General features: G+C 42.4%; 42 protein-coding genes (2 of these 42 only partly in view). 22 read left to right on the top strand and 20 right to left on the bottom strand.

Annotated elements, in window-relative coordinates:
* Positions 1 to 679, bottom strand: partial view of a C40 family peptidase gene (locus tag GS399_RS02980; RefSeq protein ID WP_160843083.1) — the 5' portion only. The gene continues 35 nt to the left of window position 1, outside the view; 679 of the gene's 714 nt are visible here — the first part of the coding sequence; the start codon lies at positions 677 to 679; the stop codon falls past the left edge of the window.
* 352 nt (positions 680 to 1,031) lie between these two features.
* On the opposite strand from GS399_RS02980, the gene GS399_RS02975 reads away from it, so the two are divergent.
* From GS399_RS02975 to GS399_RS02965, 3 genes are read left to right on the top strand one after another with little or no spacing between them, the layout of a single operon-like run.
* Positions 1,032 to 2,630, top strand: a complete 1,599-nt coding sequence (locus GS399_RS02975; protein ID WP_202409361.1) for a flavin monoamine oxidase family protein — start codon at positions 1,032 to 1,034, stop codon at positions 2,628 to 2,630.
* A 16-nt stretch (positions 2,631 to 2,646) separates the two neighbouring features.
* Positions 2,647 to 3,813, top strand: a complete 1,167-nt coding sequence (locus GS399_RS02970) for a pyridoxal phosphate-dependent aminotransferase (protein ID WP_160843082.1) — start codon at positions 2,647 to 2,649, stop codon at positions 3,811 to 3,813.
* 7 nt (positions 3,814 to 3,820) lie between these two features.
* Positions 3,821 to 4,828: a Hint domain-containing protein gene (locus GS399_RS02965; RefSeq protein WP_160843081.1), complete on the top strand. Its 1,008-nt coding sequence runs from the start codon at positions 3,821 to 3,823 to the stop codon at positions 4,826 to 4,828.
* Between the two features lie 55 nt (positions 4,829 to 4,883).
* On the opposite strand, the gene GS399_RS02960 is transcribed toward GS399_RS02965, so the two are convergent.
* The 3 genes from GS399_RS02960 to GS399_RS02950 all read right to left on the bottom strand — a co-directional run bounded on the left by GS399_RS02960 (position 4,884) and on the right by GS399_RS02950 (position 8,168).
* Positions 4,884 to 6,134 carry a transglutaminase-like domain-containing protein gene (locus GS399_RS02960; RefSeq protein WP_160843080.1) on the bottom strand — a complete coding sequence of 417 codons (1,251 nt, stop codon included), beginning with the start codon at positions 6,132 to 6,134 and terminating at the stop codon, positions 4,884 to 4,886.
* Between the two features lie 36 nt (positions 6,135 to 6,170).
* The gene (locus GS399_RS02955; RefSeq protein WP_160843079.1) at positions 6,171 to 7,424 is read right to left on the bottom strand and encodes an RNA polymerase sigma factor; all 1,254 of its coding nucleotides are present in this window, start codon (positions 7,422 to 7,424) and stop codon (positions 6,171 to 6,173) included.
* Positions 7,425 to 7,835: 411 nt separating this feature from the next.
* Positions 7,836 to 8,168: a YciI family protein gene (locus GS399_RS02950; RefSeq protein ID WP_237487844.1), complete on the bottom strand. Its 333-nt coding sequence runs from the start codon at positions 8,166 to 8,168 to the stop codon at positions 7,836 to 7,838.
* Between the two features lie 220 nt (positions 8,169 to 8,388).
* Between GS399_RS02950 and GS399_RS02945 the strand changes: the two genes are divergently transcribed.
* The 6 genes from GS399_RS02945 to GS399_RS02920 all read left to right on the top strand — a co-directional run bounded on the left by GS399_RS02945 (position 8,389) and on the right by GS399_RS02920 (position 16,347).
* Complete coding sequence (locus tag GS399_RS02945) at positions 8,389 to 9,030, top strand: (2Fe-2S)-binding protein (RefSeq protein WP_160843077.1); 642 nt, start codon at positions 8,389 to 8,391, stop codon at positions 9,028 to 9,030.
* Positions 9,027 to 10,010: an FAD binding domain-containing protein gene (locus GS399_RS02940; RefSeq protein ID WP_160843076.1), complete on the top strand. Its 984-nt coding sequence runs from the start codon at positions 9,027 to 9,029 to the stop codon at positions 10,008 to 10,010. The genes GS399_RS02945 and GS399_RS02940 overlap by 4 nt, the downstream gene beginning before the upstream one ends.
* Positions 10,011 to 10,016: 6 nt before the next feature.
* The gene (locus tag GS399_RS02935; protein ID WP_160843075.1) at positions 10,017 to 12,227 is read left to right on the top strand and encodes a xanthine dehydrogenase family protein molybdopterin-binding subunit; all 2,211 of its coding nucleotides are present in this window, start codon (positions 10,017 to 10,019) and stop codon (positions 12,225 to 12,227) included.
* A gap of 481 nt (positions 12,228 to 12,708) precedes the next feature.
* Positions 12,709 to 13,785 (top strand): glycoside hydrolase family 43 protein, encoded by a 1,077-nt coding sequence (locus GS399_RS02930; protein ID WP_160843074.1) that lies wholly within the window; start codon positions 12,709 to 12,711, stop codon positions 13,783 to 13,785.
* Positions 13,786 to 13,803: 18 nt separating this feature from the next.
* Positions 13,804 to 14,271: a YdeI/OmpD-associated family protein gene (locus GS399_RS02925; protein WP_160843073.1), complete on the top strand. Its 468-nt coding sequence runs from the start codon at positions 13,804 to 13,806 to the stop codon at positions 14,269 to 14,271.
* Positions 14,272 to 14,721: 450 nt separating this feature from the next.
* Positions 14,722 to 16,347: a carboxylesterase/lipase family protein gene (locus tag GS399_RS02920; RefSeq protein ID WP_160843072.1), complete on the top strand. Its 1,626-nt coding sequence runs from the start codon at positions 14,722 to 14,724 to the stop codon at positions 16,345 to 16,347.
* Between the two features lie 126 nt (positions 16,348 to 16,473).
* Here the strand turns inward: GS399_RS02920 and GS399_RS02915 are convergent, their stop codons facing one another.
* The gene (locus tag GS399_RS02915; protein ID WP_160843071.1) at positions 16,474 to 16,971 is read right to left on the bottom strand and encodes a thioredoxin family protein; all 498 of its coding nucleotides are present in this window, start codon (positions 16,969 to 16,971) and stop codon (positions 16,474 to 16,476) included.
* A gap of 104 nt (positions 16,972 to 17,075) precedes the next feature.
* On the opposite strand from GS399_RS02915, the gene GS399_RS02910 reads away from it, so the two are divergent.
* Positions 17,076 to 17,681: an SRPBCC family protein gene (locus tag GS399_RS02910; protein ID WP_160843070.1), complete on the top strand. Its 606-nt coding sequence runs from the start codon at positions 17,076 to 17,078 to the stop codon at positions 17,679 to 17,681.
* Between the two features lie 213 nt (positions 17,682 to 17,894).
* Here GS399_RS02910 and GS399_RS02905 read toward each other — a convergent pair whose 3' ends face one another.
* The gene (locus GS399_RS02905) at positions 17,895 to 18,248 is read right to left on the bottom strand and encodes a VOC family protein (RefSeq protein WP_160843069.1); all 354 of its coding nucleotides are present in this window, start codon (positions 18,246 to 18,248) and stop codon (positions 17,895 to 17,897) included.
* Positions 18,249 to 18,403: 155 nt separating this feature from the next.
* Between GS399_RS02905 and GS399_RS02900 the strand changes: the two genes are divergently transcribed.
* From GS399_RS02900 to GS399_RS02875, 6 genes are all read left to right on the top strand, one after another.
* Positions 18,404 to 19,255 carry a DUF4349 domain-containing protein gene (locus GS399_RS02900; RefSeq protein WP_160843068.1) on the top strand — a complete coding sequence of 284 codons (852 nt, stop codon included), beginning with the start codon at positions 18,404 to 18,406 and terminating at the stop codon, positions 19,253 to 19,255.
* Positions 19,256 to 19,312: 57 nt separating this feature from the next.
* Complete coding sequence (locus tag GS399_RS02895; RefSeq protein WP_160843067.1) at positions 19,313 to 20,275, top strand: HNH endonuclease; 963 nt, start codon at positions 19,313 to 19,315, stop codon at positions 20,273 to 20,275.
* Positions 20,276 to 20,429: 154 nt separating this feature from the next.
* Positions 20,430 to 23,681, top strand: a complete 3,252-nt coding sequence (locus GS399_RS02890) for an SNF2-related protein (protein WP_160843066.1) — start codon at positions 20,430 to 20,432, stop codon at positions 23,679 to 23,681.
* Positions 23,682 to 24,148: 467 nt separating this feature from the next.
* Complete coding sequence (locus tag GS399_RS02885) at positions 24,149 to 27,313, top strand: ATP-dependent DNA helicase (protein WP_160843065.1); 3,165 nt, start codon at positions 24,149 to 24,151, stop codon at positions 27,311 to 27,313.
* Between the two features lie 372 nt (positions 27,314 to 27,685).
* The gene (locus GS399_RS02880; RefSeq protein WP_160843064.1) at positions 27,686 to 28,249 is read left to right on the top strand and encodes a thiamine pyrophosphokinase; all 564 of its coding nucleotides are present in this window, start codon (positions 27,686 to 27,688) and stop codon (positions 28,247 to 28,249) included.
* A gap of 1 nt (position 28,250) precedes the next feature.
* On the top strand, positions 28,251 to 28,730 hold the full coding sequence (locus GS399_RS02875) for a GNAT family N-acetyltransferase (RefSeq protein ID WP_160843063.1): 480 nt from the start codon (positions 28,251 to 28,253) through the stop codon (positions 28,728 to 28,730).
* Here GS399_RS02875 and GS399_RS02870 read toward each other — a convergent pair whose 3' ends face one another.
* Both GS399_RS02870 and GS399_RS02865 read right to left on the bottom strand, forming a co-directional pair.
* Complete coding sequence (locus tag GS399_RS02870) at positions 28,731 to 30,038, bottom strand: M20/M25/M40 family metallo-hydrolase (protein ID WP_160843062.1); 1,308 nt, start codon at positions 30,036 to 30,038, stop codon at positions 28,731 to 28,733.
* Positions 30,039 to 30,085: 47 nt separating this feature from the next.
* A complete protein-coding gene (locus GS399_RS02865) occupies positions 30,086 to 31,204 on the bottom strand; it encodes a DUF4407 domain-containing protein (protein WP_160843061.1) in 1,119 nt (372 codons plus the stop codon).
* Between the two features lie 148 nt (positions 31,205 to 31,352).
* Between GS399_RS02865 and GS399_RS02860 the strand changes: the two genes are divergently transcribed.
* Positions 31,353 to 31,670: a rhodanese-like domain-containing protein gene (locus GS399_RS02860; protein WP_160843060.1), complete on the top strand. Its 318-nt coding sequence runs from the start codon at positions 31,353 to 31,355 to the stop codon at positions 31,668 to 31,670.
* Between the two features lie 21 nt (positions 31,671 to 31,691).
* Positions 31,692 to 31,883, top strand: a complete 192-nt coding sequence (locus tag GS399_RS02855; RefSeq protein WP_160843059.1) for a DUF6358 family protein — start codon at positions 31,692 to 31,694, stop codon at positions 31,881 to 31,883.
* A gap of 39 nt (positions 31,884 to 31,922) precedes the next feature.
* On the opposite strand, the gene GS399_RS02850 is transcribed toward GS399_RS02855, so the two are convergent.
* Positions 31,923 to 32,939, bottom strand: a complete 1,017-nt coding sequence (locus GS399_RS02850) for a dipeptide epimerase (protein WP_202409360.1) — start codon at positions 32,937 to 32,939, stop codon at positions 31,923 to 31,925.
* 93 nt (positions 32,940 to 33,032) lie between these two features.
* On the opposite strand from GS399_RS02850, the gene GS399_RS02845 reads away from it, so the two are divergent.
* On the top strand, positions 33,033 to 34,010 hold the full coding sequence (locus GS399_RS02845) for a hypothetical protein (protein ID WP_160843058.1): 978 nt from the start codon (positions 33,033 to 33,035) through the stop codon (positions 34,008 to 34,010).
* Here the strand turns inward: GS399_RS02845 and GS399_RS02840 are convergent.
* Together GS399_RS02840 and GS399_RS02835 are read right to left on the bottom strand one after the other, a co-directional pair.
* Entirely contained in the window at positions 34,007 to 34,621 is a 615-nt protein-coding gene (locus GS399_RS02840; RefSeq protein ID WP_160843057.1) for a rhomboid family intramembrane serine protease, read from the bottom strand. The genes GS399_RS02845 and GS399_RS02840 overlap by 4 nt on opposite strands.
* A gap of 26 nt (positions 34,622 to 34,647) precedes the next feature.
* Entirely contained in the window at positions 34,648 to 35,346 is a 699-nt protein-coding gene (locus GS399_RS02835; protein ID WP_160843056.1) for a hypothetical protein, read from the bottom strand.
* 108 nt (positions 35,347 to 35,454) lie between these two features.
* On the opposite strand from GS399_RS02835, the gene pepT reads away from it, so the two are divergent.
* The 3 genes from pepT (at position 35,455) to GS399_RS02820 (ending at position 40,504) form a co-directional block, all read left to right on the top strand.
* Positions 35,455 to 36,705 carry a peptidase T gene (gene pepT / locus GS399_RS02830; protein ID WP_160843055.1) on the top strand — a complete coding sequence of 417 codons (1,251 nt, stop codon included), beginning with the start codon at positions 35,455 to 35,457 and terminating at the stop codon, positions 36,703 to 36,705.
* A gap of 137 nt (positions 36,706 to 36,842) precedes the next feature.
* Complete coding sequence (locus tag GS399_RS02825) at positions 36,843 to 37,640, top strand: hypothetical protein (protein ID WP_160843054.1); 798 nt, start codon at positions 36,843 to 36,845, stop codon at positions 37,638 to 37,640.
* Positions 37,637 to 40,504, top strand: coding sequence for an outer membrane beta-barrel protein (locus tag GS399_RS02820; RefSeq protein WP_160843053.1), 2,868 nt, complete (start codon positions 37,637 to 37,639; stop codon positions 40,502 to 40,504). Before GS399_RS02825 ends, GS399_RS02820 begins: the two co-directional genes overlap by 4 nt.
* 434 nt (positions 40,505 to 40,938) lie before the next feature.
* Here the strand turns inward: GS399_RS02820 and GS399_RS02815 are convergent, their stop codons facing one another.
* The 9 genes from GS399_RS02815 to GS399_RS02775 all read right to left on the bottom strand — a co-directional run.
* Positions 40,939 to 41,592 carry a hypothetical protein gene (locus GS399_RS02815; RefSeq protein WP_160843052.1) on the bottom strand — a complete coding sequence of 218 codons (654 nt, stop codon included), beginning with the start codon at positions 41,590 to 41,592 and terminating at the stop codon, positions 40,939 to 40,941.
* Positions 41,593 to 41,649: 57 nt separating this feature from the next.
* On the bottom strand, positions 41,650 to 43,161 hold the full coding sequence (locus GS399_RS02810; protein ID WP_160843051.1) for a SusD/RagB family nutrient-binding outer membrane lipoprotein: 1,512 nt from the start codon (positions 43,159 to 43,161) through the stop codon (positions 41,650 to 41,652).
* An 18-nt stretch (positions 43,162 to 43,179) separates the two neighbouring features.
* Positions 43,180 to 46,341: a SusC/RagA family TonB-linked outer membrane protein gene (locus GS399_RS02805; protein ID WP_160843050.1), complete on the bottom strand. Its 3,162-nt coding sequence runs from the start codon at positions 46,339 to 46,341 to the stop codon at positions 43,180 to 43,182.
* Between the two features lie 532 nt (positions 46,342 to 46,873).
* Positions 46,874 to 47,881 (bottom strand): DUF1735 domain-containing protein, encoded by a 1,008-nt coding sequence (locus GS399_RS02800; protein WP_160843049.1) that lies wholly within the window; start codon positions 47,879 to 47,881, stop codon positions 46,874 to 46,876.
* Positions 47,882 to 47,905: 24 nt separating this feature from the next.
* Positions 47,906 to 49,360: a SusD/RagB family nutrient-binding outer membrane lipoprotein gene (locus GS399_RS02795; RefSeq protein WP_160843048.1), complete on the bottom strand. Its 1,455-nt coding sequence runs from the start codon at positions 49,358 to 49,360 to the stop codon at positions 47,906 to 47,908.
* A 24-nt stretch (positions 49,361 to 49,384) separates the two neighbouring features.
* Positions 49,385 to 52,675: a SusC/RagA family TonB-linked outer membrane protein gene (locus GS399_RS02790; RefSeq protein WP_160843047.1), complete on the bottom strand. Its 3,291-nt coding sequence runs from the start codon at positions 52,673 to 52,675 to the stop codon at positions 49,385 to 49,387.
* 205 nt (positions 52,676 to 52,880) lie between these two features.
* Positions 52,881 to 53,411, bottom strand: a complete 531-nt coding sequence (locus tag GS399_RS02785; protein WP_160843046.1) for a DUF1735 domain-containing protein — start codon at positions 53,409 to 53,411, stop codon at positions 52,881 to 52,883.
* Between the two features lie 8 nt (positions 53,412 to 53,419).
* Positions 53,420 to 54,979 carry a SusD/RagB family nutrient-binding outer membrane lipoprotein gene (locus GS399_RS02780; RefSeq protein ID WP_160843045.1) on the bottom strand — a complete coding sequence of 520 codons (1,560 nt, stop codon included), beginning with the start codon at positions 54,977 to 54,979 and terminating at the stop codon, positions 53,420 to 53,422.
* Between the two features lie 9 nt (positions 54,980 to 54,988).
* Positions 54,989 to 57,671, bottom strand: the 3' portion of a protein-coding gene (locus GS399_RS02775; protein ID WP_160843044.1) for a SusC/RagA family TonB-linked outer membrane protein. It continues 554 nt past the right edge of the window; the window shows 2,683 of its 3,237 coding nt (coding positions 555-3,237); its start codon lies off the right edge, out of view — the gene reads right to left on this strand; it ends in the stop codon at positions 54,989 to 54,991.

The raw sequence follows: 57,671 nt of genomic DNA, 5'->3' as shown, positions 1-57,671 counted from the left end.
TGAAATAGCTGTCGCTCAACGTAGAAGTAGTAACGGAATGTGTTAAGCCTGAAGAAGCATGGACGAATTGTATATCCTTGCTTTTTGCAGTAATTATCCCCATGTGGCCGGGAATCTTTTGTGTTTGATCTGATCCGGTAAAAAGAATAATATCGCCAGCCTGTGCCTCTGATATAGAAATTTTCTTCTCCGCATTTTTAAAATCGAAAGTCCTTCTTGGTACGGAGATGTTAAAATGGTTAAAAACATGCGTTATGAAGCCCGAGCAGTCAAGCCCGTATTGCGGATCAATCGAACCAGGAACATACGGCGTTCCTTTAAGCGTCAAAGCATAGGAAACAAAATCCTTTGGTGTAATTGCTGAAGTGTTGAAATGATAAACGGTGTCGATTCCGTTTATAAGCGTATCTGTTTTGATCATCGAATTAACGATAGCCGAATTTGAAGATTTCGGTTCACCCGCACCTTGGGTTGAACCAGCATTGGTGCCTGACGAACTTTCCTGGCCTGGCGCATCGTTCTGCGGCGGCTTTTGTTCGAGTGCCTTGTCGGCCGCTTTATTTATGGCTTGTTCGGTAATTTGCTGGGCTTTTTGCTTCAATCTTCCTAAAATGCCTTGCGCAAAGCTATCCTTGCAGATAAACAGTAATGAACATAAGCAAATGAAGCAGGTTTTCATGACATAAACATTTCGCATTTAAGGCAATTGCGCCGAAATTACTAACAGGAGCTTGCAAAACCTTGATCAATTTATGATCATTTTTTTAAGCTTAATTCACAGTAAGGTATGGCTTATGACTACTCCCTAAGTATTCGTTAATTTTATCTTAGCCTTTCCACAAGTAATACACAGATTGCTTTAATTATCTTTAATTTTGTTATCCGCTCCTATAATAAGCCGAAACTCCGCGCTTCCGATTTTTTAAATTTCATTCTGTATATTTTGTGTTTTAATAAAAGTTGCTGACAAATTATTTGATTTTTTATATAAATTGTCGCCTTTGTTTGCAAAAGGGAAAAAATTACAATTAATGAGTCTCGAAAAATTATCAAGAAGAGATTTTTTACAAAAAAGCGGCGCTTTAACCGGCGGAACTTTACCAATAATGCTGGCTTTGGGTATGCTAAAGTCGGCACCTGCCCTTGCTTTTGACTTAACGGGCAACGGAAATGGAAAGTCCATCGTGATATTAGGCGGGGGAATTGCCGGAATGACCGCGGCTTATGAATTAAATAAGTTAGGGTACACCTGCACAATCCTTGAAACACGCGAACGTTCTGGCGGCCGTTGCTGGAGTGTACGCAATGGCAGCCTGTCAACAGAAATAACCAACGGTAAGCAGCAGGCAAAATTTGACAATGATCTCTATTTTAACGCTGGTCCGTCACGGATTCCACACCACCATCAGCTAACCCTTCATTACTGCAAAGAGCTCGGCGTTCCGCTACAGATATATAATAATGTAAATGAAAACGCCTATTATTTCAGCGAAGGCAAAGGAGCGCTGTCAAATAAAAAGATAAGGGTAAGGGAAATCCACAATGATTTGCGAGGTTATACCACCGAGTTGCTTGCTAAGGCTATAGATCAAAACAAGCTGGACACAGGCTTTACCAAAGAGGATAGCGAAAAGGTAATCTCCTGGTTAATGGCAGAAGGCGGTTTGGATCCGGATAAGCTTTACAAAGCATCGGCAAGACGCGGATATATCGAACAACCGGGACCAAAAAATCGCTCCGGTAAGATCTCTGATCCATACACGCTTTCCGAGATCTTAGGCTCCGGTTTGATGGAACCCGACTTTTATAACGTGGCGGAGTATACCTATGAATTGCAGATGACCATGTTCCAGGCAGTAGGAGGCATGGACCAGATCGCTAAAGCGCTGGAAAAGAAAGTTGCGGCAAACCTGAAACTCAACGCGAAGGTCGATTCGATTACCAATCTCGATCAGGGTGTAAAAGTTACTTATACCGAAAAAGGAGTAAGCAAATCAATTACAGCTGATCTGTGTATTTGCACGATTCCTTTGCCGGTTCTCAGCAATATCAATCATAATTTTTCGGGCGACGTTTCCCGGTCGATCGACTTCGCCAGTTATATCCAGACAAGCAAAATGGGCCTGCAATTTAAGCGCCGTTTCTGGGAGGAAGACGAAGCTATATATGGTGGCATCACTCACACAAATAACGAATTGACGCAGATCTTTTATCCGTCAAACGACTACCAGGGCAAAAAAGGAATACTGCTGGGATACTATAACTTTAATGACAAGGCCAAAGCGGTTGGCGATCTTTCTTACCAGGACAGGCTGACACTGGCACTGAGCAAAGGTTCACTGATCCATCCGCAATATGCGAACGAATTTGAAAATGCATTTTCGGTAAGCTGGCACAAGGTTCCTGAAAACCTGGGAGGGTGGGCAGTTTACACCAGCGAAACACGCAAGACGCAATACCAGGCATTACTAAAACCGGATAAGCAAACCTATTTCGCGGGAGAACACCTTACTTATCTGAATGCGTGGATGGCCGGGGCTTTTGAATCGGCAAGAAGCGTAGTCGCTGACGTACATGCCCGGTTAAGTGAACAGCGAATAGCATACCCAACAACTGAATCAAAAGGTTAAACTAAACTATAAAATTATGGCAAACGAAATTACAAGACGCACCTGGATTAAATCCGGAGCTCTGCTCGCCGGAAGCTTCGCTTTTATTTCCGGAGCGGCCGAAAAACTTTTAGCTGCACCCGTATTTCGTGCTTTTAAATCAACTGCATTAACGGATAAGGCAGCAGTATTATCATCCATGCCTGAGCTGAAGGCCCGCTTACTGGCAAATGAAAACCCTTTCGGCCCATCCGATAAAGCAAAAAAGGCAATCCAGGATGCAATTGCGAATAGTTATCAGTATCCCTTCCTGCATTTTTCGGAACTTACTTCTAAAATTGCTGCTTACGAAGGTTTAAATGAAGATCAGATCGCCCTGGATGCTGGCTCCACACCCGTACTTCATGCTGCGGCAATGTATTTCTCTAAAGATGGCGGCAGCATCATTTGCGGCGATCCAACCTACGATGACCTGATCCGCTGTGCGGCAGATTTTGGCGGTAAAATTGTTAAAGTTCCATTAACGTCGGAATATAAACTTGATCTGGATGCAATGGAGAAAAAGATAGATAGCGGCACAAAGCTGATTTACATCTGTAATCCCAACAATCCCACTGCAACCGTTTTAGATACCACAAAATTGAAGGATTTTGTAGAAAGGGTTTCAAAAAAAGTAACCGTGTTTATCGATGAGGCGTACATAGATTATCTACCGGACCCAAAATCAAGTACATTATTCGATGCCGTTAAAAAAGGGCAAAATGTATTGGTTGCCCGTACTTTCTCAAAACTCTACGGTTTTGCCGGACTGCGTGTTGGTTATGTTGCTTCATCAAAAGAAATGCTTCAGAAATTATCTATATACACGGTTGGCGACCAGTCTATTTCCGCTCCCGCTATAATGGCGGCACTAGCGGCCTACCAGGACCAGGCATTTTTGCAGGAAGCTTTCAAAAAAACAATGGCCTCCAAGGAGTTTTTATACAAAACACTAAAAGCTGAAGGCTACGATTATATTCCATCTTCAACCAACTTTGTGATGTTCCAGTTGAAAATGGATGGCCGGAAGTTCAGTGATGAAATGATGAAACGGGGAGTCGGGATCCGCTACTGGAAATTTAACGACAAAGACTGGTGCCGCGTGAGCATCGGCCGTATGGATGAGATGCAGGCCTTCGCCGAAGCTTTTAAACAATTATCTTAAACAACTCATGACATTCAATATCAAACGATTTTTACTGGCAACAACGTTCATTCTAATTGTAATTAAAGGCCATGCCCAGGACGCTAAAACGCCGCGCCCGCTTACAATGGATGAGTATAAAAAAGCAAAAACCTTCACCATCAAAGATCTGGATAACGAAACCTACGTGAAATTTGAAAACACGTATGTCCTTGACCGTTACCAGGCTAAAAAACCCTACTTTATAACCGGCGACGATGGCTTAAAAAAACGCATTGACCTATATAAGCTCATCGCAAAAGAAGGTATGCAGGAACTAGGCCTGATGATTTTTTACACCGACGAGAAAGGCAAAGTTTACCAGGCACTTTTGCCGAATGCAAGCGCCGATCCGAAAGTGTGGGAAGCCTATTTTGAAGACATTCACGGCATTGACAAAATGGAAAAGAACTTCGTGCTGAAATTGTCTTATGTTCTTTCGAAGGAAGTTGCCTCGCTGGAATATTCTGTGCTAAACGGCGGCAAGGAAATGAAAGACGAGCATGCCACTTATGGCAACGATATCTGCTTCCCCGGCTCACAGGAAGTAACCATGTTAAATGGCAGTAAAAAATTGCTGAAAGATCTAAAACCTGGCGATGAAGTATTAACACTGAACGAATCGACAAAAAAACAGGAAGCGATAAAGGTTAAATCACTTATCGTACACGAGGCAAAGAACTATGCCATTACCAGCCTGACATTGGTCGATGCTGTTGAGTCGGCTAACGACCAGGGAATAGTAGTGAAACTTTCGGGGAAACTTCTTAAAGCAACGCCCAACCATCCGATGAAAACCTCGGAAGGATTAAAAAAAGCAGGCGAAATAAAGTCCGGCGATAAAGTGTACTGCTTTGATGAACTGACGAAATCCTACGAACTTTATACAGTGTTAAATAAAACTGAAGCCGGCGAAGGTTCTCAGAAAGTTTACAATATCGAAGCTGAGGAAGGAAATACTTTGCTGCTGAATGGCGTGATGGTTATGCAGAAATAATGATTTACTGATGGCGGGTGAATATAATATCTCACCCATTTCATTGCTAAAACAACTACGGCGCTGTCCAGAATACGTCCGGATTATTTGTTCGATAAATATTCAACGAGGTTTTCGTATCATTATCAATAATCTTTGAAGTTTCCAGCGACTTGTTAAAATAGTCGAGTGGAACTAATTGCAGATAATTTATTGTTTTTCCCTGCTGCCGGGTTTCAGCATCGTATTCACTGTTCAATGGGCACTCTAGCAGATAAAGGTTTTTGGCCATGTAATTGTATAAATAATCTTCTTTCTTTATAGAGGCTTTATGATTCCAGTTCGCTTCAGGAGTTAGTATAACTGGCTTATCGGCTATAATTCGTTCTCTAACTTCGGCAATGCTTAAAAGTTCGCCATTTTCATTCATTACGTAGGCGTCATTAGTAGGATCGATCCACAGCCATTTTTTAAGTTCATTAGAATAAACCATGTTGATAACATGGCAATCGTTGTCAACCTTTAAACTGTCCTTCGGCAAACAAGTGACGAACCTGGATTTTATGCCAATTGACAAGTAACATTCGTTAAGCACAGTCGCAAGCCCACGGCAGTTTAATCCTCTTTTTTCGCTTTTGCAAACGCTGATCGTACTCAACGCATTTTTTACAGCGGGATTATTGTGATTACCGTCATGGGGAATAAGATTGTGAACCCAATGCATTAAATTCAGAATTTTGGAAACCTCACTGCCCTGGCCTGCTATAGAATCTAACTTGAAAGATTTACGTAAAGAAATCAAATTCGAATCTCTGCGTGACTGGTAAGTAAATTTAGGCAACTCGCGGTTTTCGGTTGGGTTATATTTGGTCGCCCCTTTCAGAATATAAAGATAATCGGATGTCCTTCGTAGTTTTTCAAAAATATCTTTATAGCCCTGTTCATTCCTGATATTATCAAGGTCTGTATCCTCTTGAATATGATTGTAATTCGTGTATCCCGCATTAATCGACCGTTCCAAACTTTCTATAGCCATCCTCTTGTCATTGAGCAATGAATAGGTACAACTTAAGTTATAGAGAAAGTTGATATCGTACCCTTTGAAGTATTGTTGATCCTCTTTTGATAATTTTTGATAGCTAGATAAAAAGCGGTTCAAAACGGTATTGTAAGACTTAATATCTCTCTTTACGTAAGCGACGTGAAGCAAACTATCCTGCATATGAGCAAATTGTCGAAACTTAATATTTGTATTTGCTGGATTTTGAGCTTTAAGTGATAAACTGACAAAAATGAAAGCGAGTAACAAGTATCTTTTGTATTGCATAAAGAAGCATCTGATAACCAAATATAAAAATTGCCTTCAAGAGTCAATAGACTTTCTTAAGCCGGCAAGTGACTGTAATTTTTCTGAAATCAATTTTCTATCTTCTTTAGATTTGGCAAGTAATAAAGCCGCATCAAAAAAACTTTTAGCTTTTTCAGAATCGATATCCATATAAAGCTCTCCAAGTAATGAAAAATAAAACCGGTTATTTATGAGTTTAAGCTTTTCCGCTTCAACAATCGCAATCTGCTTACTATGCACTTTTGATAGCGCAAATGTTCTGTTCAGCGCCGCAACGGGCGAATACTCGAGCTGAAGCAGATGATTATATAGCTGCAGTATATTTTCCCATTTCTCGGCGGTGTCAGCTTTTTTTGTATGCCAAAAGGCGATCCCAGCCTCCAGGTGATATTTTGAGATTTCCGTTCCGCGAGATGCTTCCTTTAGATGAAATACTCCCTGTGCTATCAACGCCTGATCCCACAAAGATTCATCCTGATCATTGTAGAGGATCATTTCACCATGCTCATTTTGCCGCGCTTTGAAACGCGAGGAATGAAAACACATCAATGAAAACAACGCGTTGACTGTCGGTTGATTGGTTTTTTCATTTTCAATCAGCATAAAAGCCAGGCGCATCGCTTCCAGGCATAAATCCTCCCGCAACAATGCGTCCTGGCTTTCAGAATAATATCCTTCATTATAAAGCAGGTAAATTGTTCGCAAAACCGTTTGCAATCGTTTGTCTACTTCCTCATCACCTGGAAACGCTATTGGAATGTTTTCCTCCCGAAGCTTTTGCCGTGCTCGGAAAAGCCGCTTGTTTATCGTTTCCTTATTGGTTAAGAAAGCATTGGCAATTTCCTCAATTCCGAATCCGCAGAGAATGCGCAATGCCAGGCCGACCTGCGACTCTGGTGGAATAACGGGGTGGCAAATTGCGAAGAGCATCTGCAACTGACTGTCGCGGATATTTTGACTTGACAGATCGATGTCAGGCTGACTGCTCTCCGAAAATTGGCCGCTAACGTAAGGAGACACCTTATTGGAGAAAACAGCATGTCGCGCTATGTGGTTTCGGGCTTTGTTTTTAGCAACCGAATAAAGCCATGCAACCGGGTTTTCGGGCATGCCTTTATATGGCCAGGTTTCCAGCGCTGATGTAAACGTTTCGCTGGCGATATCTTCTGCAGTTTCGATATCAGCAGCGCCGAAAACCTTACACAACACCGCGGTTATTTTCCTGAACTCGGTCCGGAATAAATGAGGTAATAGTTCTTCCTGTTCCAAAGGTTTGTTAATTACACTTCGTATTTACCCAGTTTTTGCACTGTCTTATCGGTCTTAAACCCGGTGGAAGCGGCAGCCCGAAGGCACGAGGGTTACAGCCTACGACGGAGTTACCGGAACCAATGATATTATGGCCTTGCTTTCTAAATCTTATCAATTTCTATCTGTGATTAAATGCTATACTTATTGAACGGAATTAAAGCCTGGATAACAAATTGAACGGATTTTCAGGGATTATAAAATTTTTGGAAACCGCAGTTTCACCTTACTATTCGCTGCAGTCCCGCCATACGGTACAAGTCCTCATCCGGAACGCATGGACACCGCTTCGTTGCGGGCTTTTCCCTTCTGTCGGGTTTAAAATGCAATGTCATTCGCAATTTCTGACAGATCACCGGTTGAACAAATCACTTAATGCGTCCCATCGTTTTTTGCAATTTTCCGAACTTCCATCGTGTTGCCTTCCCCCTGCAAAACGGGGCAGCCTTTGGCAAATTCGACTGCTTCCTCAACAGATTCGGCGCGTACGGTGATAAAACCGCCAATTGTTTCTTTAATATCGCCAAACGGACCATTAGTTACCATTTTATCCGACGACACAACGCGTGCGCCATCAAACGGCAAACCCGTGCCTGATACAAACTTGTTTTGTGCGGCAATCCCGCCGATCCAGTCCATTGTTTGCTTCATCCATTCCTGCATTTGCTCCGGCGACGCGATCTTGCTGCCATCTTCGTGTCTCATAATTAAAACATACTCATCCATTGTCTTTTTAATTTAGTGCCTGGTTGTTACCAGTCAAGTTAATGATTTTGATTTATAACATCATAACAAGCGTGACCAGCAGGATTGGACAACTACTTCAATTTTTGCTAATAAAACATTTAGACTGATTTTGAATTATTTTTAATGAGAATCCCGCTTAGATTTATTTCTTAATTTAACTTTTCAAAAGTCGTCTTTTATGAAACCTGAAGATACTTCTAACGAGAAGCCGCATCGGCACATAAAGCATACTGAGAGGCGCGACTTTCTTAAAAAGTCTTCTCTTCTCACCGCTATTTCCCTTGCACCCGGAAGTCTGATTAAAGCTGCAGAAGCCGAACTTGACGAAAAGTTCGCGTCGGCGCTCGAACAACTTCCCTTAAGCATCGAAGTAAACGGAAAAATGCAACAGGTAAATGTTGAACCGCGAGTTACTTTACTTGATTTTCTACGCGAGCAACTACAACTTACCGGCACCAAGAAAGGTTGTGACCATGGGCAATGCGGAGCATGCACCGTACATGTTGACGGCAAACGGGTTAATTCCTGCCTTTCATTAGCTGTAATGCATCAGGGTAAAAAGATCACCACGATCGAGGGTCTGGCCAACGGCGATGAACTGCATCCTATGCAGGAAGCTTTCATCAAACATGACGGTTTCCAGTGTGGCTATTGTACCCCAGGGCAAATTATGTCGGCAGTTGCTTGTATCAATGAAGGGCATGCAAATTCAAAAGATGAAATCCGTGAATTTATGAGCGGCAACATTTGCCGGTGTGGCGCTTATCCCAATATAGTCGATGCGATCGCAGATGTAAAGAACGGAGGGCAAAAGGCATGATCAATTTTCAGTATGTGCGTGCCTCCACGGTTAAAGAGGCAATCGGCACTTTAGCAAAAGCCGGCGACGGACAATTCATTGCAGGGGGCACCAACCTGGTGGATCTGATGAAACGCGGAGTTACCGCTCCGCAGAAATTGATCGACATCAATAACCTGCCGCTAAAGGACGTAAAATCGGATAAAACATCAATAACTATTGGCGCACTGGCGCTTAATTCTGATGTTTCTGAAAATGAGCTGATCATAAAACAGCAGCCGTTGCTTTCGATGGCGCTGAAATCAGGAGCCTCCCCGCAGTTGAGGAATATGGCTACCGTTGGCGGCAACATGATGCAGCGAACACGCTGTCCGTATTTTTACGATACGGCGATGCCGTGTAACAAGCGTAAGCCAGGTTCGGGATGCGGCGCGATCGGCGGCTACAACCGCATGCATGCCATTTTCGGAACCAGTAACCAGTGTATCGCTGTGCACCCGAGCGATATGTGTGTTGCTTTGACAGCTCTTGAAGCAACTGTTACGGTTAGCGGTCCGAAAGGATCGAGGAAGATTCCTTTTGGAGATTTCCACAAGCTGCCCGGTCAGAATCCCGAGAAAGATAACATACTGCAGAAAGGTGAGCTGATTGAATCGGTTTCGATACCGGAAAATGATTTTGCTAAAAATTCTTACTACCTGAAGTTAAGGGACCGTGCCTCATACGCTTTTGCTCTTGTATCGGTAGCGGCGGCTTTATCCCTTGATGGACAAACGATCAAAGCTTGCCGCCTGGCAATGGGAGGAGTTGCACATAAGCCATGGCGCCTTTCGGAAGCTGAAAAATTCCTTGCGGGAAAAAAAGCTTCCGCGGAGAATTTCGAACAAGCTGCAAAACTGTCCATGGCGGGTGCAAAATCATTCGGTTATAACGATTTCAAGCTGAAGATGGCTCCTGCTGCTATTGTCGAAGCTTTAAGTAAGGCGTCAGGTTTAAGCTAAGTAAAAATGAAAGATCTCTCTTCTAATAATAAAAGTATCGTCGACGGACCAAGCCGTGTTGACGGAAAACATAAAGTTACCGGAAAAGCCCGATATGCGGCTGAACATCCGATCGACGGAATGCTTTACGGCGTGCTGGTTGATAGTACGATTGCGAAAGGAACCATTGCCTCTATTGACAGTAAGGCCGCCGAGTGGGCGCCGGGAGTGAAAGCAGTTATCTCGCATTTAAATTCACCAAAAATTCCCGGGTACGACGATAAATTCTACGGCCTGAAAGTATTTTTCAACAACAAGGTTCTGTTTTATGGCCAGCCTGTGGCGCTCGTAGTTGCCGATTCGTTTGAACGTGCTTTACACGCTGCTACACTCGTGAAGGTAACCTACAATAAAGACAAGTCTGAAACCAGCGTGGATAAGAATCTGGCGAACGCCAAGCTGCCGGGAAATCCCCGCATGAAAGATTATGTTCGTGGTGAGGCTGATGCCTATAAGAAAGCGGAGGTTAGTCTGGAAGAAGAATACCTGATGCCACTCGAAGTACACAATCCGATGGAGCTTCATGCAATCATCGCTCATTGGTTAGCCGATGACAAAGTAAAAGTTTACGATAAAACACAAGGCATAAAAGACACGCAGGAAAGCATCAGTAAAACCTTCAAACTGCCACAGGAAAATGTGCAGGTGATTGCCGAATATGTTGGCGGTGGTTTCGGCTCAGCGCTTCGAACCTGGCCGCATGAGATCGCGGCACTTCTCGGCGCGAAGAAAACAGGCAGGCCCGTAAAGCTTGTATTAAACCGGATGCAGATGTTCACCATGGTGGGTTATCGGCCTTATACCAGGATGAAAATGGGATTGGGCGCCACTAAGGATGGAAAACTAACCGGCATTACACATGAAGCAACCGCTCAAACATCGCGGTACGAAGAGTTCACCGAAGCGACGGTAAACATGTCAAAGTTCATGTATAAATGCGCCAATGCCAATACCCGGTATCGCCTTGTGCAGATGGATGTCAGCGTGCCAACCTGGATGCGTGGTCCGGGTGAAGCGACAGGCTCCTTTGCATTGGAATGTGCTATGGATGAGCTGGCCTACAAACTTGATCTCGATCCATTGGAATTCCGGATGAAAAACTACGCGGAGGTGGATCCCGAGAACGGCAAGCCTTTTTCAAGTAAACACCTTGATGAAGCTTATAAGCTGGGCGCAGAAAAGATTGGATGGTATGATCGCAATCGCAAGCCGGCTTCAATGAAGGAAGACGGTATGCTGGTAGGTTACGGAATGAGCAGCGGGACTTTTGGTGCTTTTCGCTGGGAAGCAACAGCCAGTGCCAGGATCAATGCAGACGGAACGCTGGTTGTACAGAGTGCTGTAAGCGATTGTGGTCCGGGTACTGCTACTTCAATGGTTCAAATTGCTTCCGAAAGCTTTGGAATTGACGCTTCAAAGACTTCGTTTATTCTTGGCGATTCGGCCTTACCGCCGGGACCTACCCAGGGCGGATCGGGAACGACTTCAGCACTTGGTTCAGCCGTTTTTGACACCTGCCTCGCTTTAAAAAAGCAACTGCACGAAATTGCAGCTGCCGAGCAGGACTCACCTTTATATCAATCCAAATTTGAAGATGTCAAGTTCGAGGATGGAGATATCTTACTTTCCCGATCTAAGAAAGTAGCGATAACAGACTTGCTGAAAAAGAAAAATGTTCCGTCAATTGCCGTAACCCTTGAATCGAAAGGCAACGAGGAATTGCAAAAATATTCTATGTATTCTTTCTCGGTACATTTTGCGAAGGTGCATGTCCATCCTTTAACCGGCGTTGTTCGCGTTGTCCAGGTGGCTACTGTTGCAGATTCAGGAAAGATCATAAGCGAAAAAACGGCTGCGGGTCAAATGATTGGAGGTGTAACAGGCGGTATCGGAATGGCGCTGACAGAAGAAGGTGTTTTCGACGATCGCTTCGGTAAGTTCATTAACAATAACCTGGCGGATTATCATGTTCCTGTCCACGCCGATGTTCCACACATTGATACGATTTTTATCAATAAGCCTGATCCTATAATCAACCCGATGGGTGCAAAGGGAATGGGTGAAATCGCGCTGATCGGTTTCGCTGCGGCTATAGCAAATGCCGTTTATCATGCAACAGGAAAAAGGATACGGGAGTTGCCGATTACGCCGGATAAGGTGATGGGAGCAGAAGTTTAATTTTTAAAATACTAGACAGAAAAATATAAAGCGGATACTTATCGAACGTCAGTCCGCCTCATTGCCGGCGGCTGGCTAGGCACTTTTTCTTGATAAAAAGTACCCAAAAATCAAGAAAAGAAATGAGCTTCCTCCCACCGTCTAACGCGTGGCCCGAATGCTGAGCGGCAAGCCGAAGCATCTTTAAGCCCGCCGCTCACAGAATTTCACGCCAACCTGCGTAGCGCTGAATGATGCAATGCCACGATGGAATGTGACAATCATTCATCGACGGTAGGATGCAAAGTTTCATGTTTTGTTCCATTGATCGAAGCACCCGGCCTCTGAAGATTTGGAAGTAAAGACCAATAAATTGCATGAACAGTCGCTCCGTTTTCACAGGCATCAGCATTTTCTGCAAATATTTTATAAGCGTTCTTAAACGATGTTCCCAATCTTTAATCAACTTTCTTATCTTGCTCCCGCCATTTATATCAATCAAATGAAAAATTTTCGACTTGCCGCATTTCTGTCATTTGCACTGTTAATATGCACAACTGCATTTTCACAAAATAAAAAACCTGCCGCCAAATCCGGCAACCCCATCTTCCCCGGTTGGTATGCTGATCCTGAAGCCAGAATTTTTGGAAAGTCGTATTGGGTTTATCCAACTTATTCTGACGACTATGGCGACAAAGTGCCAGCCCGTTCAAAGGACCTAACGGACGTGCAGAAGAAGCTCCAGGCCAATACCATAAATAAGGATTACCTCAAGCAAACTTTCCTGGATGCGTTTTCGTCAGCCGATCTGGTTCACTGGACCAAACATCCGCATGTGCTGGATATCAAAGACGTGAAATGGGCAGCTTACTCTGTTTGGGCGCCATCTATCACGGAAAAAGACGGGAAGTATTATTTGTTTTTCGGGGCTAATGACATTCAGAATGACAATCAGCCTGGTGGTATTGGTATAGCGGTTTCTGATAAACCGGGAGGCCCATTTAAGGATTACTTAGGAAAGCCTCTGATCAACAAGTTTTACAACGGTGCGCAACCGATCGACCAATTCATTTTTAAAGATACCGACGGCCAATATTATCTTATTTACGGTGGCTGGCAGCATTGTAACATCGGTAAGATGAAAGCCGATTTTACAGGTTTTGTGCCGTTTGAAAATGGTGAACTATTTAAATCAATTACTCCCGAGCATTATGTGGAAGGCCCATTTATGTTTGTGCGTAATAAAAAGTATTACCTGATGTGGTCGGAAGGCGGCTGGACCGGGCCGGATTATAGCGTGGCTTATGCGGTAAGTGATTCTCCGTTCGGACCGTTCAAACGTGTAGCTAAAATTCTGCAGCAAGATCCTAAAATCGCAAAAGGTGCCGGTCACCATTCGGTTATCAACATTCCCGGAACTGACGACTGGTACATCATTTACCATCGCAGGCCGTTAACAACCACAAATGGCAACCATCGCGAAACTTGTATAGAACATATGTACTTCGACAAGGACGGAAATATTTTACCGGTAAAGATTACGAACGAAGGTGTTGAAGCAAGGAAGATTGCTAAATAGCCGACGAAATTAACGTTGATGAATTTTAAGGCCCGGATATATAGAGTTGAGATAAATTTGTGTGTTGATGTTCCCCGAGAGGTAACTGACACCATGAAACCAACGAAAGGATATATTCGGATTAAGGGAACTATCAACGGCTTTAATTTTATACAAACGCTGGTGCCCGTTAAGAACGGCCCTTATCGGTTGTTTGTGAACTTTATTATGTTGAAAGGCGGCAAAGCGGTCGAGGGAGATGAAGTGTCGTTTAATATTAAACAGAATTTTACAGCGATAGAAAAACAATACCCGATGCCCGCGCAACTGCTTGACCAGTTGCAATCGACTAATTTAGTCGACGAGTTTGAAGGTTTATCGCCAACCCGAAAAAAGGATATTCTGAAATACCTGAGTTACGTCAAAACCGAGGAAACGCTTCAAAAAAATATCAACAAAGTCCTGGATCAACTTCGAAATAATGTGAAGAATGTGAGAATACCTTAACTAAGCCACGCAGTTACATAATTTAAGCTTTATTGTAAAACTCTATAAGCGCTGAAGGAATGTTGGTTTAGCAGTTAGAATTTATGTGAAAAGCAGCCGCAGTAATCCTGTCAATGGATAGCCGCGCTTTCCGCTCATACTGCACAGGCCTTAGCCACCTGGCCGGTATACGCTGCAATCACGTTTATTGTACTTCTGTTCATCCTTTGAAATTATGGCGCCGGTCGAACAATAATAGATGTACCTGCCCTGCAATTCAAACCCGGCTGAAATGGATACCGGCCTGAGCTTAAGGCCTGAAGGCGTATGAATGAAAGACGGGACTGAATCATCCTAATTTGGTTGAACCCTGCTTTTCAAAACAATACTCTTTTAGCAAATATTTATGCTTTGATGATGCCACTTTGCAATCCAATCGCTAATTCTTAAGTTAGTTGAAACGAACCACTTATGATAAAGCCATTGATAAACACCTTAATATTCAGTCTCGGACTGTTCACTTGTTGCGCTCAAAAATCACCGAAAATTTCGTTGGCCAATAACCTTGCCCAAACGGCAAATGGTACTGTGCAAGGGGCAAAAGAACCATCGGGCGTGCGAAGCTTTAAGGGAATTCCTTTTGCGGCACCGCCAGTAGGCGATTTTAGATGGAAAGAGCCTCAGCCTGCCGCGAATTGGACGGGTATCCGCCAGGCAGATAAGTTTGGTCCGCGCGCGATGCAATTGCCAATTTTTGGTGATATGAATTTTCGCTCGAACGGTATGAGTGAGGATTGTTTGTACCTGAATGTGTGGAGCCCGGCAAAATCGGCAAAAGAAAAACTTCCTGTTCTCGTGTACTTTTATGGTGGAGGATTTGCCGCCGGCGACGGCTCAGAACCCCGTTACGATGGTGAAAGCATGGCGACAAAAGGCATTGTTTCCGTTACTGTGAATTACCGGTTAGGAGTTTTTGGTTTCCTGGTCTATTCGGGATTGTCTAAAGAATCGGGACACAACGGCTCGGGAAATTATGGTTTGCTTGATCAGTATTCGGCGCTGAAATGGGTGCAGCAGAACATCGCTGCGTTTGGCGGAGACCCGGCGAAAGTGACCATTGCTGGTGAATCGGCCGGCTCTATCGCGGTATCAGGATTAATGGCCTCGCCTTTATCAAGGCATCTGTTTGCGCAGGCAATAGGCGAAAGTGGTTCTATATTGGGTGCGTTGCCTGCCAATTCGCTTAGTGAAGAAGAGAAAAAAGGAGAAAAATTTGCAAGCACGGCCGGTGCCGCTTCCTTGTCGGAGCTGCGCGCGATGCCCGCGGAAAAAATTCTAGATGCAGCGGGTAAATCAAACGTGTGGTTCAACCCTACGGTAGACAATTACTTTTTCCCTGAATCGCCATACAAGATCTACGAATCCGGAGGACAGTCAAAAATTCCTCTGCTGCTTGGCTGGAATTCGGAGGAAGGTTCTGCCGGCAATATATTGGCCGGCCAGGCTCCAACCCCCGAAAATTATACGGCGGCGATTAAAAAGTTGTACCCGGAATATGCTTCTGACATTCTGAGCCAATACCCGGGAATGTCGACAGCTGATATTCTAAAGTCGGGCCGCGAACTAGCCAGCGACCGGTTTATCGCCCACAGCACCTGGAAATGGTATGATGAGCAATTAAAAACGGGTAAGCCGGTTTACCGCTACTATTATATGCGTCCGCGTCCGGCAATGACCGCGGCGATGGGTAACGCTAAAGCCGGACTGGCGGGCGGCGTTGTTAAAGATGATAAAACACCGGCCGCTCCTCCCGCAAGCGGAGCAGTTCACTCGGCGGAAATAGAGTATGCGCTGGGAAATTTGCCGGGAAATAAAGTTTTCGCCTGGACTCCCGACGATTATGCGGTTTCGAAAATCATGCAGGATTACTTTGCGAATTTCATCAAAGCCGGCAACCCGAATGGGAAAGGTCTGCCGCAATGGGATGCTTCAAAAAAGAACTCAGAAAAAGTTATGGAGATCGATGTGAAAACGCAGCAGGTAACGGATGAGACGAGGGTAAGGTATGAGTTGTTGGATAAGATTAATAAGAAGTGAGGTCGTTAACAGCTTATAGACAATAGTCCATAGACGGGAAGTCCGGAAGACCGAAAGATAATAGTCGCGAAACCGATCTGCCTTATGCTAACTGATAGTTACCTATTAGTGACTACTTTATACTATCTACTTGCTAGTCGTCTGATACGTTTTCGGATCCACCGCCTTTGGCGTCCAGCTTTCTAAAAATTCAAGGACTTTCGCTGAGCTGTGGCCTTTTCCTTCTTCCAGGTAACCACTGTTTTGGATATGAATTACCTTGCCTTTTCCGTCGAGGATGACGAACACCGGGAAACCAAAGCGCTGCGGGTAGCCCAGCGATGCCAGTACCGCTTCGTTCTTGTTTTCCTTGCTATAATTAACATGGACAACTTCGTAGTTGGATGCAATCTCATTTCGAAGAGTGTCGTTCTCCGTCACCAGCTTGTTGAAGCGCAAACACCATACACACCAGTTGCCGCCGATCTGTAAAAGGACATGCTTGCCTTCTTTCGACGCCTTATCGACAGCGTTTTTGATGTCGGCTTTAGCATCGGCTTCCGGGTGGTACAACTTAGGCTCGTTTTGCTGAGCAAAAACGGAGGCGCTTAAAAATAAGAAGGCAAAAGCCAGGATCTTTTTCATACTCTATTAAAATGGTAGACAAATATAGTATGATATATCAAATCATCGAAATCACATGGTTAAATTGAATATGATGTAACAATCTAATTCCGGCACTGTTGTTTATGAAACATCATATCATGGAAAACGGAAAAGATTTAACAATCGAAATCTCTCAAAACTTCGAAGTTTCAAAAGAATATCTTTACAAGGCATGGACTGTCGAGGATGATTTAAAACAATGGTGGAAGCCCTTTGAATGCCTGTTGGCTCACGCTTCGGCCGACATCCGCAAAGGTGGAAAAGTTCAATATGAATTTAACGACAAAACGGGCAATAAGGCGTTTGACATTTCCGGAGAATATAAGGAAGTAAAAGAAAACGAAGCGCTGGTTTATTCGTGGAACTGGAATGTTGCCGCCGATGAGGTTGGTAAGGGTGAGTTTGAACTATCGATTCATTTTTCCGTATCAGACAATGGGAGCAGTCTGCAGATCAAGCAAAACAATTTTATCAGTGAAGAGGCGCTACTTCCTCATCGGGAAGGCTGGGAAAAGCAACTGGCTAACCTGAAAGATTACCTGGAAAATAAAGACAGCGGTTCGACTGCTGAGCAACCCAATGATAAGGAAAACGATGAGAAAAAAGACGCGCAGGAAACCGGTGAAAAAAATGAAAAGGAAGTTAGTGGGTATAACGAAACGCCAGAGCAGGATAAAGTTGCTGAATAGTTAGACGCATGATAATCGTGATTTTTGAGATACTTGGCCAGTCCGTTAATCGTATCAGATAGTTTCGGACTGGTACAGGTAAAATCCCTAAACAGAATTATTACGTCGGCTAACCAATAATCGTCGACAGCCTGAGACTAACCTTGGCGTCATTGGTTAAGTCCTGGTCTGGAAATTATAATCTTGCTTCGAATCAATCGTATTGAAGATTTTTTACTCCTGATGCAGCGTCATACTATTCCCATCCGGATCATGGAACGTTGCAAACTTACCCCAGGGCGTTGGGTCGATGTCCTTAACATTCACACCTTTCGCTTTCAGTTCAGCGACTTCCTTTTTGATATCGTCACTTTTTAAAACAAGACCGTGCATACTGCCGGCAGGCATTTGCGAGAACCAGTTCACTAAAGTGATAGAAGTTTTCTGATCGGGCAAACCCAGTTGCACCCAGTTGTTGCCGTCGCCAATAGGCGCTTCAACGATCAGGTTAAAACCTATCTTCTGGTAAAACTCTTTGGCGGCCTGCTGGTCGCTTACGGGGATGGAAATGATTTCGATGGATTTCATGTTGTTGTTATTTGGTTTAATTGATTGGTATCGTCGGTGATAGATTGCGTGATTGGTCTATCTAAATTACAATTTTAGTTTTATAACAAGTGATGAATCTGCTCTAGGTTACATTTTCAATAACGCCCGTATTAATGATTATAAACCTAACAGCCATGAAAAAAATCTTTTTAATTACTATTCTTTCAGGAGCAGCACTTCTTTTTTCCTGCAATGCCAATAAAACCGAAAGTGAAGCAACTGCCGAAGCTTCCGATTCTGTAACAACTAATTACTCAGCAAATGATTCTGTGAAACTTGTTAAGTCGGCTACGATAGACTTCAAAGTGAAAGATGTGTACAATAGCGCCAATGCACTTAAGAAAGCCGTTGCAGAACAACGCGGCTTAGTTACTAACCAGACGATAGATTCCTATGAGGACGGCAGCAAGACACTTCAAGTCAGCAACGACTCGATGCAGGTAATCACCTCTTATGTAACCAAAGCCAATATGCTGGTTCGGGTTCCGGCGGAAAATCTCGACCATTTTCTGGAACAGGTTTCCGTTAACGCGGATTATATCAAGAGCCTGAATGTGCTGGTGGAAGATAAAAGCTTTCAATACCTCTCCTCCCGGCTAAAGCAGCAAAACCGCGACCGGCTATATGAAAATGAATTAAACAAAAAACATAAAACCGGCGAAGCGATCGATCTGATCGGGCAGAAAGATCAGGCCATAGATAATCTGGTTTCGAACCGGCAGATCAACCGGGATGTGCAATACAGCACGATAGAACTTTCATTCTACCAGGATGCCGCTATCCGGAAAGAAATTGTTGCTAATACTGACCTGTCATATTACCAGCTTCCGTTCAGCAGGAGTATGAGCGATGCGTTTGCGAATGGCTGGAATTATTTTCTACGGATCGTTATCGCGATCATGAATTTGTGGGTGTTTATTTTGGTGGGTGTTGGAGTGTGGGTTTGGTACAGGTATTACAGAGTTAGGAAAATAAGCGGGGTATAAGTGATCTTATCGGATTGGTCGAACAAAAACCGATAAGCACTTTAGTTATATTCGCACATGCAACCGGCGCTGCTTGACAAATATCTCCATGGACTTTCCAAAGTTAAGAGGGCGCCAACGCGTTATGGGACAGCGCCGCATAAGCTGGTATTGCTGATCACAATTACAGAGCTTTTTGAGAAGGGGCTGGTATCCGGAAACAGGATCTGTATCGACGAAAGCCTGGTGGGCTTATTCCTGGAAAACTGGAAGCTCTTAGTTCGCACCGATCACCAGCCGGACTTTAAGCAGCCCTTTTGGTATATGCAGAACGATCGGATTGGTGGGCAACCGTTCTGGTTTTTGACACAAAAACCGGGTTATGATCTGGATCCTAAAACAAGCAGTATTAATAAGATCGCTGTGTTAACGGATCACGCCAGCTTATCGGAAGATCTTTATTCTCTTATGCTCAATCCGGTAAGCCGTAATACGATAAGGAAGTTTTTACTTAATACCGTTTTCCCGGAAAGCGAAACCCTGTTTGATATCAGCAAGCAAACGGAAGGTGGTTACCTGCATGAACTGGAAGCGTACCTGTTGAATGAACCTAAAGTACGATACAGGCGGGTTGAGCCGCAAACGGAAGAAGATGTGTTTGTACGTAACCGGATGTTTAAAAAACTAGTGCCTAAAGTTTATGATCAGACATGCAGCTTTACCGGAATGAAATTGCAAACCACATTTGGTCATACGTTAATCGACGCATGCCACATTGTGCCGTTCAGCATTTCACAGGACGATAAGATGAGTAACGGGATTGCACTCTGTCCAAATATGCACCGGGCGTTTGACCGTGGACTGGTTACTCTTGATACAGATTACCGTATAATTATTTCGCAACATGTTTTTGAGGTTGCCGACCATGCGTATAGCCTGAAACAGTTGGAAGGGAAACCGATGCATTTACCGTCTTCAGCGCGTTGTTATCCGGCGGCGGAAAATGTAAGGTGGCATAGGGAGAATGTGTTTAAAGGGTGATGGAAAGATTGGATTGTAAATAATATGGATGTATATGAGCGAGACGCTCGGGCCGACTGTGGAGTTAGATTCCTTTATAAATCACTATATTCAATTTTCCTAATTCGACAATGTGGCGCGAGTTAAAGTTAAAACCCCAATAGTTCAGCAGGTAATGGATTTTGAAAATCCACCACCCCCACTGGTCGTGTGGCCAGACAATCATGCTTTTCCTTTAAATCTTAAAGATCTTGTAAGTAGACGTACTGTATTGGATGTAGTGCTCGAAGATATTGCAGCAAGTGAAAATTATTTGGTGGTAACCGGCTTTACGTCTTTAGCACACATCATAGAGTTGTTTGGCGGTAAAATCCGTTTTGGCCGCTTAAAAAATGTACGGATAGTACTAGGTTTTGAACCGGAATTGCGCGAGCGTAAGTTGTGGAAGAGTGCGGAATTAGATAAAGATATTAAAGAATATTGGGCGACTCAACACTATTCTCTGTTGAATGGTGGTGTTGTGATCAAGGTGATAGAATTGATCAAGGAAGATCGTGTTAGTTTCCGTTTATCCGATGGTCTTCATGCTAAAATCTATGTAGGTGACTTGCATGTAATTCTTGGATCGGCTAATTTCAGTAAGAACGGCTTAACATTGCAGCATGAGGCAAATATCAGGATAGTGAATGATCCATTAAACCCGGTTGAGGAAGGACAGTACCTTCAGATTAAACAGATCGCTGAAAATTATTACTGCTTGGGTAAGCCTTATAATGAAACTATTATTGAGTTATTAAAAGCACTGCTTAAACTTGTCACTTGGCAGGAAGCATTGGCTCGTGCGATAGCCGAGCTATTGGATAAACCTTGGCTGAATGATATTCCGGAGCTTTACAATAAGTTGAACAGCCTGAAGTTATGGCCTTCCCAGCGTTTGGGACTGGGCCAGGCAATGTATATCCTCCAAACCCAAGGTTGTGTGTTGATTGCCGATCCGACAGGATCGGGCAAAACTAAAATGGTCAGCACATTGCAATTAGTATTATATCATTGGCTTTGGGAAACTGGTCGACGAAACAGATCTTATGCGGTCACGATTTGTCCGCCGTTGGTTAAAGATAGTTGGCACAAAGAGTTTGTTGATATCGAATTTTCGCAAAGTGGACAGATATCTATGGGCGCATTGAGCTATACTAAAGGGCATAACCACGGGACACATCTAAAAGAAATCCGGAACGCCAATATTTTGGTTGTTGATGAAGCACATAATTTTTTAAACCTGCATTCATTTCGAAGTATGAGCGTGGCGGAGCATACTTCGGACAATATTATTTTAGCGACCGCTACACCGATCAATAAAAAACCGAAAGACCTAATGCGGCTGATCGAGTTATTAGGAGTAGACAACTTAGGTGATCAGGAGCTGGAAGATTTCAAAGCACTTAAAAAGCAGAGACATATCAAAAGCAATTCACCAGAGTTCGCCGCGCTCAAAACTTATATCGAGAAATTTATCGTTCGTAGAACAAAAACACAATTAAATAAACTGATTGACCGCGAGCCAGAATTGTATTTAAACCGACAGGGCGAACGCTGCCGTTATCCTGAAAATTCGCCAAAGATTTATAAGACGGGAGAAACAAAGGACGACCAGAGCATCGCCCGGGAGATCAATCGGCTCGCCGACGAGTTGAAAGGACTAGTTTATTTACAAAGCATTATAAAGCCAGACGACCTGGAGGGTAAAGACGAATCATACTACGTGGATTTGCGTTTACGGGCGGGTAAGGCGTTATCCAAGTACAATATCCAAGCGAAAATGCGTTCTTCTAAAGCCGCACTATTGGAGCATCTGAAAGGCACAGACGCAGCCTTGAAAGAATATAAGTTTAAATCCGGCAAAGATAAGTCAGGTAATATAATCGGCACCATCCGCAAACTCAGCGAAGCGCTGCCAAAAAATCAGCTAAAATCGGTTTGTCCAGAATGGCTAACCGACTTAGCAACCTATCAACAAGCCTGCCGTGAGGAGATAGCTATTTACGAACAAATAGCGTTATTGTCGATTAATTTAAGCCTGTCAAGAGAGCTTAAAAAGATCAGTGAGCTACTCAAATTATTTAAAGAGAATGCTTTAGTATTGGCTTTCGACAGTACAGTTCTGACGCTCGACTTCCTAGGTAAACTGATAAGTACTCATCATTCAGATAAGGGTATTGACCATTACATCGGCACCGGCGCATCCTCTAAAACTGCTATTGCCAGCATTCTTAAAAAATTTGATCTCGGTTCAACCAGTCAAAATGTGTTGGCTTTATGCTCAGATTCAATGTCAGAGGGTGTAAATCTTCAGCAGGCATCAGCATTAATGTTCTTGGATATGCCCAGTGTACTACGTATTGCCGAGCAGCGTATCGGCCGCATTGACCGGTTAGATAGCCCGCATACCAAAATCAAAATATATTGGCCGATGGATAGTGAAGAATTTGCCTTACGTTCAGACGAACGGCTTATCAAAACCTCTTTTGACACAGAAAGCTTAATTGGATCTAATTTTACTATACCCGATGAAATCTTGGGACAACACTTGGATCATGTGATTAGGCCAGAGGAGATGATAAAAGCCATGAAAGAGAATAAGGACCAAGAGTATTTATGGGCCGGGGTACAAGATGCTTTTAACAGTGTTCATGAACTATATGAGGGTGAAAATACACTAATTGATCCAGAAACTTACGAAACCTGGAAAGATGTAGATGCCAGCGTTAAAGTGAAACTCAGTATCGGGCGATCAGCAAATCCTTGGATATTTCTGGCCGTTAAAGGAACCAGAGCTATTTCGCCTAGGTGGTATTTTGTTGATGCCAATCAAAAAATATCCGTGGAACTTACCGAGGTTTGTCAGCAGTTAAGGCATCATATTGCGAGTACCCAACACTGGGAAATGAAATGGTCAGACTCAGTTCAGCAAGAACTCGACCGCTATATAAAACTTCTGTTATACAATGAAATAAATATGCTACCTAGCAAGCGTAAAAGGGCAATCGAGGTTGCCAAAGTGATTCTTGAGAAGCAGCTTAAATTTTCAGAAAAGGATCCCATTCGCAAAAAACTGATCAAGCGAGTACTGGATATGTTTGAACCCCGCATCATTGATGAGGAATATAATATCGACTATTACCATTTTTCGCAGCAATGGTTAGATATTTTTACGCCTATTCTTGCCCAAAAAAAACGCGCTCAAAAGAAAAAGGATAAAAAAGTTTTATCCTTGCTCGATTTGCGAAAAGAGAAATCGATCGAACTAACAAATGAAATGCTTCAAAAAATCTATATCGAAGCTCCACTAATTGTCAATATGTGGAGTAGGGTTGCCTCCTGTATTATTGGTTTGCCTGATCATTCCAACTCTCAACCCCGCCAGTAGGATTAGACAAGTATAATTTTATTTAACTGCCTGTATGATGCTGTTAGCATACCTTTTTCAGAAAAGGTTTTTAGTCCACCTCTTTGATATTAACTTAATCGCCTTCTCCGGCATACGCGCTGATCGTGAACCTTTTCTCCATTTCAATGATTAAACCAGGTTCTTTAACGAAGAGCTACCGCCCTTGCATTCTAAACGGGATTGAAATGGATACCGGCCCGTGACTAATGCCTGCAGGCGTATGAATGTAAAGCCCGGCTAACGCAGCCGATATAAAACAGACTTTGCTTTTCAAAAGAAGCTAATGTTTGGATCATGCCTGGATACTCGTTCGCCAAAACGGCACAGTTTAGTAAGATTGCCACACTCCATCGCTACTTTTCCTTTACTTCGCTCGCAATGACGATTTGCGTTTTATGACACCTAAAACACCAACCCTTTCCCCTATTTTTGTATTTTCATAAAACATGCAACTGCTTTCCAAATACAACCAGAACTTCCAGGAAGCTTTACAACGCCTGAATGAAAACCAGCTTAAAGCGGTGAACCAGATCGAAGGGCCGGTGCTGGTGATCGCTGGTCCGGGGACAGGTAAAACGCAAATCCTGGCGGCGCGGATTGGAAAGATATTGCTGGATACGGACACGCAGCCGCACAACATTTTGTGTTTAACTTACACGGATGCCGGCGCCGTGGCGATGCGGAAAAGGTTGTTTGATTTTATTGGTCCGGAGGCGCACCGGGTGAACATTTATACTTTCCACGCTTTTTGTAACGACATCATCCAGGAAAACCTGGATTACTTCGGCAAGCTGGATCTTGATCCGATTTCTGATTTGGAACGTATCGATGTGTTCCGCACACTGGTGGATAGTTTTTCACCTAACCATCCGCTGAAGCGTTTTCGGGGAGATGTGTATTTTGAGATCAGGCGCTTGCAGGAATTGTTTTCCACGATGAAGCGCGAGGACTGGTCGCCGGAATATATCAGTGCTAAAATTGATGAATTTAAGGATTTGGTGGAAGTTTGTGAGCCGGATTCGCCTTACTATAAAGATTATAAATACACCCGGAAATACCTCGACAAACCGGCGGGATCGCTTAAGCCGGCTTACACCACATTTTGTGAAAACCTGGAGAAACTTCGGGCGGCCGTAAATGAATTCCCGGCTTACCAGAAGCTGATGTTGGATGCCGGCCGGTACGATTATGACGACATGATCCTGTGGGTGCTGAACGCGTTTAAAAATGATGAGAATCTGCTGCTCAATTACCAAGAAAAATATCAGTATGTGCTGGTAGATGAGTACCAGGATACCAGCGGTTCGCAGAATGAACTGATTAACCTACTGATTAGCTACTGGGAAAAGCCGAATATCTTTGTGGTAGGCGATGACGATCAATCGATCTTCCGTTTCCAGGGAGCGAACGTGCAAAACATCGAAGCTTACAACTCAAAATATTCGGCGGATCTGTACCGCATCATGCTGACGGATAATTATCGCTCCGCACAGGAAATCCTGGACATTTCGCGGGAGCTGATCGGGCATAACATGGAACGAGTGAACCTGCCGGGATTGAGTAAGCATCTGCTGGCAAAAAACGACCGTTACCTGGGTGCAAAATATCATCCCCAGTTGCGTTCGTACCAATCGCAGTTTCATGAATTTGCGGCAGTAACGCACGAGGTTGGCAGATTGATACAAGGTGGCATTGCGCCGGAAGAAATTGCTGTCATTTATAAAGAACACCGTTCCGGGCAGGAACTTGGAAAGTACTTTCAGCTGAAAGGAATTCCGGTTCACACGAAACGAAAGGTGAATATCCTGACCGAACCGTTCGGGCAAAAGCTCATCAATATTCTGCGTTATATCGCGGCAGAAAATGAGTTTGCTTTCAGTGGCGACGAGCTGTTGTTCGAGATCATGCATTACGATTTTTACGAGATCGCCCCCATCGATATCGCAAAGATCAGCGTGGAGGTAAGTGAGTACAATCGTTCGCACCGCGACAAGGTTTCGATCCGTTCCAAAATACAGGAGATCGCATTCAAAACCGGTCAGACTTTATTTGATTCGGAAAGCCGAAAATCGATTAAGCGCTTAAGCGACGACCTGGAATACTGGATCAAAGAAAGCCATAACCTAACGCTGCAAAACCTGTTCGAAAAGATCATGGTGCGCGGCGGAATTCTCGCTTACATTCTGCGATCATCCGAAAAAACCTGGTACATGCAGGTGCTCGCCTCGCTGTTTAATTTCCTGAAGGATGAAAGCAGGAAAGATCCATCGCTGAATTTGCATGAGTTTGTTTTGAGGCTTGATCTTTTAAAAGAGAATGATCTATCGCTCGATCTGAATCAAACCATCTTTAACCAGCAGGGCGTTAACTTCCTGACCTGTCACGGTTCAAAGGGTTTGGAATTTGAGTACGTATTTTTCATTGGCTGCAACAAAAAAGTCTGGGAGGGAAAACGCAAAATGTCGTCGGGTTATAAATTCCCTGATACCATATTTTCATCTTTGCCGAATTCAAGTGATGAAGAAGAACTCAGGCGGTTATTTTATGTGGCCATTACGCGAGCAAAAAAACATTTATACATCTCCTATCCGGAATACGATAATAAGGGAAAGGACCTGGAACCAACTGTTTTTATCGGCGAGATACTTTCAAAAACGGATCTAACTGTTCAACGCCAGGAAGTTTCCGATGATGTGCTGACCGATTTCTTTATTCTCCAGTTTACCGAGCAGGATAAGCCTGATCTTGGATTGATCGACAAAGACTACGTGGATCAGCTGCTGGAGAAATATGTGCTCAGCGTGACTCATTTGAACAACTACCTGGATTGCCCGCTGAAATTCTATTTCCAAAATCTCATCCAGGTGCCATGCGGAAAAAACGAAACGATGACCTTCGGTTCGGCGGTGCACTGGGCGCTCAATAAGTTGTTCCGTTCGCTTCCCGACAACGGAAATGAATTTGGAAGCATCGAGCAGTTGCTGAATGATTTCTACTGGTACATGAACCGTAACCGCGAGGCTTTTACTTCCGAGCAATTTAAGCGCCGGATGGATTACGGAAACAAGATCCTCCCTGAATACTACAACAAATACATCAACACCTGGGAAAAGGTAACCGTTACCGAGTACCCGATCAAGAATGTAGAAGTACAGGGGATTCCGATCAAAGGAATGATCGATAAGCTGGAGTTTCACGGTAACCAGGTGAACGTAGTCGATTACAAAACCGGGAGCTTCGAAAAAGCAAAACCGAAGTTCAAGCGCCCGGATGAGAAAACGCCGCTTGGCGGAGACTACTGGCGGCAGGCTATTTTTTATAAGATTTTGGTCGACAATGACCGTCGGAAAGACTGGCAGGTAGTGAGCTCAGAATTTGATTTTATTGAGCCGGACAAGGATGAATATGTGAAGGAAAAAGTAATAATCCGGCCGGAGGATATCCTGGTGGTAACGGAACAGATCATCGATACTTATTCGCGCATCAAAAATCATGAGTTCACTGGCTGTGGCAAAGAGGACTGTACCTGGTGCCAGTTTGTGCGAAGTAATTTCCAGAAGCCGCAGGATATTTTGGAGCAGGCGGGAAGTGAGGAAGCGGAAGAGCTTTAACTGTATGAATGCCAATTGAGGTTTGTGAAGACACAAACCTCGGCGTGGGATCTTTAAACGTCAATAGATGAATGGTCACTGCATTTTAAACCTGATTGAAATGGAAAGCCCGCAAGCGAGGTACGAGTGCGGACTTGGAATGTAAAGCAGGGCTAAACTAACCGTTGAAAACCAAAACCTCCTTTTCAAAAACTTATCGCTTTAACCCTTTACATGAAGGGATTGAACACGAAGATTCGGAGTATCCAAGCTTTTCTAAATTTACCGGTTATAAATTCCGCTTTGAAATAAATCTGTAAGGGGTTTGATACCTGCAGTATTCGCTTTTGCCAAAGATCATCATTCCACCTACCTTTGTATTTCATAACAACTATGTCCTCACATCACATCGTCCGCGAAAAACAGGAACCTGCACTTCTAATTATCGATCCCACGGGTTTTGACCCGGAAAACTTGGGACAGTTACTTGAATGGAGCCCAACCGTGCTTGTCTCGGATGACGCTGTTGACTATGTCGAGTCACTGGGAATTAAAATCGATTTCATGATCACAGGGAAGGAAATGGCTCTGCAGCCCGCCACCAGGCTAATTCCGACTGAAAGTGACGTACTGGGAGATGGTTTAAAATACCTGGTTGGCGAACAATATCCTTCCGTAAATATCATTGATACCTCCTTTAAATTGAAAGATTATGCCTTGTATGCGGACAAGATAAACCTCGTTATTTATACACCGAAACTGAAAATATTTCCGGTAACCAGCGGCTTCAGCAAATGGAAGCAATCCGGCGAAACCATCCATTTGTTATCGGAAATCAGCGAATTAAAAAGTACCGGCCTGAAACCGGTAAATGAATCGATATTTGAAACCGAAAAGGACGGATTTTACTCATTAGTATTCAACCAGATCCTCGCTTTTATCGCCGAAGAAATTTAACATGATATTTGAGACTGCAACCGTAAACGATTTACCTACCATTCATAAGCTTGCCCACGAAATTTGGTGGCCTACCTACAGCGAAGTCATTTCGGCTGAACAAATAAGCTTTATGCTTGAAAACATGTATTCTGAAGAAGCTTTACTTCAGCAGATGAATGAAGGCATGCAGTTTCTTCTGGTAAACGATGAAGACGGACCAATAGCTTTTGCGGGGCACTGCGCCGAAGAATCAGCATATAAACTTCACAAAATCTACCTGCTGCCGCGCGCTCAGGGAAAAGGCCTGGGCAAAAAGATCATTGATCATGTTGCTGATATTGCCAGAGCCAACTATTTCCAATGCTTAGAATTGAACGTAAACCGCAATAACCCAGCTTTTGAATTTTATAAAAAGCTGGGCTTTGAAGTTTATCAAACGGTTGATATACCGTATTACGAATTCGTGTTAAACGATTACGTGATGAGAAAAGCTTTGTAACTATCGCTTTTGGTCCGTTAGCGGTGGAATTCTTTTTGGGGTATCTGTGCCGGAAACAATGCTTCGTGAGCTTAGGGCGATCGCTTTAATTGTCGCGATAATATTCTGAACATCCAGCGTTTCAAACTCATCGTCAACCGTATGATAAAATTTATCAACATCGATCTGATCGGTCGAGATGGTATGCGCCGGTACGCCTAAAGCCGCGAGCGTGGCATTGTCACTGCGGTAAAATAAATTTTGAGATGGATATGGATCCGGATAGAACTTGAAATCAGTGCCTTCAAGGTTTTTTTGAAGAATTTGCCCGAAGTCGGATTTCTCATAGCCGGTGATAAACGCCGTATTCTTTCCGAACTTTGAGTCTTTTCCGATCATCTCAATATTGAACATCGCGGTCACACTATCCGGATTTAGCTTTTCAGAAAAATAATGAGAGCCGTAACCACCTATTTCCTCTGCTGTAAACGCCACGAAGATTAAGGTCCGCTCATTGTTATTCAGCGCCTTGTAATACTTCGCCAACGAGATAACTGCAGTAACGCCCGAAGCGTCATCGTCGGCGCCATTTGCGATTGAATCGCCGTTTACGGGTTTTATTATACCTAAATGATCATAATGGCCCGAAAAAACAACTATCTGCGAAGCCTTTGATTTTCCTGGGATCATTCCGGCAACGTTATTTAATTGCTTTTCTTCAATTTTATTAGTGGCATTTACGCGGAACGATTTTGCATCGTTAATTCCTAAAATAAATACCGACGAACCCGAATTTCCGGGACCTTGTTTGATATGACCGGATATCGTGTATTCTCTTATCCGCTTGAACGCATCTGAAAAACTTTCGTCGACATACACGATTGTTTTCTTTCCCGATCGCGTTATGGTGCGATACCGGTTAAAGAACGTTTCACCCGCTTTTATATGCTGAACTTCAACTGACGGATCTGTATTCCAGTCCAGCCCTGCCTGATCAGAAACCACAATTACATTTCCATCGGCGATTTTACTTCCGTCTATAATAACTTCGGATGAGGCGGGAGCGATCTGAGTAACCGTAAAGCTTTGGGCAAACCCCGATTCGCCTTTCAATGGCTCTAAACCGATATTCTTGAATTCCTTTTCAATAAAAGATGATGCCTTTGCTATTCCGGGAGTAAATGTGCCACGGCCCTGCATATCGTCAGAGGTAAGCGTTTTGATAATTCGCGACACATCGTTATCGCTTACTTGTGTCGACTGCTTTTTAACAGCGCAGGATGTTGTCAGAGCTAATAATGACAGGAAGGCTAGGTTCTTATTTTTCATGGTGCTAATTTGACGACTAAAATAACAATTAGCAACAGTCCGGCAAGTTAGTCCCAGGGATAGTTCTCCAGCTCACGTGCTGAGCGCCCCCTGATGATCTGCTTTTGCTTATCAATCTCGGTATCGATTTTCGTTTCCTGTACACCATCCGTTACAGACATTTCGTAATCACGGTTTTTGAAAGAGCCGTGAACAGATGATTCCTCTGCATTTTGCAAAGCGATGTCATAGGGACCGCGGTTGCTCATCAGTTTCACAAAAACCGGCAAGCATTCAAATAAAATAAACAATAAACCGATAAAACTGATGGCGAGATAGGTGTCAAGGTCACGCGAGCCGTCTTCCTTGAAGGATAACTGTCCAAGCGCCCAATTCCGGTCGGCAAAACCTGCAACATTCGACAAGCTGTCGAGTTGCTTCCCGCTGAACATTCTTTGAGAGGACAATCCATCGAAATCTTTCCGCTGGTTGATGAAATTTTCTAAACGCTGCAATTCCGCGCGTACATAATTTAAACGCTCTTCCTTTTGGCCAATAATTCCTTGTTTTTGCTTTGCATATGTCCCAAAGCCCGTTAGCCCGGATGTTTGATTGGTTTTATCGCCGAAAACTTCCTGATTCAAAACGTATTGTGACTGCTTGATTTCTCTTACCAAAGAATCCTGTTCGGCCTTTAACTCTTTCGTTTTACCAAGCTCAATAGAATATTTTTTGGAGAATGTGTTGTTGAGGGTATCGATTTTTGAACGCTGGCCATTCAGGTAGCTGGTTTTTAGCTTATTCCTTATTTCCTTATCGAATATTTTAAGTTCTAGCGGCCGCGAAATAACCACGCCGATCATAATCGCCAGTAAAATACGCGGCGTCGCCTGCATGATCTGCCTGTTTGTCGAGCCACTTTTATCGATACTCGAGACAATGTACCGGTCCATATTAAAAATGGCGAGTCCCCAGATCGCGCCAAATATGATAGCGAAAATCACAGCTGCGGCGTTGCCGGAGAACACGAAGTACATCGCATATCCACCTGATAATGAGGCGAACAATGCAGTAAAAAAAATAGTAGCGCCTACGCCGACATATTTGTTATGATCTGTAGGAAATTTTTTTAATGTATCAACATGGGCTCCGGAACAGAACCAGAAAAAGTCAGTGATTTTCTTCATGGAAAACAAACATCGCTAAAATGCTTATGTTTTATAAACGCCCGGCTAATCAAGTTGTTACATCGCCATAAAAATATTTATATGCCCTTGACAGTCAGCTGCGTTTTGTTGTTGCTCATTTTTAAATACTTTTGAAAAAACTTTAGCCATGAAGGAAATAACCGTTCAGGAATTAAAACAGAAAATTGACAATCGGGAAGATTTTCAGCTGATTGACGTACGCGAGCCCTTTGAGTATGAAATGTCAAACTTAAATGGTCTTAACATTCCACTTGCCGGCATTTTGATAGAAACCGATAAAATTGCACGCGACAAACCTGTTATCATGCAGTGCCGTAGTGGAGCACGCAGCGCAGCAGCCGTTAACCAGGTAGAACAGCAATTAGGTCTGCAAAATCTGTATAACTTAAAAGGCGGGATCCTGGCATGGAAAGCCGAATTTGAGCCTGAAATGCAGGTTTACTAAAACTTATCCTGTTCCAACAAAATGGGCAAAAGAATTGCTTTAAATATTTTCTACAATATAGCTCTCATAATTATGGGAGCTATACTGCTTTGGGCCGTAAATCATCAGCATTATGCGCTGATTGCCGGAATCGTTTTTATTGTAATTATGCTGGTTTATCTTAAAATCCGGCTGGTGAAAGAGGTGAAACAATACGTAAGAAACCGCAAATAGATTTGTACTATTCCTGATACCAGGATTATCTTATTGCAATCATATCTCCGGAACGCCCAAGCCCGGAACGTCGGGCAAAAGCCATTTTCCATTCTCAAATCCGGGATTTGGAAACGGATTATTGCTGGTTAAAAATGGTCCATCCAAATCCGCCCAATCGCATAAAGGCGCTAAAGCGGCGGCCGCCATCGTGGCTATGCTGGTTTCGCTCATACAGCCAATCAAAATTTTCAGGTTCAATTCTTTGGCTCTTTTTATCATAAGATACGCCTCGTGCATACCAGCACTTTTCATCAGCTTTACGTTGATGCCGTGATAAATCCCTGCAGCCTTATCAACATCTTCAAGCCTTTGAACCGCCTCATCACCGATTATAGCTATCGGACTTCGTTCCGTAATCCATTTATTGTCCTCGAAATTGGTTTTATCCATCGGCTGTTCGATTAACGCCACATTTTTCGCTGCCAGCCATTGAACTTTATCTAAAGCCTCATATTTATCCGTCCATCCCTGGTTTGCATCAACAAACAAAGGTTTATCCGTTATGCTCCTGATCGTGTTAATCAATTCTCTGTCATTGTCGCGGCCAAGTTTCACTTTAATAATCTTTGCCGGTCCCGCATCCGACAGCTTTTGTGCAATAATCTCAGGAACATCAATGCCAATGGTTACCGACGTTTCGGGCATTAGTAGTTTTTCAGATTCGAAGAATTTATAACAAGGGGTTCCGGTTAATTTTCCTTCAAGGTCATGCAAGGCGATATCAACCGCGGCCTTTATTGCTGGCAATCCCGCCGAAAGTCCGCCGAGATATTTACGAATTTCATCGTAATTAAACGGGTAAGCGATCTTACTCCAATCAATCTTCTTTAGAAAAGCTGCCGCGGATTCGTAATCTTCACCCATATACGGAACCATGCTCGCCTCGCCTAAACCAGTAAAACCTTCGTAATGCAGTTCAATTAACATGATCGGAGTATATGTCCTCGAAAACTTGGCAATAGTAAAGGGATATTTAAGGTTTAGCTGAAATGGCTTATAGCTCAGTTGAATCATAAGCAAATATGAGTTTTGTCAATTACATTTCAATTCAAAGGTCAAATCAAAAATTACGATTTCAATTTGACAAATGAACCCTACCTTTGCCCGATGGACCAAATCTTCAGGCCTTTTGAACGGTTAAATTTTAGTGATAAAATTTGTTTTTTAAGCGGAGAACAACTGCTGGAAAAGCATAAAATAACGGTTTTCGGCCAATGGCTGCTCGACGAATTCAACTTACGCGACAAGCCGTTTAAGCTACTCGATGAAAGCATTATCACTTACCAGGATATAAAGGTTCCATGTTCCCAAAACAGTTTCGAAGCGATAAAAAAGCTCGAAAATACTATTGAAAAAGCTTTTAAAGAAGGATATGACGCTGTTAAACAACTGGATGAATTGTTGTTATTTCAATGGATGGCAAAAATCGTATACGGACTTATCTACCATGAAACAATTACCGGTATCCGACAGCAGGCAGCAATAGGAGAGCGGTTCAACTTTTCTCAGAGCCTGGTTCATAAGTTCAGCAATTTTCACCTGATGCTGCAGTCTTTGGCCCGGCCGGTGGAGTTTGAAGGACAATTACCCTGGTCAATCAGCGTTTTTCCTGTTAATAATGCAGGGCAGACATTCAGCTACCGCGATGAAATAAATACCCTTACATTCTCTATCAGGATGAATGACTTTGGGATCATTGCAAATCTCCAGGACAATGGCGCTAACAAGAAGTTTCATCAGCAAATTTTAAAAGAGTCGGCAGGTAAAACATTGCATCCTATCCAGTTTGAAGAATTATGCGCGAGGTTTTATTATTCTGCCTATCTTTTTAACCGCCTTCCGGATTATACGATCCTGCCAACAGCCGACACGATATTTATCGAATCAATGCCTTTGCAAAGTATCAGCAGCAAGCCGGTTTTTGACACATGGCAGGTAAAAACATACGGACAGGTATTGGAAAACTTCTGGAAACCCTGGGGCTATTCCTTATTCGAAATAATTAAAGATCCAGAGGCGCCGATGAGTTTTATAACCTCACACGAAGCGACTTTCAACGACTGCAAAAATCTGGCGCTGGCTTAGTGGGATAATCCAAGTTTTGAAAAAAACATTCCAATAACCTGCGGATAAAAAACGATCGTAATTATTATTCCGCTTAAGGCGCCGTAAAAATGTGCATCATGATTTATGCTGCTTGACTGCCTCGATGCATACACACTATATGCCAGGTATAAAACACCAAAAATTACCGCTGGGATTGGGATTGGCAGCGGGAATATGATGAACTTTGTAAGCGGATCAAATAAGATATAGCTGAAAACAACGGCAGAAACTGCTCCCGAAGCGCCCAGGCTGTGATATGCGTAGTGATCTTTGTATTTAATTACCGTGCTGATGTCTGACAATACCAAACTTGCCATATATAAAACACCAAATTGCCAACTTCCGATTATTCCTTCCAGCGTAAAAGCGAAGAAATAATAGGAAAGCATATTCATAAACAAATGACCCCAGTCACGATGAATAAGCCCGCTGGTAATGAACGTATATAAACTCTTTCCCCGGCTTACGCTGTAAGGATGCAGCATAAACTTCCCGTAAACACCTTCGTTATAAAAGGCGTAAAGACTTGTTACGATTGTGATCAGAAAAATGAAGGAAGAAACGGGGGAATTACGAAGAAGCTCTTCCATTTAGTATATTATGAGTAATAATAGTATCAGAAAATCCCTTCAGGACCAAACGAATACTTAACGCCAACTGTAAAATTGTGATAAGTGTCATAATAGTGATTCTCGAACTTCGACGGTGGATCGTCATAGCCATCCATATCTTCTCCCAGCGAGTAATTGAACTGGTAATTTACATTGAGTGTTACACGGGTATATCCCCAGTGATCCTGAAACGGGAAATTGAAGCCGATATTGGCTGGTATAAGCAAGTTTGTCGCTTTATCTTTCCCCGGAAATTTATACTGCCCGCCTTCACCGTTATCTGTATATCTGTTTATTTCTTTCATGTTATTCATCATGAAACCAACACCAGTACCTAAATAAAATCCTTTAACTGCTGTAAGAAATTTGTTGTTATCCGTATTCACCACCTGGCCAAGTCCAACTTTTCCACCTATTATGATAGTTGTATAGCTATTTTTAAAATACCTTTGGTGAGGATCTTTGATGCTGTCGCCGGCTGATAGCGTTCCTTTTTGAATTTCCAGTCCCACTGAGCTGAATGGCGTGATATTAAAATCTCCTGTCAGCGCTATGGTTGGCTTGAATTTTGGCTCGTAGGTTATATCTCCGATATATCGGTTTATTCCGCCGTTAAGGCCTACCGAAAGCTTATAAAAATTAATTTGCGCTGATGCTGATAGAGAAACAATACTTATGATGAATAAGAATACAATTTTTTTCAACGCGATAAAGTTTGGTTCAAGTAATCGTAAAGTAACTGAATATTTATCAAATAACAAACTAAGGCACTTTAACTTTATAAAAATTTTAACAAACAACGGATAATTCTCATGCCAGATTTCTCAAATTATAAGTTTACTGTTTCTGACAGATTTCTAAATTACGTACAAATAGATACGCAATCTGATCCACAGTTTGAAACTTACCCATCGACATCAAAGCAAAAAAATCTTGGAAATGTTTTGGTGAACGAACTAAAAAAAATCGGGATCAGTGACGCTGAACTCGACGAGTTCGGTTACGTCTATGCAACGATTCCGGCTAACAGCAGCAAAACAGTCCCGGTAGTATGTTTCTGCTCGCATATGGATACGTCTCCGGATTGCAGCGGTGAAAATGTAAAACCCATCATTCATAAAAATTACCAGGGCGGGGATATAGTACTGCCGGATGACCCTTCACAGATTTTAAAAATGGCAGACCATGCCGACCTCAGGAACCAGCTGGGCAACGACATCATTACCGCAAGCGGAACTACCTTACTTGGCGCAGATAATAAAGCGGGTTTGGCAGAAATCATGGAAGCGGCCAATTTTCTTATAAGTCACCCGGAAATCAAACATGGAACCATAAAAATTTTGTTTACCCCCGATGAAGAAATCGGCAGGGGAGTTGATAAAGTTGACTTGAAAAGACTGGCGGCAGATTTTGCGTACACGATTGACGGAGAAACATTAGGTTCAGTCGAAAATGAAACTTTTTCAGCAGATGGCGCCAAAATAAAAATTTCCGGTGTTAGCACGCATCCAGGGTTTGCGAAAGGAAAAATGCAAAGTGCCATTAAAATTGCTTCTGAAATTGTAGCGGCATTGCCCGCAGATCTTTCTCCCGAAAACACTAATCAAAAACAAGGCTTTATGCACCCGGTATCAATCAGCGGCCATGTTGAAGAAGCTACTGTTGAACTGATTTTACGTGACTTCGATAACGACAACCTCGCGGAACTTGGTTTGAGATTAAACGCTATTTGTCGGGATGTTCTGACCGATTATCCGGACTCTTCTTTTAAACTCGAAATAAAAGAGCAATATCGCAACATGAAGTCGGTTCTTGACCAATACCCGAAGGTTACGGAATTCGCTGTTAAAGCTATTGAAAAATCAGGCTTGGATGTCAAACTGCAAAGTATCAGGGGAGGAACAGACGGTTCACGATTGTCGTTTATGGGATTGCCCTGCCCAAACATTTTTGCCGGCGAACATGCCTTTCACAGCAGGCTGGAATGGGTGTCTGTTCAGGATATGCAAAAGGCTGTTGAAACTATTATAAATCTGGCATGCATATGGCATGACGAATCCTAATAAACCTTTGTTTGTTAATTACGTCAAACCGACTCAGCTGAACATAGAATGCCGCTGAAGCAGTTTGATTTAAAAAAAACGTATCAGAACTTTTACAGATGATATTTTAAATTAATTGTTACTTACCCAATAAAGAAATGAAAACGAAACTTCAACTGTTTTCCATAATATTTTTCAGCTTCATTGCAACGAAAGGATTTTCGCAAAAAATCGCATCGGATGTTATCGTAAACAGTACCGCACCACAACAGGTCAAAGTTGACGGGAAATCCACCGAGTGGGGCGATTCCTTGAAATACTATAATCCGCAAAGTAAAATTTCATACGACCTGGCCAATGATGATCAGAATATTTACCTGGTTATTAAGTCGTCGGATAAACAGACAACAACTAAAATATTGGTTGGCGGCATAAGTTTTAGCGTGAACATTAACGGCAAAAAGAAATTAGGGCCGACAGTAACCTTTCCAATATTAGACAAAGCTGCATTACGAGCCAATCCCCCGCAAAAATCAAAACCGGATTCCGTACAGCTACGCAACCAAATCTTGTCGAATATTAAGGAAATTAAGGTATCCGGTATGAAGGAAATTGTTGATGGAAGCATTTCACTACAAAATGAATATGGCATCCGGGCTGCGGTTGGTTATGATGAAAAGAATAATTTAATTTACGAACTCGCGGTGCCATTACAGCAATTCGAGCTTGAGTCGTCATCGGAAAACGTACTCGCCTGCAATATTAAAATAAACGGCTTTACCGGCCCACAAGTTCCAAATCAAAATAATAACAATCCTAATTACGGCAACAGAGGCATGTATGGTGGAATGTACGGCAATGGCATGAGATATCCATCAGGCTATTCAAACAGAAATCCTTTATTTCAAGCTACTGATTTCTGGATAAAAGCTACTCTTATCAAACAAAACAAATGATCCAACGCAAAACCTTATTACTCTTATCTCTTATATTTTTCATCGCAACCAACATATTTGCACAGGGCCGAATTGTCAGCGGAATAGTGCGCGATTCGACCGGAAATAGTGTTATTGCAGCAACTGTTAAACTTACATCTCCCTCTGATTCTTTATTTACCAGAAGTAATGCCGACGGTGAGTTTAGCTTTAGTAATGTTAAATCTTCCCAATTCACCGTCAGTATCTCCAGCCTGGGTTTCAGAACCTTAAATAAGCGTTTTCTTTATAATAATGGCACCGAAAAGTTAACACTGGATCCAATAGTTTTGAAAACGGAAACCAACATGCTTAAGGAGGTGGTAGTGAAAGGTGCGCCTTCCGTTGTGATGAAAGAAGATACGGTTGAGTATAAGGCCAGCGATTACACCTTACATGATAATGCAGTTACCGAAGACCTGTTAAAAAAACTTCCTGGCGTAGAAGTTGACAAAGATGGAAATGTTACGGCTCAGGGGAAAAGCGTCACTAAAGTGCGTGTAAACGGGAAGGATTTCTTCGGCGGCGATGTTAAAACCGCCACGCAGAATCTACCGGCGGACCTGATAGAAAAAATTCAGATCGTTGACGACTACGGTGACCAGGCGAATTTAACCGGCTCAAAAACCGGCGATCCTGACAAGGTTTTAAACATTCAGATCCGGCCCGATAAAAATAAAGGTTATTTCGCCAATGCAACCGCAGGCCTCGGCAATGAAGACCGCTATCAACTCACCGGCGTTGGAAACTATTTTAACAATAGCCAGCAGATCGCCTTTTTAGGAAATTTGAATAATACAAACGCCTCACTGTTTAATTTCGGCGGCTCCACCGGCGGCAATAGCGGCGGTGGAGGTGGAAATCGCGGTGGCGGCGGTGGCAATTTTGGAGGTGGAGGAACCCGGGGAGGTGGCGGTGGTTTTGGCGGCGGTGGAAACTTCGGTTCATCGACAGGCAATACGGGCGTCACTTCAGTTGGATCTATCGGTTTTAATTACCGGGATGACTGGAGTAAAAAACTAACGTCTTACGGAAGTTACAGTTACTTTAACCGCGATAACGATGTGGTTTCACAAATCCACCAGGAAAATTTCTATCCCGGCCAGGCAACAGCGTTAATCGATCAGAGTACTAATTCAAATAATATAAGCAACAATCACCGGTTCAACTGGAATTTTGAATATAAACCGGATACCGTTAACTACCTGAAAGTAAGTCCGAGTTTTACCTTCAGCAATGTTGACGCGCAGAGTAACTCGTCCATTTCCCAAAATTTTAGTCCGCAAATGCAATTGTCGACAGGCACCTCGTCGACACAAAATCCAACTTTAGGAGCTAATGTGTTGTATAACCACAGGTTTAGCAAACCAAGGCGAAATGTGTCGTTGAATGCTTCCTTAAATCATACAGACACAAAAGCAGAGCAGCTGGCTAATAATGAATTGCGTTACATGGAAAACGACATTCTGACCAAAGACTCTCTTCAAAATCAACGATTGACGACAGATAACAGTAGTTTCAATACAACTTCCAGATTTTTATTTATCGAGCCGGTATCTAAAAGAGGCACACTGGAACTTAACTGGAATTATACACGCACCGCTTATGATAACGACCGGGAAACCTTCGATTTGCTGAAAGGCGATGTCAGGGTTGACTCGTTGAGCAATATCTTCAACTACGCATTTACAACAAACAATATCGGCCTGACCTATCGTTTCAGCGATACAAAATATAATTACTCATTAGGATTAAGTGCCCAGCCAACGTTATTATCCGGTCAATCAGTTTCCGGTAACGCAGGCATCCATCGAACAGGTTTCAACTTTGTTCCCGTTGCACGCTTCAGCTATAAGTTTTCACGTACTAAGGAATTTAATTTTAACTATTCGGGCCGCAGTACGGAACCAAGTTATACGCAAATTCAGCCGATCACTGATCGTACAAACCCGCTGTATCCTGTTGTTGGAAACCCTGCCCTGAATGCGGAGTTCAATCATACGCTCAATATGCGTTATAACAATTTTGATTTTAAAACCGGTAAAACTTTATTCACCAACATTTCAGCTACCTTCACCCAGGATAAGATCGTTGCCAACACTGTCGCTACACGCGATGCTTCTGGCGCGATCATCCAGGAAACACGTTATGTAAACACCGATGGCTATTACACTCTTAACGGTTTTTATTCCTGGAATATTCCTGTCGCCGAACGTAAATATCAATTCGGTTTTTCGGGATCTGCCAACTATACGAACAACGTTACTTTTACCAACAGCGAGAAAAATATTGGAAAGAACTTAGTTCTGACGCAACGCCTGCGTACACAGGTAAACCCGGCCGACTGGATCGAATTATACCCTTCAGTAGGTTATACCTATAATAAAAACAGCTATTCTCTTTCCGAGCAAAATTCAAGCGAAGTACAGACCTGGACACTCAATGCCGACGGAAAATTCTATTTCCTGAAAACGTTTATTTTCGGTGCTGATATCAGCAAGAATTATAACATTGGCTACACCGGATCCGTGGCAACCAATCCATTGATCTTAAACACCTATCTGGAAAAACAACTGCTAAAAAAGAAAGCGTCTTTAAAAATTCAGGGATACAACCTCTTTGACGAGAATACTAATGTCGGCCGTACGGTGACCAATAACTCACAAATTGATACCCGCAGTAACAGTATCGGACGGTATTTTATGCTGAGTTTTACCATGCGACTTCAAAAATTTGCCGGTAAACAACCTGATAACATGATGATGCCGGGAAGAGACCGCTTTAGAAGAGACGGAGGAATGCCGGGTGGAGGACCTGGGCCGGGCGGGCCGCCGATTGGTGGGTAATTTTCGTCTATTGTTAGAAATATCTAAACTGACATCAGCAATGAAAATAACACCGAAGTTTTTTCTTTTGATAACAAAGACAACGGATACCGTCAGATTAATGACGATCAACTATTATTATAATAGGGGGATAATATCTTGTTTCAGCCAGTGAAGCGACCAGTTTATTCGTGCATCTGTTCAAGGTTTTATCTTAAACAACTAACGGAACCAAGTATTTACTAACCGGGCAACAACTTAAGCTCTCTATTATCTTGTAAAGACAGAAACCGATTAAGCGCAAAAAAGAAAAGAAATCTTTCTAAATACTTTAAGCACCAGGACAATAGATCTGGACAACTTTATCAAAGATCAACAGCTGGGAAAAATAATTACGGGCTAAACACTGTCTGGCCCGTAATTATATCAGAGTAGAAACTAGCTTCTATTGTTCATTATTTTAACAACTGATTCAGCTCTGATACCAAATCAATCAGCTGTCCTTCGTTTTTATAAGATATGTCTTTCTCTTTAATATATTCACTGACTTTGCCTTTTTGATCTCCGTCAAAAGATGAAACCAAACTTTTCTCATTCGAAATTTTATACAGTTTATTTGACCTGATTATAAAATATTGATCACGGGAAGCAAAAGTCCTATCAGTTGTCGCGTTACTAAACTTACGGGTGTCTTCAATAACTTTCTTGTTAAGTTTCGCAAGAACAATCGTCCCGTCAAATAAAATTTGGTAATACGTATTGTAATTCTCGTTATCAGGCAATGTCAAATGATTCTTAAAAATTTGCACACCAGAGCTATCCTGGAATTTAAATCCATTTACCGGCTCATCAAACTCAAGCACCTCATACGACGCTTGGGAAAAGATAGGTTTGCCTAATACCTCGTCGAAATTCAATTTCTTAATAGCCAAAGTTTTGCCACCTTCAAATGTTACAATTCCATCTGTCCAGGCGGGCTTAAGATAAGGGCTGCCTTCAATATTTATATATTTTTTTTCCTGGGGTGTTTCCCTATTAACTTCTCTAACCAGTTGTGCGTTTGCTGACAAAGAAATACAGCTCACTAAGATTATTAAAAATGTTTTCATAGCTACTTTAAATAAAAACGGGCTTTAGTAAACTAAAGCCCGTCCAATGTAATGTGATTATTGTTCCCAAAATATCTTGGTTGAAAAAATATCGACCTGAGGCACATTGGCAGAATTCGCGCCAATTTCATCCTGCACATATGGTATACGTAGTGGATGTTTTCCACCGCTGATGTTATTTAGAGGCATTGGAGTATTTACAGGATAACCTGTTCTTCTAAACTCGCTCCATGCTTCAAAGCCATCAACACCATTCAATGCTAGCCATTTTTGAGTTATTACAGCCTCAAACTGTCGATTCGCAGCAGTGGCCGCAGTCCAGTTAACTAAAGGATTGGCTGATGTACTGTAAAAAGCTTGTGCAGCCGCAGAAGTTGATCCAAGCAGCTTAAATGATTCTTCGATACCTGTTTGATAGGCAGTTTGTGCCGCAGCCACACCACCCGGCAAAAATCCTTTCAGATAAGCTTCGGCCTGTAAAAAGTAACTTTCGGTAGCTGTTATTAAATAAGCCGGCTTTGCAAAACCATTATTTGCCGAGGCAGGTAAAATACCGGGCCCAACAGCTGAATAGTCTGCATTTTTTGTTGTTGGTGTTGCTGTAGTACCAGGATAAACACCGACATAATTACCGCTATTTTTAGCAGGCCTGAAAAGCAATGAAACACGAGGATCTGCAGTTGCATTTACGAAATCAACAGAATATTTATTCCCCCTTGTAGCGGTAAAGTTTGAGGTCTCCGCACCGGTTACAGTAAAGCCAATTGCTCCGTAAAGCGGACTGAATTTTCCTGTTTGATTTGCATACCCGGGATTTGTACCCGCATTTTCCCCGGCGCCTAAAAAGGTTGCCCCAGTGAGTGTAGCAAATCCCGCTGTAACCTGAGATGCTCTGGACGCAGTTAGCGATTGACGTAATAAAACACGAAGTTTTAACGTATTTGCAAATCGTTTCCATTTATCCATATTACCAGCAAAAACGATATCGTTAGTTCCTGGCTTATCGGCCGTAGCTGACACGTCAATACTTGCCAATCCCGCATCGATGAGTTTTAGTATCCCATCATAAACAGTAGTAGCTGCTTCGTATTTTGGAGCGAGGTTACCTGTACCCTGCAATGATTCACTAAAGGGAACATCACCCCATGCATCAACTAATAACTGATAGTTATAAGCTTGCATGATTTTAGCGATTGCCGATAAGTTTTTCTTACCTGATTTAGTAGCCTCTGCGTCAACATACTGATAATCTTCTAACCCGCCTGAGTAAAGGGAAACCCAGGTAGCATTATAAGTGCTTGGAGTAAATTGATATGTTTCCTGAGCATTGTAAAATAGATAATCAGGTGACTGAGCCCAATGCCCGGACAATAGATTACCTAAGATATTTAGATCATTATTGGTCACCGAACCGGTATTCGCTAAAGCGGATGGTAATACAAGCTCCGGCGTAGAGGATGTTGGTAAGTTAGGATTAGTGTTTATATCCAGGAAATCCTTTTCACAACTTGCCATAAATAGTGGCAATGAAACAAGGGCTACCTTTTTTAATATATTTTTTGCTTTCATCTTTTCTCTTGTTAATTGTTAAAAAGTAGCATTTAAAGTAATTCCGTAGCTCGCGGTCGATGGTGTATTTGTTATCTCTCTTCCCTGAGAATTTGAAGTACCAAAAATATTCGCTTCAGGGTCAATATACATATTGGATTTAGGTGTCCACAATAAGATATTTGCACCGGTCAAAGCAAGGCTAGCTCTACCAAATGGTGTTTTAGAAAGCCATTGCTTTGGAAACTGGTATTGAAAAGACACATCCCTTAATTTAATAAATGCTGCATCTATAATACTTGACTCTGCGAATTGGTTATAGTTGCTATACCAGAAATCAAAGTTTCCGCTACGGGTTTTAACTGTAGTATTTGGCGTAAATACCCCTGGTGACGTTTCGATTACTGAATTTGGCCAGATAAAACGTTCCCGGCCGTATTGTGTTGTTTCTAATGTCGAACCTGTAAATGTCAACGTATTCTTTGTTCCTGAATAAATTACGTTTCCTGTACGGTAATCAAACGTAGTCGACAACGAAAACCCTTTATATGAAAAAGTATTAGCTAAACCAAATATATGCTTTGGATTTACCTGCCCAAAAGTTCTTTGCGTTGGATCGGTTTTTATGTAACCCGTTGTGGCGTCTACAACAACATTTCCTTGCGGATCTCTCAAATAGGCTGTTCCTTTTAAGAGCGGCCACGGCTGCCCAACAATTGCTACCGGCACAGGATTTCCTGATCCAAATGGAAATTCTTTAGAATCCTGATACAGTGATTCCACAGTACTTGTATTGTGGGTATAATTAAAGTTTAAATTCCAGGAAAACGGCCCCCTGAACGGATTAATACGCAAAGCGACCTCGATACCTTTGTTTAAAATATTTCCAGCGTTAACAGTAGCTCTTGTAAAACCAGTTGAAGGAGCAACAGATACCGGAATAATTTGATTATCCGTAGAAGTACGATAATAAGTGAAATCCAGTCCAAGTTTGTCCTGCAAGAATGACAATTCTGTTCCTGCTTCATAAGAAGTCGTAAACTCTGGCTTCAAATCAGGGTTGTTTGTTGTATTTGAAAGCGTAAACGAAGCTAACGATCCAAAAGGAAATCCAGATCCAGCGCCGAATGTATTAAGCAACACATACGGATCTGCAGTGCTTCCAACTTTGGCAACACCACCTCTCAATTTAGCATAAGAAAGAATGTTGTTATCTTTCAGTGCAGATATCGCGTCAGTCACAACAAAGCTAAGGTTAACGGACGGATACCAGTATGAGCGATTTTCTTTCGGCAACGTTGAAGATACATCATTTCTGATAGTACCATTCAGGAACAAATAGTCGCGGAAGCCGATGTTCAAATCACCAGCAAAACCAACCAAACGTGATTTGAATGATTGTTCGGGTTGTGTACCGTCACTGTTCAACTCACCAACCCGGTTTGATAAATTAAAAAAGCCAGGAATTGAGATTGCGGTAGCTTTTGCAGTTAACTGCCTGTTATCATCCTGACGGATATTATTTAACAAAGTAAGTGACGTTGTAAAATCAGTGCCAAAATCTTTTTTAAATGTTACTAATAGATCTGAGTTCAAGATACGTCTGGTAATAGCATCATCTGTAATACCACCTGTTGTACTGCTTGGACGCTGATAAGCGGTTGTATAGCTGGTTTTTTCAAAAGTCTGGTGACGGCGGTCTGAACTAAAATCAGTTCCCAAACGATAGGTAATATTTAACCATTTGTATGGATCAAATCCAACTTGGATGTTACCTAAAACCCTGTCAAGGTTACTATTAAAGCGGTTGTTATCCAAAGCATAATATGGATTTGGATAGTAACCATCAAAATAACCGTTTGGTGCAGCAAATTTATAATTTCTCCAATCCTTGAAATCAGATAGATTTATCTGGCGGCTGGTATTAATCACTGCGTTATAAACACCTGAAGCACCGCCTCCACCTTGAAAAGAAGTATTAGTTAAGTTTTTGTTATAAGATACTTTTCCGCTTATTGTAAAATGATTAGCTAGCTTAGCATTACCACTTAAGTTGACAGTGTTTCTTCTAAACTTATCACCTGGAATTACCCCTCTAACTTCATTATCCGAAAAAGAGCCATAAAAAGAACCCTTTTCACCGCCGCCTGAAAAAGAAATGGAATTTTGGATGTTATGCCCTTTATCGAAAAAATTCTTTGTGTTATCCGGAACGGCGCTGTAAGGGATCATCAGTTTAGAGCCGTCCGCCAAAGTTGGACCAGACTGAACCATTGATCCGTCAAATTTAGGACCCCAGTTAGTGTTTTCTATTTCATCATAAACTGAAGGATTGCCGGTCCCGTTTTCATAACCTGACCCATACTCATTTTGCAGGGTAGGTAACTTTTGAACCTGATCCAAAAGAAACGCTGAATTATAAGACACTTCAAATTTCTTGCCACGACTCGCTGCGTCTTTTCCACTTTTAGTGGTAATGACAATAGCGCCGTTGGTTGCCTGCGATCCATATAACGCGGCTGCGTTAGGGCCTTTTAAAACTGTCACCGATTCAATATCGTCAGGGTTGATGTCACCAATACGATTTCCAACGTCTACCTGGTTGGATGAAGTTGAAGATGGCTGAATACTTGAGTTATCAACGGGAATACCGTCAATTACAAACAATGGTTGATTGTTTCCATTTAAAGATCGCTGTCCACGTAAGGTGATCCTTGTTGCTGTATTAACACCTCCGCTTGAACGACCAATCTGTAAACCGGGAACCTTTCCAGTCAATCCGTTAATCATATTGGTCTGGCGACCTTCCGTTAACTCTTGATTAGAAACGTTGTCTGCTGAGTATCCTAAATTCTTTTTGTCTTTTTTTATACCGGCCGCTGTTACAACAACTTCTGTCAACTGCTTGGCATCAGTAGTCAAAGAAGCGTTTACTGTTGTTTTGCTGCCAACCGCAAGTTCCTGAGAACCATAACCGATATAAGTAAAGACTAAGGTAGAGTTAGCAGGAACTGAAATGGAATAACGTCCATTTGCAGCTGTCTGAGTTCCTGTATTAGAACCCTTCACTTTAACACTCACACCTGGAAGAGGTCCACCATCTTCCTTTGCCGTTACGGTTCCTGTAACGGTTCGTTCTTGTGCCAGTACACTTAGTACTAACACAAATGAGGCGAATAAACTTAATAAAAGTTTTTTCATACGCTAATTTTTGTTGTTTAATGATTAATAATGAAGGGTAAAAATGTGTATCAGAATGTTACAATCAAAATTTTTTTTAACATTTTTTAACATTTTTTTAATGTTGACATGCTTTAAAGACACGTAATTAAAAAATTTGCAATTAAGCATGAGATAAAATTTCTCACATAAACAACTGATAAACAGCAATTTTAAAAATTGGCACGTAAAATGCTATGAAGAAAAAAACACTCTAACGATAGAGCTGATTGACTTTAAATAGAAAATTTATTATTTAACGAAATCCCACTTAGCGGTTAAAGTCCAGATGTACACGTGTCGTTTATCTATTTATAACGAGGTTTTCAGGAACAGAGCTTGGTTGGAAACCTTAAAGCAGGAGTAAAACTGTTGCTATCCATCTCAACTATTATCAAACGTCAAGATAAAATATAGCGTTTCCCGATTATTTTGTAAAGCCGAAAGGCATTTGAGTATAAATAAAAAGGGCTTGTTTTGCAAGCCCTTTTTAAAATTTCAGAAATATTTTTGGTTATTGTCTTTCTTCAATAAACTTCCATACTTCTTGCCATGTCACTCTGATGTTCGGAGGAGTCGTAACAACACTCGGCTGCAACATATTATAAGTAACACTCATTGTTCTGCTTTCAGCATCAAATTGATTAATGCCAGACGGGTCTAATTTCGCAGATCTGGTATTAGGTGCCGGTTGTCCGTAATAGTTTGTCACAGAGATAATTTTATCCGTAGCAGGATCAAACTCAAATACCGGGCAGAAAGCTCCATAATAAGATCCACTTCCGTTAGCATTAAAGCCTACAAAATAGCCTCCAATATAGTAATCATCATACAATACGCATTTGGTTGGCGATATTGTCCGTAATTGTAAATGCGTTGGGGCATCAGCGCCTAAAACGTCATTCACATGTGTATATGCCGGATTTGTGACATCAATCATTGTTCCGGTCACTTCGTACACGCCGTCATATTTATTCTTAATGCTGAACAGTACGATTATACTATCACTGGTTGCGGCAGTTGGAGTAAGTCCGTTATAATCAGTTATTCTGAACGCCAATGAATACTTCTTACTTAAATCGACCCACTTACTTCCATCTAACTTAATTTTGAAGTTTTTAGAAAACTCACCAGAGCTAAATAAAAAATCATAGCCGGTACTGGTTTTATTAATCCCTGCATCTGATGCCAGTGTGTAAAAACTGGCCGGCAATTCCTCAAAAGATTCATCATTATCCTCATTGTATTTTTCAATGATCCCTGCATTTGATTCCAATTTAATTGTATTGGTTTTATTCAGATCAGCGTTGTTAGCAGCGTCTCTTCGAAGGCTAAATAAATGGGCTAGTTTTATGTCTGTGAACGGTCCAAAAAACTGTTTAATTTCTCCCCCTTCTTCAACCTTGATATGGGTGGTTCCTGAGTCTCCTGTTTCAGTTCCTTCAAAAGCATCCTTTCGGCAACTGAAACTAATCAGTAAGGCAAATGCACCAAAGAACGTGTATTTTAAAATATTTTTCATTTTCTACGATTTGAGATTTTAAATTTATTGATCCCACCAAACTTTTGCATCCTGTGAATCAACACCACCTGGTATCCTGGAAATTGCTTCCTTAAGGCTTGCACCATTTGTACTGGCTTCTGTTGGTGCATAGGTGAATCTCCGGACAATTTGCTTACTGCTGTTAGTTGCTGCCGGAGCAGGTGTTAAAGCGGGAAATCCGGATTTTCTCCAAACATTCCATCCTTTATGGCCATCCGGGTAAGCAGCAAGATATCTTTGAACGGAGATATTTTTGATATTTGCTCCGGTACCAGGGGCCGCTGATACGGCTACATTGCTTTGATTTAGATAACCTGATGAAGGTGCTGCTATGCCCCATTGTTCAAAAGACAAAGCTATACCGCCTTGATAAACCGATGTCAGGTTTTCTGACGTCCATCCGCGGTCAGCTGCTTCCGCGCGGGCAAGTGCAACATCTGCGGCGCCAATCATTACAACTGTTCCATTTGTATTTCTCAGATCACCTCTTAAAACTCTTGCCCAATTTGTATTGGCATCAGTGAATGCAGTGGCGCCTGTTCTGTCAAGACCATAGGGAATACCAACATTCGAAGTACCTGTTGATCCTGGAACTTCACTTGAGCCACCGAACGCGTTTTGGCGGCCATCTCCCAACGATCCCGTTAAGTCAGTAACTGTTTTGCTTTCGGCGTAATCTTTACGACCGTCATATAAACTCCACCAGTTGCTTTTATAATTTGAGCCTTCATAATTGATGTCAAAGTTTTGAGCGTTTGATGTTATATAACCACCGGCATCAGTCAATGCCTTGCTGAATTCAGTTCCGGCATAGTCGCTTGCATTTGGATAGCGTTTAGACAGTTGTATAACTGCCATCATACGAAGCGAGTTAGCCATTCTTTTCCAGGAAGCAACATCACCGTTGTAAATTATATCGCCTGTGATTGGTGAATTATCAAAGGCAGAGACAGTCGCTGTCAGAGTAGAAATAATTCCCTTATAAACTTGCTCCTGTGTATCATATTTTGGAGTTACTTTTTCAATTCCTTTTAAGGCTTCGCTGTATGGAATATCTCCCCAAGAATCGGTCATCACCCAGAAAATATATTGCTGCAGTATAGTCGCAACATTATTCATGTTTTTGCTCTGATTCAGATTGATGATATTCTGCAAATCATACAAGTTACCGCTATAATATCCGGCAAAGCTTATTTGAGGCAATGCATATAACGATGTGGAAGGATATTGCGTCTCTGTAAAATATTGAGCGTATTGGGCTCCATTAATTGCAGGAGTGCCGTTTGACGCAAAGGAGCCTATTCCGCCAGCCTCTACATTGGTTAATAATGCGGAGATATTTGGAATAGTCGTTCCATCCGGACTTGTATTGGTATCACCAAAGTCCTTTATTTTCTCACAACTTGTTACAATGAATGCAAATGCCGTGAAAAGCGCGTATTTAAAAATCTTTTTCATATAATTCTTTTATCACTTAAATGATTAAAAACCAACTCTTAAATTAAATCCAAAACCTCTGGTACCTGGCAATTGAGCTGTTTCACCATATATATAACTCACTTCTGACGGATCAAAATCTTTGGTTGTTGAATACAATAACCACAAGTTTCTACCGGTTAACGAAACGGTTGCATTTTTCACATATTTATTGATATTCAGCTTTTTAACTGGAATTTTATATCCTATTGAAAGCTCACGAAGTTTAATAAAACTTAAATCGTAGATATAATCATCAAACGTTTTGTTGTTGTAAAGATTCTGGTAGTATGTTTTTGCATCTACGTAGTAATCTGCGGGACTTCCAGTGGTTTGATCAACTCCAAAGACGTGAACGCCTCCGCCATCTGCTACTGCATCACGAACAGGAACTCCTTTGTCGTTTAATGCTGCAGTACGTGCAGTTAATCCACTATATGATCCCCACATATTCGAGAGCGAAACAAATTTACCGCCATACTGATAATCAATATTTACGTTGACTACGAAATCTTTCATTACAGTAAATGAGTTCTGAAGACCGCCTGTATACATCGGCAAAACACTTCCGAAATAAACATTTGGATCGTTGATATACGCACCTGAAGACGTTAACAATGGAACTCCATTTTCATTACGCTTGATACCGTTACCATAAATCTGGCCCCAACGTTTACCTTCTTCATGCACAAGATAAGGCATAGTCGATCCCCAAACCTGCGCACCGGAAGGAGTAATTCGGGTTACATCATATTTTTTACTAACCTCTTCTACGTCGTTCTTAAGAAGGCGGGAAAAAGTAGCGTTGATATTCCACTGGAAGTTTGGAGATTTAACCGGAGTACCTCCCAATGTCAATTCCAATCCAGTTCTTTTAATCAAACCTATATTTGTTAAAATAGTAGAATAACCACTTGCTCCGTTAACACCTAATGATTGAGGAATATTTTTATCCTTACCTGTGTAGTATGTTCCTTCCACATTCAACCTGTTGTTCAGGAAAGATAATTCTAACCCGAATTCAGTAGATGCAGTTACTGTTCCCTGGATACTTGGATCGACAAACTGATCAGGAGTTGACATTAAAATGTTCGTTCCGTATTTATACTGACTTACACCGTACAAACCACCCGGGTAGCGATAGGCTCCGAATGTGGTAGTGGATGTGCCTAGTGCCTGTGGAATTTCACCATATGAAACGCGGGCTTTACCATAACTTAACCATGGTTTGGTTGACGGCAATAAGTCACTGAATACAAATGAGCCCCCGAATGACTTCGATAAGATACTGTTGTTATCTGCAGGCAGTGTTGAGAACCAGTCATTTCTCAATGTAGCATTTAAGAACAAAAAGTTTTTGTAGCCAACTGACGCTGTTCCAAGAACAGCACGGTACTTCTCCTGAACACGTCCGTTGCCGATAGCCGGTTGATCCACTGAGTTTCCAACGGTGAATAAGTCATCTACACTTAATCCGTTAACAGTACTTGCTGCGTTATCTTTGTAATCCCAGCTGAAAATATCTGTTCCCGCATTTACGCCGATGGTGAAGTCTTGAATCTGTTTATTATAAGATGCAAGAAACTCATAGTTCTGACGATTTGAATAAGTTTCTGCTGTGCCATAGAATCCTTTAGCAGTAGGATTATTACCGGTAGTTTGAAGACCACTATAATTTAGCTGTGAGCTGTATTTTGCTTCACCCAATGTGGTTGTCAAATTTTTACGATAAGTAGCTGTGAACTTCAAATCGTTATTTACTTTATATGTGAAAGCAACATCACCATATAAACGGTCGCGTTGGTTTACTACATTAGCTAAGTCGTAATAAGTGTAGAAATTGTACCAATAATTTCCTGCATAAAACGCTCTTGGATTTGACGGATCATAAGAAGACGGATTCGCGTGATTCCAACTTCCATATAAACCAACGGGTGTGGTTGCGTCAGGAACCGTCAGACCACGTAACTCATTCATGATATTCATATCTAAATCCCGATGGAACCACTGGTTGAACGAACCTGACGACTGACTTGAATACGCATCATAATCATTGCTTCCATCGCCGCCCTCACCGCCTACTTTTTGCGTAACGTAGTTTATATTGGCAGAAGCGGTAAAATATTTGTTCAAATCGTAGCTGGTGTTAAAATTTAACACATTCTTTTTAAGGTCGCTATTTGGTATTAAACCACGAACATATTGATTATTGTAAGATAACTTATAAGCAAAATTATCTGCCGCCTTCGAAATGATGAGACCGTTATTTAAAGTAACACCAGTATTGAAATAATCCTTTGCATTATCTTTTTGGGGGTTAAGGCTTGCGGTTTTATAAGAATATTTGGTTCCGGGATACCAAGCATACCATGGAACGTACTCCTGGCCAACCATTTTTGGTCCCCAGCTGCTATCGTCCGAATAATCATGATAATATTTGCCGTCTAATGCTTTCCATTCTTCAGGATCACCTTGCTTCCAATTATACTGCATTAAGTCGCCAGCTGCTCCGCCTGCATAAGTATTCTGGTAATTTGGTAAAACATAAGCATTATCAAAATTCGCACCGAGGTTTAAAGTGATACCTACGCCGTCGGCCTTTTTACCCCTCGAGGTGGTTATTACAATCGCACCATTTGCGCCCTGAGAACCAAACTGAGCTGATGAAGCAGGCCCCTGTAAAACTGACACATTATCAATGTCATCAAGGTTGATGTCGTCAATATTAGGAACAATTGTACCGTCCACAACATACAAAGCACCACTTCCAGTTCCAAACCCTGAGGCCCCACGTAAACGGATTTCTGTGTTTCTACCCAGGGTTGCTGCTGATTGGCTACGTACCTGGATACCGGCAACCTTACCAGCCAGGCCATTGTTTAAATTTGTCTGACGAATTGGATTTAATTGTTCTTGTGAGACAACCTGCGCGTCGGATGAGGCTGCCCGGGACGATTGCTTTAATCCATAGGCGCCAGTTACAATCACCTCAGTCAATTGTTTTGCATCTGTAGCTAAGGCAATACTAACGTTTTCGGATGCTCCGACCGGAATTTCACGTTGTGTAAATCCAATGTAAGAAAATACCAAAACTGCATTTGCTGGTACTGACAAGCTATACCGGCCGTTTGGTCCTGTTTGGGTACCATTAGAGGAACCTTTCACCTTAACACTCACTCCTGGGAGTGGCTGTCCATCGTCCTTTGCTGTTACCGTACCGGTAACAGTTCGATTTTGCGCCAGAACGGTTAGAACGAGCACAAAAGAGGCGAATAAACTTAATAAAAGTTTTTTCATACGCTAATTTTTTCTTTTGTTAATGATTGATAATTAGTAAATATGCGTATGAAGTTTATGAAATCAAAATTTTTAAACCATTTTGTTGGAAATATTGATAGATTTTTGAGCAAAATTTGCCATTTAAATGGCTCATTGCAAATATCGGCTCAAAAAAAAGGTCGCAATCTTCCTGATCGCGACCTTTAAAAAAACATTTACGCCTTTATCGAATAACTATATTATAAAATACGGTATTATAGTTACTGATTTTTTCCCCGCTTGCGTCAATAAGCGTCACCGGAAGAACATAATTCGTAGTTGTTCCTACAATAGCTGTATTAATTTGGAAGGTAATTGTAGCTGTTCGTTGCCCTGAAGGAATAGTTGCCGACAGACTCGAGACAGTGTAAGCGGTGGCAGGAAGTAAAACATAGGCGGTTTTATTCGCCGTGTTAAATGCTGTTAAAGCGTCGTTAGCGTTAATGCCCAGAGTAACCGCCAGATCTTTCTTTAACGGCTCCGGTGACGCAACGTTTATAACCACGGGCAAGGTAGCGGCATCGGCAGCTGTATAGGTTTGTACTTTTACCTTAACGCTAGTTTCCTGGTTCAATGCAGCCAACGGGAGCTCAACGGTTGTGCCGACTTTCGTAAAATCGACATATGTATCCTCGTTTTCTTTTAGGCAGGAGCTGAAACTTAACGTAAGAACAGCAAGCAGGCCGGGTATAAATTTATATAGCGCATTTTTCATGATTCTGATTATTTAGCCCAAAATATTTTGGATGAAAACTGATTGATTGTTCCTTCTGCTGTGGCATTTTCACCGTTCTGTTGATATTCGGATTGTGGATAAAATAAACGGGTGGGAATGACCGGCTGAGCCGACTGGGTTGACACAGGAACATCTAATGGAAAGCCGGTTCTTCGGTATTCGTTGTAAGCCTCCATATTGCCATAACCATTTAAGGCGGTCCATTTTTGGTTGATGATAGCCTGTAATTTATCGTCGGACGCGGCCCAGCCGACATTTACAATAGGCTGAGCATAATATGCCGCTGCTGCGGTTACTGCGTCAGCCACACCAAGGGTAACAAATGACGCCGTTATTCCGCGTTCATAAAACGACTGTGCGCTTCCTGCTATCAAACCTTTATCGGCTGCTTCAGCCTGCAGGAACAATGACTCGGAAGAGGAGAGCAACACCGCATCCATATTAAACCCTTTCAGTAAACCAGGCCCGATGCTGCTTGTTCCGGCGTTATTTTTTGGTGCTGACGATCCATAAATATTACCAAAGAAGTCGTTAGGTGTTCCCGGAGCTGAACCTGCGGGCGGCGCTCCTACAGACGGGTGAGTATATAATCTCTCGATACGCGGATCATTAGTCGCTTTTAGCTTACTAATCACATACGCATTTGCTTTGTAATAGTCACCTGGTAATGATATCGCTCCGGCTGCATTGAACGCATAAGCTACATAAAATGGGCTTTGACGAAGTCCGTTCGCATCATCATTGGTATATCCGGGATTAACAATGGCCTGGAAAGTATCATCAATATATCCATCACCTGAAGTGGACGCTATCGCCGAGGCTAATGCAGCCTGTTTAGCGGGTAAAGCCAGCCATTGCCGCAGCACGATACGAAGTTTTAAAGTATTTGCAAATTTAATCCACTTTGTCATATCGCCTTTAAAGCTGACATCCGCAGTTTTAAACGCGGCGGAAACACTGGCGGAAGAGCCTTTTATCCGGGCAATCGACGCATCGAGCTGCTTTAACAAGTCGTCATAAATAGCCTCACCTTTGTCGTAAGCCGGCGTAATATCTTCCAGGCCCTTAAATGCTTCTGTATAAGGTACATTATTATAGGTATCGACCAATTCCTGGAACACATAGGCCTTCATAATATTGGCGACCGACACGTAATAATCAGCCGAAGGGTCGGATCCGGCAGTATTTGCAAGATTGTTGTAGTTTGTCGCGTTTAGGAAAAAAGGCGTAAAAATCTGGTAATTGGCATTGGTAAAATTATTGGTATTCAATACGGAACTGGGCACGTAATTGCCACTACTTGTCCAATAGCCCATCCAAACTCCCGTCGTCGAAACGTATGATTGAGTGGTAAGACTTATTGCGCCGGTGTTTGTTGTAGGAACATTAAACAAGTTGGCCGTGGTTACCAATGCACCCGATAAAAGCAATTGCGGGCTAGCCGTAGAGGGCGTATTTGGATTTGTCTCTAGATCCAAAAAATCTTTTTTACAACCAGCCACGCCGATCGTTAAAGACAATGCTATGATAGAAATTATTTTTTTCATGGTAATCGATTAAAAAGTAACCTGAAGATTTGCTCCGTAAACCCGTAACGGAGGCAATTGATTCGCATTTGTAACACCTACTGCATTCGTAGCATCCAGGTTGTACTCGGGATCAGTCCAAACATTATCTTTAGGTCTGAACATCAGCAGATTTCTACCAGTAAGCGCAAAGGTTAATCCCTTAATTGCTTTAGATTTTGTTACGAATTTATCCAGGTTAAATGAAAGATTAACTTCTCTTAATTTCCAGAATGCTGCGCTGTTAACAAATGGTGTGATGGCACTGTTAAATTGCGATGATTGCCAGAATCCGTAATTACCATCTACAACAGCAACGCTTGTGTTAGGCTCGTAAACGCCAGGAGATGTTTGAATTACAGAATTCGGATAAATGAAGCGCTGGCGTCCTGCGGAAGCGCTCATCGCCGAAAGACCGCCAAAATTCATTGTTGAGCCGATGGCGTTATAAATTACATATCCGCTTTTATATTCTGCAACGGCAGAGAGCGTAACGAACTTGTAACTAGCCTGTAAATTTAGTCCCAGCACATATTTTGGAGTAGTTCTGCCGTAATTCCGCTGTGTTGAACTCACCGTTGGGTATCCCGCTGTAGAACCTGTCGCATTTACGACGACACGACCCTGCGGATCACGATTAAAATCGGTGCCGATGAGAGAGGGGTATGGTTGACCAACTACCGCGTAAATTGAAGTGGAGGTTCCTGCGATTTGAAATTGGTCGCTTCCGGGAATAAGCGAAATTACTTCCGAATCATAAATAGCGAAATTACCGCCCAGAGTCAATCCAAAGTTACTCTTTGATTGCTGAAGGACCTCTCCTCTCAAATCCAACTCCCAGCCAGTATTTTCAATTTCCCCGGCATTAACGGTAGCCGCAGTGAATCCGGCTGAAGCCGAGGTTAAAACTTGTAGTGTTTGATTTCGGCTGTTAGCTTTGTAATAAGCGGCCGAACCATTTATACGGTTTGAAAACAATCCGTATTCAAGGCCGAATTCAATCTCTTTTACTTTCTCCGGTTTCAGATTTGGATTATTGTTGATAATGCCTAAGCTGAAGCCGCCCAAACCTCCGTAGGGAAATCCAGAAGCAGCAGTGTAAGTGTTATTGATCGAATATGGAGGCGCGCTCACCTGCCCAACCTGCGCATATGAGGCTCTTATTTTTCCATAAGAAAAAATGCGATTGCTTTTCAATGCTTCGAAAGCATTGGTAAATACAAAGGCACCGTTAACCGAAGGATAGAAGAAAGAGCGGTTATCCTTTGAAAGCCGCGAATCCCAGTCGTTACGACCGGTTGCCTGCACTGAAAGGAAATCCTTGTAGCTTAAGTTCAATGATCCATAAGCGCCTATCTGCCTGATCAGATATTCAGACTGATTCACCGTTGGATTTCCAGCGATTGCGTTAATATTATAATAACCGGGAATTAACAGGTTACCACTTTGATCATTCTGAGTGCGGACTTTTGCCTGCCAGATGGTATTACCAAGCAGCAAACCTGCCTTTAAATCATTGTTCAGAAAAGTATGATTAAAGTTTAACAGAATATCTTGCTGCAAACGCGACATTCCGGAGTTCGTATTGAAATTTAAATTGGTTGTGCCATCGCCATACTGCGTATAGTCCTGCACGAATCCCGGAGCCTTCGCTGCTGCGCCATAGCGCGACGGAATATTACTCACGCCCAGCGGATCGGATGCGGCGTACTGTGAAAACTGCTGTTCTTTGCGTGTGGATTTCAGGTTATTCACGCCAAAATTTTGCGATAAACGGTATGTTGCATCAAACCAATCGGTTGGTTTTAAATTTAAGTTCAGATTACCCAAAAAGGTATCGCCAATCCTGTTTACTCGTGAATTGAGAATTTGCCAGTATGGATTGACATTATAGGCGCTGTAATAATCGTTAGGATTATAAAACTTACTGTTATTCGCATCCTTCAGATCGTTGATATTAATAAACGCCGGCAACTGAAACAAGTTGGCGTACATTATCTGCGTAGTAGCATTGGTGGAGTAATTGATGCCAAATGTGCTGATGTTGCTCCGTGCGTAGTCCACCGAGAGATCAGCTTTAAAGATTCCATATTTTTTAGTGCCTGCCAGCCTTACAGATGTTCGTTTGTTCCGGTCATCCTGCACTACACCGGTTGTATAAACGTTCTGAGCAGAAAAATAGAATGCATTGTCATTATCGCCGGTTTGATAAGAAAAATCATTTTGCTCAGTAATACCCGTTTCGAAGAACGCTTTGATCGGATTTTCATTTTGTGGTGAATAGGTAATGATGTTTACTTCGCCGCTTTCTGTAGGCGCTCCCAACTGAAATTGTGCACCGTTATAAGCCGGGCCGTAAAGCTGATTTTCGTATGGTGTAAATAGCGAAAAACCCGTTAGCGGATCCCGAAACCCGTCGGCTACAGTTTCACCACCATATGGACCATAGCTACTTTGGATTTCCGGAAAATATGACACCTGGTTCAACTGAAAAGAATTTGCATACTTAATGATCGGCTTGCCCGAACGTGTGCCTTTTTTAGTGGTAATTATAATCGCACCGTTAGACGCCTCCGATCCATACAAGGCCGATGCACCGGCGCCTTTCAGAATATTAATATCTTCGATATCATTAGGATTGACTGAATTAAGGCTTCCGTTTGGAATCGGAACG

It is taken from the genome of Hufsiella arboris (genome assembly GCF_009834875.1).
Taxonomy (GTDB): domain Bacteria; phylum Bacteroidota; class Bacteroidia; order Sphingobacteriales; family Sphingobacteriaceae; genus Hufsiella_A; species Hufsiella_A arboris.
Note: the sequence above shows the minus strand (reverse complement) of the source record. Positions and strands in the feature narration are given on the sequence as shown.

Excerpts from the sequence above, each read along its gene's own strand:
- GS399_RS02820 (WP_160843053.1), top strand. The coding sequence starts at position 37,637 with ATGATCCAACGCAAAACCTTATTACTCTTATCTCTTATATTTTTCATC.
- GS399_RS02800 (WP_160843049.1), bottom strand. The coding sequence starts at position 47,881 with ATGAAAAATATTTTAAAATACACGTTCTTTGGTGCATTTGCCTTACTG.
- GS399_RS02790 (WP_160843047.1), bottom strand. The coding sequence starts at position 52,675 with ATGAAAAAACTTTTATTAAGTTTATTCGCCTCTTTTGTGCTCGTTCTA.
- pepT (WP_160843055.1), top strand. The coding sequence starts at position 35,455 with ATGCCAGATTTCTCAAATTATAAGTTTACTGTTTCTGACAGATTTCTA.
- GS399_RS02855 (WP_160843059.1), top strand. The coding sequence starts at position 31,692 with ATGGGCAAAAGAATTGCTTTAAATATTTTCTACAATATAGCTCTCATA.
- GS399_RS02870 (WP_160843062.1), bottom strand. The coding sequence starts at position 30,038 with ATGAAAAATAAGAACCTAGCCTTCCTGTCATTATTAGCTCTGACAACA.
- GS399_RS02925 (WP_160843073.1), top strand. The coding sequence starts at position 13,804 with ATGAATTTTAAGGCCCGGATATATAGAGTTGAGATAAATTTGTGTGTT.
- GS399_RS02805 (WP_160843050.1), bottom strand. The coding sequence starts at position 46,341 with ATGAAAAAACTTTTATTAAGTTTATTCGCCTCATTTGTGTTAGTACTA.
- GS399_RS02885 (WP_160843065.1), top strand. The coding sequence starts at position 24,149 with ATGCAACTGCTTTCCAAATACAACCAGAACTTCCAGGAAGCTTTACAA.
- GS399_RS02825 (WP_160843054.1), top strand. The coding sequence starts at position 36,843 with ATGAAAACGAAACTTCAACTGTTTTCCATAATATTTTTCAGCTTCATT.
- GS399_RS02960 (WP_160843080.1), bottom strand. The coding sequence starts at position 6,134 with ATGCAATACAAAAGATACTTGTTACTCGCTTTCATTTTTGTCAGTTTA.
- GS399_RS02940 (WP_160843076.1), top strand. The coding sequence starts at position 9,027 with ATGATCAATTTTCAGTATGTGCGTGCCTCCACGGTTAAAGAGGCAATC.
- GS399_RS02965 (WP_160843081.1), top strand. The coding sequence starts at position 3,821 with ATGACATTCAATATCAAACGATTTTTACTGGCAACAACGTTCATTCTA.
- GS399_RS02875 (WP_160843063.1), top strand. The coding sequence starts at position 28,251 with ATGATATTTGAGACTGCAACCGTAAACGATTTACCTACCATTCATAAG.
- GS399_RS02930 (WP_160843074.1), top strand. The coding sequence starts at position 12,709 with ATGAAAAATTTTCGACTTGCCGCATTTCTGTCATTTGCACTGTTAATA.
- GS399_RS02860 (WP_160843060.1), top strand. The coding sequence starts at position 31,353 with ATGAAGGAAATAACCGTTCAGGAATTAAAACAGAAAATTGACAATCGG.
- GS399_RS02850 (WP_202409360.1), bottom strand. The coding sequence starts at position 32,939 with ATGATTCAACTGAGCTATAAGCCATTTCAGCTAAACCTTAAATATCCC.
- GS399_RS02950 (WP_237487844.1), bottom strand. The coding sequence starts at position 8,168 with ATGAGACACGAAGATGGCAGCAAGATCGCGTCGCCGGAGCAAATGCAG.
- GS399_RS02785 (WP_160843046.1), bottom strand. The coding sequence starts at position 53,411 with ATGAAAAATGCGCTATATAAATTTATACCCGGCCTGCTTGCTGTTCTT.
- GS399_RS02810 (WP_160843051.1), bottom strand. The coding sequence starts at position 43,161 with ATGAAAGCAAAAAATATATTAAAAAAGGTAGCCCTTGTTTCATTGCCA.
- GS399_RS02845 (WP_160843058.1), top strand. The coding sequence starts at position 33,033 with ATGGACCAAATCTTCAGGCCTTTTGAACGGTTAAATTTTAGTGATAAA.
- GS399_RS02895 (WP_160843067.1), top strand. The coding sequence starts at position 19,313 with ATGCAACCGGCGCTGCTTGACAAATATCTCCATGGACTTTCCAAAGTT.
- GS399_RS02815 (WP_160843052.1), bottom strand. The coding sequence starts at position 41,592 with ATGAAAACATTTTTAATAATCTTAGTGAGCTGTATTTCTTTGTCAGCA.
- GS399_RS02975 (WP_202409361.1), top strand. The coding sequence starts at position 1,032 with ATGAGTCTCGAAAAATTATCAAGAAGAGATTTTTTACAAAAAAGCGGC.
- GS399_RS02910 (WP_160843070.1), top strand. The coding sequence starts at position 17,076 with ATGAAACATCATATCATGGAAAACGGAAAAGATTTAACAATCGAAATC.
- GS399_RS02905 (WP_160843069.1), bottom strand. The coding sequence starts at position 18,248 with ATGAAATCCATCGAAATCATTTCCATCCCCGTAAGCGACCAGCAGGCC.
- GS399_RS02890 (WP_160843066.1), top strand. The coding sequence starts at position 20,430 with ATGGATTTTGAAAATCCACCACCCCCACTGGTCGTGTGGCCAGACAAT.
- GS399_RS02945 (WP_160843077.1), top strand. The coding sequence starts at position 8,389 with ATGAAACCTGAAGATACTTCTAACGAGAAGCCGCATCGGCACATAAAG.
- GS399_RS02970 (WP_160843082.1), top strand. The coding sequence starts at position 2,647 with ATGGCAAACGAAATTACAAGACGCACCTGGATTAAATCCGGAGCTCTG.
- GS399_RS02840 (WP_160843057.1), bottom strand. The coding sequence starts at position 34,621 with ATGGAAGAGCTTCTTCGTAATTCCCCCGTTTCTTCCTTCATTTTTCTG.
- GS399_RS02900 (WP_160843068.1), top strand. The coding sequence starts at position 18,404 with ATGAAAAAAATCTTTTTAATTACTATTCTTTCAGGAGCAGCACTTCTT.
- GS399_RS02915 (WP_160843071.1), bottom strand. The coding sequence starts at position 16,971 with ATGAAAAAGATCCTGGCTTTTGCCTTCTTATTTTTAAGCGCCTCCGTT.
- GS399_RS02780 (WP_160843045.1), bottom strand. The coding sequence starts at position 54,979 with ATGAAAAAAATAATTTCTATCATAGCATTGTCTTTAACGATCGGCGTG.
- GS399_RS02920 (WP_160843072.1), top strand. The coding sequence starts at position 14,722 with ATGATAAAGCCATTGATAAACACCTTAATATTCAGTCTCGGACTGTTC.
- GS399_RS02795 (WP_160843048.1), bottom strand. The coding sequence starts at position 49,360 with ATGAAAAAGATTTTTAAATACGCGCTTTTCACGGCATTTGCATTCATT.
- GS399_RS02935 (WP_160843075.1), top strand. The coding sequence starts at position 10,017 with ATGAAAGATCTCTCTTCTAATAATAAAAGTATCGTCGACGGACCAAGC.
- GS399_RS02880 (WP_160843064.1), top strand. The coding sequence starts at position 27,686 with ATGTCCTCACATCACATCGTCCGCGAAAAACAGGAACCTGCACTTCTA.
- GS399_RS02865 (WP_160843061.1), bottom strand. The coding sequence starts at position 31,204 with ATGAAGAAAATCACTGACTTTTTCTGGTTCTGTTCCGGAGCCCATGTT.